Here is a 57,671-nt window from a genome sequence, read left to right as displayed (position 1 = left end):
AATTTATTTACCTAGAGATGCCGAACCAACAATTAATACATTAACACCTCAATGTTATGTAGGTAATCCATTAGCAATAACTATTACAGGTACAACATATAATAGTGTTGCAACCTATAGTATTGGCGGCGCATACCAAACCAGTCCAAGTTTTAATTTAAGTTCGCCAGGAACTTATACATTAAGTATTCAAGATGATAACGGTTGTATTGCGTCAACTACTTACACTATTGATCCGCAGTTGCAATTGGATGCCGATTTAACTAAAGATTTAGACTGTACAACTACTCCAGAAGGAACCATTGTGTTAACACCAAGCGGAGGCACAGGTTCGGGACCTTATACTTATGAGTTAAGTTTTAACGGCGGTGCTTTCACCAATATTGGAAGCGCTACTTACCCAGTAACTACCTCTGGAACTTACGAGTTTAGAGTAACTAATAGTCAAGCGTGTCAAGCAACGTCTAGTGTTGTAACTGTTGATGTGTTAGGAACTCCAATAGCTACAGAATCTCATACCGATATAAGTTGTAACGGAGGAAGTAATGGTACTATAACCGTAACCGCTTCAGGTACAGAAGGACCTTATGAATATAGTATTGATAACGGAACGACATTCCAAAGTTCGAATGTATTTTCTGGATTAACAGCTTCAACCTATAATGTAGTGGTGCGCGATAGTAAATCATGTATTTCGGCTACTGTACCTGTTGTATTATCCGAACCAGCTATTGTTGTTGCAAATGCAACCTTAACACAAGGCTTAACCTGCGACGCTTCAAATGCATCGCAAGCCGCAACTGTTACTGTAACAGCAAGTGGTGGAACCGCACCATATACTTATAGTTTTGATGGTGGAACATCATTTTCATCGGCTAATACGTTCAGCACAAATGCATCTGGAAACGTAAGTATAGTTGTTATGGACAGTAATGGTTGTTTAAGTGCTACGGTAATACAAAATGTACCAGCGTTAAATCCACCAACCGATTTAGATTTTTCATCTACCAATATAACCTGTTTAGTAACAACAAGCACAGTTACGTTAACGGCCACCGGTGGAGATGCGCCATTAGGGTATGCTATTTTAGCGCCTGCAAGTGCAACAACAAACACTACTGGAGCTGCTTCAGGTGTGTTTACAGGATTATTGCCAAATACCTACACATTTGAAGTTACAGATGCCAATGGATGTACGTATCAAGAATCATACACCGTTAATCCTGTTACAAATATTTCGGTATCGGGACAGTTAGTTTCAAACCTAAGCTGTAACGGAAGTGCCGATGGTGCCATAACTTTTACAGTTTCAAATTTTAATAGCACATATAGTTATTCAGTAGATGGGGGAACCACAGTTATTTCTGGGCAAACGTCTAATACCATTGTACTTAATGGTTTAGCTGCAGGAACACATGCTGTTGAGGTAACCGACGAGACTACGGGCTGTACAGCAACAACATCTATTACAGTAACAGAACCAACAAGTGTTAGCATTACAGAAACAAGTAATGTAAATGCAAATTGTAATATTGGTGCTCAAGTAACCGTTAGCGCAAGTGGAGGAACGGCGCCATATACTTATGCTTTTGTTGAAGATGGCGTAACTCCAATAGCGGGAGATTATTCAAATAATAATTCGGCTATTCTAGATATTTCAGTAAATACAAATTGGGATGTTTATGTGTTAGATGTTAACAACTGTCCGGCAATGCTAGATGTTACAATCACATCCGATCCTTTACCAACAGTAACATTACCAAGTTTATCATCAAATCAATGTAACTTAACTGGAGATGCTTATACATTTACAATAGCCAGTACAACCGGCGTTGCACCTTTTGAATATAGTATTGATGGTGGAAATTCGTATCAAACAAGTGATACATTAACAGTAAATACACCAGGAGTTTATACTGTTACAGTTAGAGATGCCAATGGGTGTACCGCTACAAGTACCAATACTATTGAGGTATTTGATGCTCTAGGAATAACACCAGAATTAACAACAGTACCATCTTGTACAGATGATGATGGCGTTATAACTGTTAATGCTATTGGAGGCTCAGGAACTTATAGTTATGCAATAAGTCCAAATCCAGCAAGTGTAAGTTTAAGCGGAAATGTATTCTCTGGTGTACCATCTGGAACTTATACAGTTACCGTAACCGATGTAACTACATCTTGTACTAACGACGCAACTATTGTTTTAGATGCAGCAACACCAGTTACATTTACAGCAACATCAACCGATGTAAGTTGTAATGGCGGTAGCGATGGTACTATTACTGTAAATTTACCAGTAACTAACGATAACCCAATTTATACTTACGAAATAACGGCGCCAATTGTAGTGTCTGCTCAAACATCAAATGTATTTACAGGTTTAAGTGTAGGAACTTATACCGTTCAAGTGAATTCAGGAAGAGGTTGTGTTGCAACAGAAAGTGTTGTGGTAAACGAAGCGGATGCTATTGTAATTACAGCTCCAACTGTAGTAGAGTATGCTTGTAATTCTGGAGTAAATGCAGCAAATTATGCTTCAATATCGGTTTCTACTGTAACTGGCGGTTCTGGAAATTATACCATTTATGAGTTTATTAAAGGCGGAACAGTGGTGCAATATGGTGCAGAAACATCATATATAGAATCTGATTTTTCAGGAGGAACTTACACAATTAATGTGTATGATGATAATGGATGTGTTGGAAGCACCTCAGCAAGCATAACTCCATTTACAGCCATAGATAGTTTAGATATTACGGTTGATAATACAATTACTTGTACTAACGATGAAGACATCACAGTAACAGCAAATACTACTGGTCCAACACCAACTAATTTAGAATTTACTGTTCAAGATATTGATGCTTCGGGCGTTTATGGAAGTGTTTATAACCAAACCAATACCATAGGTATATTTACAGGATTACCAATTGGTAATTATGCCGTATCGGTTACAAATTTAGATACTAATTGTATTGTCGAGAGCGTACATTACGTGAACGATCCTAATACATTCGATTTAGAAATAGATTCTGTTGTAAATGTAACTTGTTTTAGTGATAATGATGGTAGTGTAAATGTAACGTTTGTTGATAGAATACCAACACCAACCGATGAATCTGGTGAGTTTAGTTATATTGTAACAGATACTTCTGGAGCTACGGTTACCACGGGTACAGTACCAAACGCGGGACCAACTACTATATCTGGGTTAACCTCAGGAACATATACCATTACAGCAAGTTTAACTAATACGCCATATTGTACAGTAGCACGAAACTTTACAATTGATGCCCCAACGGAAGCATTAACAATTAATGAAACCCATACCGAAATAACTTGTGTTTCTGGAAATAATGATGGTTCCATTACAGTTGTTGCAGCTGGAGGTTGGTTAGGTTACGAATATCAACTTGAAATTACAGGTGGCGCGGTAGTTGTACCTTACGGATCGAATCCAAATTTTCAAGATTTAACAGCTAACAATTATACAGCTAGTGTAAGAGATGTAAATGGATGTATAGCTTCGGTAAATGTGGTATTGGTTAATCCAGATCCTATTGTAGTTACCGCAGTTCCAGATACAACTTTATTATCTTGTTATGGTTATGCTAACGCAAGCATAACCGTGTCTGCAATTGGCGGTCAAGGTAGTAATTACACGTATACTTTAAATATGCTTTCACCAACTGTAAGTAGCTCAGGCCCGCAAACGAATCCAGTTTTCGATGGTTTAGCTGCAGGAACTTATAATATAACCGTAACAGATGGTTATAATTGTAGTGCTACTTCAGTGGATATAACAATTAATCAGCCTAACGAAGTACAAGCAAGCTTAGTAAAAGAAACATCGCAAACCTGTTTAACGCAATCTACTTTAACATTAAGTGCAACAGGTGGAACAGGTAGTTATGAATATAGTGAAACAGCTAATTTTGCTACAATTTTAGGATCATTTACATCGTCTGTAACATTCGCTGTTTCAGATGGAACATATCAATATTATGTAAGAGATGCGAATGGTTGTACATCAGTAGTATCAAATGAAATAACTATTGAACCTTTACCAACGTTAATAATTAATTTAGATGTAGTAAACGCAACAATTAATTGTTCTGGAGACACAACAGGTGTTATTATGGCTACTGCCGAAGGAGGTTTAGGAAATTATATTTATACTTTGGAGGATACTGCGGGTAATGCCATTACGCCAGTAACTCAAGATAGTCCGGGTGTTTTTACAAATTTACCAGCCGGTGACTACCAAATTAGAGTTGATAGTGGCGATTGTTTAACTATAAGTAACTCTGTTTCTATTACCGAACCAGATGCTCCTTTAACAGCAAGTTTTAATGTTTCAAATGTAACTTGTCCAGGAACTAGTAATGGTCGTTTAGAAGTAACCGCTTCTGGCGGAACAGGAATTATTAAGTATGCTATTTCACCAAGATTAGATCAATTTTTTGAAGAAGATACCTTCGAAAACCTTTCGGCAGGAACTTATCAAGTTATTGTTCAAGATGAATTAGGATGCTATGTGTTGTATGATTTTATTATTGAAGATCCTATTCCAGTAGTTATAACAATTGTTCCAGATTCTATGTATCCTGAAGCTTGTTCGGGCGATCAAGACGGCGAATTTAGTATAGAAGTTTCAGGCGGAGAAATGCCGTATAGCGTCGTTTTAGATGATCCTAACGGAACATATACCGTAGGAACAGCAACACAAACACTATTCGATTTTACGAATTTATCTGGTGGCGATCATATTGTTTATATTGTTGATGCCCTTGGTTGTGAATCGGAATGGAATATAACATTCCCAGAGGCGGTAGATTTTTCAGCTGAAATTGATGTTGAATATTGTACCAACGGAATCGATGCTACAAGTAATATGGTAACGGTAACCGTAGATGATACAAATATCGATTTAAGTGATATTGATTATGCTTTAGATGGTGGAAGTTATCAGCTTAGTAATATATTTACCGATATTTCTCCTGGAACACATTTTATTACCGTTCGCCATACCAATACCTGTGAAGAAATTATAGCTTTCGAAATTGAAAATTACAATCCATTAGCGATTTCGCTTGCTCAAGGCGATATGAACGAAATTGTTGCTACGGCCACAGGAGGTTCTGGTAATTACCAGTATACTTTAAATGGCGACGACCAAGGAAGTGAAAATAGCTATTTTATTTATGCTTCGGGCGATTATACCGTAACTGTAACCGATAGTAATGGGTGTGTGGCAACCACAACAGCTTATTTTGAGTTTATTGATGTGTGTATTCCTAATTACTTTACCCCAAATAATGATAACGATTTAGACGAATGGGGACCAGGTTGTGTGGGACAATATCCAAACATTACTTTCGATATTTTTGATAGATACGGACGTAAAATAGCAACGCTTGGTGTAAACGATACTTGGGATGGTAATTACAAAGGTAAGCCACTACCAACGGGAGATTATTGGTATGTTGTAAAACTTAACGATAGCAATGATAACAGAAGTTTTGTTGGACATTTCACCTTATATAGATAACAGATTATGAAAAAATTAATAGCATATTTACTTTTTATAGTCTTAGTTAAAGGCTATGCGCAAGAGATGAATTTACCGGTTTTTACGCAATATTTAGCCGATAATAATTTTGTGGTTTCTCCAACTTATGCCGGTATTGGCGATAATTTAAAAATTCGAGCCAATGCCTTAACACAGTGGGTAGGCATAAAAGGAGCACCCGATAATCAATCTATTTATGGTGATTTTAGAATTTCAAATCGCTCTGGATTAGGCTTGTCGTTTTATAACGATAAAAATGGATATACGCTTCAAACAGGAGCAAAATTTTCGTTTGCCCATCACCTTACTTTAGATTATTATCGAAAAATGTACTTGTCTTTAGGACTTTCATATAACTTTAATAATTTTAGAATCGCAGTTGAAAAAATTAATGCAGATAATAGAAACCCAACAGGTTTACCAGCTTTAATGGACGATAGAAGACGCGGAAATAATAACTTTGATGTTGGTGCTTTGTTTAGAATGAAAGGCTTTTTTTTAAGCTTTAATGCAAACAATATTTTAAGTAAAGATATTGAAGATGAAATTGCCCAACTTGAGCCAAATTTACTTTTAAATTTTCAAGTATATTCTGGATATACCATTCCTGGACCTAAAAAAAGTGGGATAGAGTACGAACCTTCGGTGTTTTATCAATTTTTTGCGAGCGACCGTCGTTCTAGTACCGATATAAACTTTAAGGTTAGAAAATATAACCGCAACGAAGATTATATTTGGGGAGGTATTTCGTATCGCTATCTTAACGATCAGTTTTTAAAACCACTAAATATTGGGCCTATGCTTGGGTTTAAAAAATCGGTTTTATATTTTGGTTATGCCTACCAAATAACCATGAACGATTTAGCTAGTTATAACTCTGGAACGCATGTAGTAACCGTTGGTTTAGATTTTCTACAAGGCATTAGTAATTGTCCTTGTGTGCAGAGTGCGGTGCATAAGTAATTTATTGTTTTTCTAAAAAAAGATTAAAATTCACATCAATATTATTATTAACTGCTACCATGCCTAAAAACTTTTTAGGTGGTTCTAGGTTAAAATCATAGAGATCTATGTTTATTTTACCATTAATATTTATTATACTGTTATTTAATTGAAATGTAACGGGTATGCTATATAATTTGGTTTTACCAGCTAATTCTAAAGCAATTAGTGCTGTTAAATGATTGGCGTTGATGGTTGTAATTTCTTTTAGCCTTAAGTAAATTTTAGGATGATCTTCAGATTTTAGTAAGGTTCTAAAATCCTTATTCATCATTTTATTACCACAGTCAAAATATACATTAACCAAAGGTAAATAGGTGTTTTTAAAAATGAGTTTGTTGCTGTTTGCTACGAAATTTACAGGGATAGGTTGGTTTAGGTTTTCAATATTGTAAGTACAATTAAATGTATTTACGTTAGTTTTTCCGTTAATAACTAAACTGCTCTCTGGTTTTACAAAAATTAAAGTCTTTTTTGTAGCAAACTTGTTAGAAAAACCAAATGTGATTAAAACTGTAAGGATTAAAATTATTTTTTTCATAACGGATAAGTTTAGAAATTATTAAGTCTTAATGCTAGGTGGTTTTACGCTAGCATTAAGACTTAGTTTGTATAGTTGTTATAAATTAGAAGCTAATGGCAGCCTCTAACATTAAGCCATTAAATTTAGCATCGTCGTAAAGACCTCCAGTAGCAAAACCATCGTAGGTTTGGTTAACGTATTCAGCTTTCATTAAGATGTTTTTAGTCATGAACCAACCAGCGCCAAGTTGTGTTCTTTTAATGGTAATATCGTCTCCAGAAGCCTCTTCACCGTCAACAACGTTGTAACGACCGCCTATAAAGAAGTTCTCGTTTTTACCAAATCTGTAAATCACTTCACCAGCATATTGAGTAGCTGTTCTTTTTTCAGCACCAACAGCATTTCCGCTTGTGTTTTCATAGGTTCCAAAGAATTCTAAGCCTTTATATTTTACAAAAGGGTTAATCATAATAGCAGTTACTTTGTTGCCAAATGCAGGATTGTAACGTCCAGATCTAAAGTTATCGCTTGTAGCACTTTCGGCTTGTAAAACATGGTAGTATCTAGAACCAGTTCTATCTGCAGCGTACAAGTATGAATTTGGTACATATCCCGTGTTGTATAAAGAACCTGTTAAACGAAATCTAAAATCGTCAGTAAACTGTTTGTCGTAACCTAATTTAGCTAAAAATGAGGCGCCACCAGTGTTACCGTATGCAGATTTTTCGGTAGATTGATTTAATTTTCCGTTAGCAATACCTAACATGACTAAAATGCCTTTATCGTTACGGTAGTAAACCTCACCACCAACTTCGGTAGTAAACGCATCCATAATTAAGTTGCCTACAAATGGGTTGTACATAGTTTGCGCGTTGTCGCTTCTTCTAAAGTGAGCATCACCATAGTTGTTTTCCATGTGTCCCACTTTAATAGTAACGTTTTTCATAAGATCTTCTAAAAATCCTTCACTAATAAAATCTAATTTATCAATTTGAAAATAACCACCTTTTACGTAAGGTTCTGGGTGGTGTCTAGAAGATAAATAAGTACGTAAGTGCATTCTAACACCATCAGCAAGAACAACGTCTAAATCTAAATTTGCTGTAGCTAAGTTAAAGTTAGCACCAATTCCCGCTAAAGGAGTATCTCCAGAGTTTTCATGATCTAATGCTTGATATTGTAGGGTTGATGCACCACCAATGCGAACTTTAACCCCATCAAAAGTTGTTTCGCTTGTTTTAGGGGCTTCAAAAACATTTATATCACGTTGGTCTGGTAATCTGTAATTGTCTAAATCTCTGGTCTGCGCCAGTAAGGTTGTGCCAAGTAAAATGGCAACTAATACTATTGATTTTTTAATAAATGATATCATGATTTTTATAAATTAATTGGTTTATTATTTTTTATTTAAATACAGAGTTAAACTCGATGGTTACGTCGTCGCCTGTAGTAATAGTTCCTAAAAGAGCTGTTGGTGGATCGATATTAAAATCGGTCATTTTAAAGGTTTTCTTGCCTACTAATTTTACAACATTGCTAGTCGTTGCATCGATTTCGAATTCTAATGGAACTGATTTTTTAACACCTGCTATGGTTAAGTTTCCTGTGGTTTTTGCGGTGTACTTGCCATCACTTTTTTTAGTGATGCCATTTACCTTGGTTAACTGAAAAGTTATAGTGCTATATTTGTTTGTTTTTAGCGCTTTATAAGTGTTTTTATCCATGGCATTTTTACCACTTTTTAAACTCTCTGCTGGGATAGAAATGTTTAAGTTTTTTAAATCGCCAGAGTTTAAATCGTTAAAAGCAATAGAGCCACTATAGGTTTTACTAGTTATGTGCCAGTCGTGCAGACTAGAAGTGCCTAAAACACTTAAAGTAGAGGTGTTATTTAATTTAAATTGTTGGGCAATGGTTGCTTGAGAGACGAATAAGATTAAAATACATGCTAGTAATTTATATCTTGCTATTGTTTTAAGTAGTGTCATATTTTTTGTTTTTAATTACACTACAAATGTCCTTACAAAAGAGAGGGTAAAATATGACTTATGTCATGCCTTAGATAAAATATTTTTAAAAATTAATCTATAAACTTATGTTTTTTAAAATATTTGAAGGTTTTTTCTTTATTCTTTGAAGATGTATTAAAGGTTTCTAGTTTCAAATAAATTATTAGTTTTGGTTTCTGGTTATGACAAATAGCGATATTGACATATTAAAACGCTTAAAAAAAAGTGATAAAATAGCTTTTACTCAACTCTATGAAAGTTATTGGAAGCCGCTTTATATATCTTCATATAATTTATTAAAAGATAAGGAGCAATGTGAAGAAATTATTCAAGATGTATTTATAGAGTTTTGGAATAACCGTGAGAAACTTCAAATTATAATATCTATTAAATCTTATTTGTATGCTTGCGTACGTTATAAGGTATTCGCTGAGTTTAGAAAAAATAAGGTGACAAATGTAGAACTGTTTGAAGATTTAAACCAAAGATTTCAATACACGACTCCCGAAACGAAACTTATGCACGACGAACTAGTCGAACAAATTAACCTTATAGTTAAAACTTTACCTAAAAAATGTCAAGAAGTTTATGTGTTAAGCAGAAATAAACAGTTGTCGCATAAGGAAATTGCCGAAAAATTGGGTATATCTACTAAAACAGTTGAGAATCATATCACATTAGCTTTAAGGGTTTTACGGTCTAATTTAGGCGGTTTAATAAGTGTGGGATTACTTATTTTTTTATTGAAGTAGAAAATGCATTTTATTTAATGTTTTTCGTTTTTTGAGTTGATTTAAAGCTGTTTTTTCTTCTTTTTGTTGAGTTATTTTAATCAATTTTAAAAAAAGATTAAATTTTTATTAATTTTTTTTAGGGGATAAATAACAATATCTACACTATAAAGGTATACCGCTAAACTTCAATATTTAAAAACATGGATAACAACACTATAAATAATAAGTTTTTTCAAAAATTAATTGAACGGTACTTAGATGGTAAAACTACTGCCGACGAGCTTAAACTTCTTGTTAACTACTACGAAAGTTTTCAAAAAGAAAACCACTGGGTAGAAGCTTTGGGACCAGAGCAAGATATTAAAGAGCGCATGCTTGTTAATATTTTAGATGCTATAAAAGATGAATCGCCAAAGCCTAAAAAAGTAATTTCCTTAATTAATAGAAAAATGATAACCTATGGGGTAGCAGCAGCGATTGTTGTTTTTATGGGTTTCTATTTTTTATTGAGAAACAATGCTGAAACTGCAAATATCGAGAATAACTTAGCGACCACAACTATTCAAGCAGGTACAGATAAAGCGGTGTTAACTCGCGAAGATGGAACCATGGTTGAGTTAGAAAAAGGTAAAATATATAAAGAAGGCAGTGTAGAAAGTAACGGTGAGCACTTAGTTTATAACCAAGATAGCTCAAGCACTGCTATTGCTTACAATTATTTAACAATACCACGTGGCGGACAATTTGTTATTAAACTAGCCGATGGTACTCAGGTTTGGTTAAACTCCGAATCGCAATTAAAATATCCGGTGAGTTTTACAAAAAATAGCCCAAGAACTGTTGAGTTAATTTATGGTGAAGCCTATTTTGATGTTTCTCCAAGCGAAGCCAACCACGGTACAAAATTTAAAGTTTTTACCCGAGGTCAAGAAATTGAGGTTTTAGGAACCGAGTTCAATGTAAAAGCTTACGCAGACGAATCGCATATTTATACCACGCTAGTAGAAGGTAAAGTGGCACTTCAGGTCAATGAGCATAGCGAAAACCTTGTTCCTAATCAGCAAGCTGTTGTTAATAAAATGAATAATAACGTACTTATTAGCACAGTTGAAACCAAGTACGAAATCGCTTGGAAGAATGGTTTATTCAGTTTTAAAAACAAATCCTTGAAAGAAATAATGAAAGTGCTTTCGCGCTGGTACGATGTTACGGTAGTTTTTGAAGATGAATCTACAGAAAACATCATGTTTAATGGGCAGTTAAGTAAGCATCAAAACATCGAAAATATTTTAAACCTTATAAAAAACACAAATTTTATTCAAGCCTATGATATAAACAACAACACGATTACGATTAAAAAATAAAAAAGGGACTAAAGTTTCCACTCGCCAAAGTAAAAAAACTTTATCCCTTATTCTAAAAACGCTAATTAATTAAAAATGTTAACTAACTAACAGAACAAATTTATGGAAATTAATTTAAGGAATGTTTTTTTCTCTCACAGAAAGAAACTAATTAAAGTTGTTATGAAGAGTTTTATATTCTTATTATGCACAACTGTATTTGGTTTTACATCAAACAACATCTTATCTCAAAATGTAAAAATTACGGTTGATGCCAACAAAACACTAAGTGTAGACGAGGTTTTTGAGTTAATAATGAATCAAACTGATTATACATTTATTTATCAGGTGGATATGTTTAAGAATTATCCTAAGGTGAGCTTAAAAAAAGGCATCGTAAAAGCTAACGACTTGCTCGCCTCAAGTTTTAATAAAGGAAAATTTAGTTTTACACTACAAAATGATAATGTAATTATCATTAATCAAGTTTCAGAAACATTGCAAGAGAAAAAAATATCTGGAACTGTTAAAGACAAGAATGGAATACCGCTGCCTGGAATTACAGTTTATGTGTCAAATAAACTGCCAACTAATGAATCTGCAAACACAGATTTTATAATTTATGGAACCTCTACCGATTTTGATGGTAGTTTTTCACTTAAAGCAGAGGTAGATTATTATGTTGTTGCTTATGGATTAGGTTATAAACATTATTCTGAATTGATAACCCTTGAAAAAAACGTTTATAATATCGTTTTAGAAGAGAGTGTTACAGAATTGCAAGCAGTAGAAATTGTATCTACTGGTTATCAAACCCTATCTAAAGAAAGAGCTACTGGTGCTTTTAAAAGTGTTTCTAAAGAACAAATAGAACATCCAGCCTCAAATATAGCACAGAGGTTGGTTGGAACTACAGCAGGAATGGCAGCAACAATTGATGCCGATGGAAATACATCCTTTACTATTCGAGGAATAGGTAGTTTAAGTGCCTCAACAGAGCCTCTAGTCGTTGTCGATGGGTTTCCAGTACAAGATGCTTTTAATAATATAAACCCTAATAATATAGAGAGCATTACGGTATTAAAAGACGCTGCCGCAGCTTCTATTTGGGGTGCTCGGTCAGCAAACGGTGTTATTGTTATTACTACCAAATCTGGTAAGCGAGGCGAAGCGTTTAAGGCAGATATAAGTACTTTTACCAGAATAGGTTCTAAGTTAGACTTAGATTATGTACGTCCACACGCAAGCTCTTTTGAAACAGTTGAGTTTGAAAAATTAGCTTATGGCAAATGGGCCCCTATTAGTTCAAATGATGGAACTTTAGAGCGTGTTGCAAGTGGTACATGGTCACAAGCCATGGCTTATATGAACGAACACGCTTTAGGTAGAATAACTTTGGAAGAAAGAGATGCTCAATTGGCGATCTTGCAAACTCTTGATAATAAAAAACAGATAGAGAACTTAATATTAGCTAATCCTTTAACAAGTCAAATAAATTTAAATATTAGTGGTTCTACACAAAGAATGACTAATGCTGCATCAATTCTATATGAATCAAACAAAGGAGATTTTCAAGGTAATGAAAGCACGAAATATTTAGTTAATTACCGTACAAATGCCAATGTTTCAAAATGGCTTGATTTTGATATGTCTTTAATGTTACAATATCAAGAAAATAAATTGAATGGTTTTTTATTAGAAGATATTCAACAATGGTCGCCTTATGATATGATTTTGAATACAGATGGTACACAAGTTAGTTTTCCTAATGGTTATTACCAACCTACACTTGATTTATTGGTGCCTCAAGAAATTTTTCCTTACGATTTTTATTATAATCCTGTCAGAGAGCTAAACTCTCGTGACTTTACTTCCGAAACATTAAACGGAAGAATTCAAGCAGGGTTAACAGCTAAAATAATGCCCGGATTAAGTGTTTCTAGCCGTTTACAATATGAGAATTTTAATACTTTCAACAGGTATTTATATGGAGAAGACTCGTTTGTCGTTCGGAGTTCTATAAATAATTCAGCAACATGGGATAGGACTCCTACAGGAGCCGTTGTGCTTAATTTACCAAAAGGAAGCCAATTAGATCAAAATAGAAGTAAGTTAAGAGGATATGTTTGGAGAAATCTGTTGGATTTCAATAAAACAATGAACAAACATGCTGTTAATTTCATAGCTGGAACAGAACTAAGAAGTTCTGTAACCGAAACATTTATAAATCCAACAACTTACGGATATAATGATGAAACGCTTGCTGTTGGACAATTTCCGAATGGTCCTGGCGGAACGGGAAATAAAGCCATAACAAGTTGGTTAACAGGTAATGTTACATTTCCGTATGCAAATTCCTTTACTTATTTTACAGATCGATTTTTTTCCGCTTTTGGTAATTTAGCTTACACATATAATCATAAATACACAATTTCTGGTAGCTATCGAACAGATGCTTCTAATTTAATTGCTGCCGACCCAGCATCTCGTTACTCGCCATTTTGGTCCGTTGGTGGCTCATGGCAATTAGGAAGAGAATCATTTTTGTCAAATGCTGATTGGTTAGATAGGCTAATCGCCAGAGTTACTTATGGATTTAATGGAAATGAAGATAGGTCAACGTCTCCATATCCATTAATTAGTTTGTCTCCAATTCCCGACCCAAACACAAACTCTACTACAGCAACTATTTCAAGTTTTGGAAACCCAACATTAAGGTGGGAAAAATCAGGGACCTTAAACCTAGGGTTAGATTTCTCGGTTTTTAGAGGTAAGCTTTTTGGCTCTATTGATGTTTACAATAAAAAAGGCAAGGATTTATTGGCAGACATTTCAATACCATTAGTTAATGGTGTTTCTACCCAAAAGCTAAACAACGTAGAAATGTATAACAAAGGAATAGAAATAGACTTAGGAACATCAATACCGCTATCAAAAGCTGTTAAATGGCGTGGTAATGTAACGTTTGCTTATAACGAAAATAAAATTACAAACTTATTTAGGTCACAACATACAGCAGCTAATTTAATTGAAAATGGTGTAGAGTTATCGTATAGTGAGGGTTATAATGCAAATACCCTTTGGAGTTACAAGTATGCTGGTTTTGTTGATGGAGTTCCTAGATATGAAGGTCCAGATGGAGAATTAATTAGTTTGGCCTCTACTTCTGTTGATATAGAAGCCAGACGTTGGCTAGAAGAAAGTGGGGTTTCCGTCGCACCCTATAATTTAGGACTTATCCAAGCTTTTGATATTAATAATTTTACAATGTCTTTTATTTTTACAAGTAAATTTGGACATGTTTTTAGACGATCTTCTTTTAATTATCCTTTTCAAAATGGGTTTAAAACACTTCCAAATGCAAGGTTAAATGAAGTAATTAATGGTAGTTCCTCTGAAATTGTAACGCTTCCAGTAGATGATAATGATGCTTCCTATAAAGTTTGGAATTACGGTTCTTTAGATTACTTAATAGAAAGTGCTAACCATGTTAGGTTGCAGGAAGTTAGCTTGTCTTATAATTTAGGTAGTAATGTTCTAAAGACATTAAATATTCAATCTTTTAAATTATTTGCTCAAGCTAATGATTTATTGGTCATTACAAACAATAAATACAAAGAAGACCCGGAGTATTTATTAGGTACTAGAAACCCAACAGCACGATTTACTTTTGGATTTCAACTTGGATTATAATTATTAATCAAAAAAATATTAAGATGAAATTACATATAAAATATACATTTAGTTATATCATGATTTTAGCAGTATGCTTGACATCATGTGAAGATTACTTAGATGAGGCACCCTCTAAAAGCTCAGGTTTAATAGTGAAAAATACTACAGAACTAGATGCGTTATTAGATGATTATTTAACTATGGGTAGGGAAGTAGATGGCTTTCAAAGATTATATTTAACAGATGATTTCGATTTTTTACCTGAATATCATACTTCAGCTGCTTTGTTTTATGGCCAATTAAGGGCTGCTTATGCAGCTTTTTGGGATCGTCAATATTTACAAACGGCGTCAAGTAGAGATTGGAGTGATTTATGGAGTAAAGTTTTTACAGCAAATCTAGTTCTAACTTCTTTAGAGAATGTTGAAGGAACCGAAGAGGATAAATCTAGGTTAAAAGCCGAAGCTCATTTTATAAGGGCATATAATTATTGGGTTTTAGTCAACTCTTACTGTTTACCTTATACCAATGCTAACGGTAATGAGATGGGGTTGCCCTCAAAACTAAATACTAGTTTTGAAGAGGATTTAACTAGAGTTCCATTGGCAGTCACTTATGAGCAAATTGAAAGTGATTTAATTGAAGCTCTTAAAATACAACAGCCATTATTTGATGGAGACACTCAGAAAACTTGGCGAGCCAATAAAGCTGCTGTTTATGCTTTCGCAGCAAGGTTTTATTTATACATAAATAACTATGCTGAAGCCGAAAAGTATGCAACTTTATCATTAAATGAATATGATGGTCTTGTTGATTATAACTCTGAAATGGGATATTCTTCTATTTTTCCAATATGGCCTTCAACTTATGAAACTGTAGATATCACATGGAAAGAATTTACATATTATAGGGTTACAAATCACGGCGGAATGATTGCTCCATCTACTAGTTTAACTGAATTGTATGATAAAGAAAATGACCTAAGGTATGAATATCATTTTGTTGAAGGAGGACCTTCTATCTTCGGAATATTTAATCCAACTATCAGTTACATGCATTTAGGATTATTTTCAGTGCCTTCTGGTACAACTGTAGCAGAAACAATTTTAACTAAAGCCGAAGCTTTAGCTCGTTTAAACAGGGTTTCAGAAGCAATGACTGTAGTTAATTCATTAAGAGTAAAGCGTATTAAAAACACAGCCACAGATATTAACTTAAGTGCCTCATCTAAGAATGAAGCAATTAGTAAAATTCTTGAGGAGAGACGACGTGAAATGCCTTTCTCTTTGCGTTGGTTTGATATGAGACGCATAAATCACAATGAAGACCCTAATGATGATCAAACTTATAGTCGGGAATTTTACCCATTTGATCTTTCAACTGTAAAAACAGACGAATCGTTAATTGATTACAGCTTGACACCTGGTTCTAGAAAATATGCAATTCCAATTCCTGAAACAGAAATTATTGCTAGCCAAGGGGTTATGGAACAAAATAATTACTAAGAAATAATTGGCGATAGTTCTAATACCGCATTATTGAGTCTTCATTATTGGTGTTTGATGATGTAATAAATCATAATAGTATCAATGATGAAGATTTAAAATGCTGTCGATTAAAAAGCTTGTTTGAACTAATTATTAATAAAGTCTAGAAGCTTATCAATAGAGCGTGTTTGAACTTGATATTACTTATTACCATTAGTTTTTGGAAAATTCATTTAGAATTTAATAGTAATAAAACAGAAAGTATTTGCTTTCCTTTAAGAATTCTAAATATTTCTAGTAATAGCTTAAATAGTTAAATAAATAAAAAAAATATAAAATGAGAACAAAAATTTTAATTGTAATCTTCCTTACAATAGTATTAATTAATTGTAAGAGAAATGAAAAGAGCCCAGATTATGCGATCTTAAAAGGGAAAATAGAAAATTCACTTGGAGGGACTTTTACGTTAATGAATTTAAGTGGATTTGAGCAAACTTTTAATGTAAAAGAAGACGGAAAGTTTTTAGATACCTTAGAACTTTCAGATGGAATTTATTATGCTTCTTATGAAAAGCAAAGAATGCCAATTTATATAGGTGCTTCTGGCAAAGTAGAGATTTATGCTAATTCAAATAACTTAAAGGGAACTTTAAAGTTTGAAGGAGACAATGCAAGCCTTAATAATTATTATGTTTCTAAAAGTCAGCTTATTGAAGATTTTGAAGGTAAAGTAAGGTCATATTATTCTCTTGAAGAAGCAGCTTTTTTGAATTCCATTGATTCGCTGAAACAAGTAATGAACCTAAAGTTTGCAGAATTAGACAGCTTACCGGAAGGCTTAAAAAAATTAGAAAAAAATGCCATCGATTATTATCTTCAAAAGATTTTGGCAGATTATCCAAGAAATTATACTAGAATAACAAAAAACGAATACGAACCTTCTGAATCTTTTACAAATCAAATTAAAGAAGAGACCGAACATAATGCGGCCGACTTTTTTTATTCTATGGATTATAACACTAAATTATTTATAGACCTTTTAAGAAATGCAAGTAAAATATCAAGGCAAGACTCTACATTGTCTCAAAGGCAAGCAGAGTTTAAAATTTTGTCTGAGTTTAAAAATGATACAATTAGAGAAAGTTTATTAGCTAGAATAACTAAAATGAATCTTGGGTTTATAAAGGAAGATAAAAAGACCTATTATGAAGAGTACATGAGCCTGAGCAAAGATGCCAAACAGCAAAAAGAGGTAACAAATTATTATGAAGCCTTTCGTCTTTTAGAACCAGGTAAACCATCACCTAAATTTGAAAATTATGTTAACTATAATGGTGGTACAACTTCTTTAAGTGACCTAAAAGGCAAGTATGTTTACATAGATGTATGGGCTACTTGGTGCAGCCCCTGTAAAGCAGAAATACCACATTTAGAAGAAATTGAAAAAACGTATCATGGTAAAAATATTGAGTTTGTAAGTATCTCTGTAGATAGCAAGTCCGATAAAAAAGTTTGGGAAGATATGATTGCCGAAAAGAAAATGGGAGGAATTCAGCTTTTTGCTGATAATGCTTTCAAATCGCAATTTGTTAAAGATTATCAAATTCAAGGGATACCAAGGTTTATTTTGTTAGATACTCAAGGCAATATAATTCAAGATTTGGCACCAAGACCTTCCGAGAAAGAAAAATTAACAGCATTGTTAAATACACTAAACTTGTAAGTATGAAGAATATAGTTATTTATAGTGTATTATTTAATTTCTTTTTTTTTAGCATAAACGCCCAAAATAAAGTGGTAGAAATGTTAAATAATACTACTAGTACAACACAATTAACTAAAAAAGTTGATTCTTTATTGTTTTTTGGTAGCGAGAGTGATATGCAAAGCATCATTTCTTACTACAGATCTAAAAGAAATGGGGAAAAAATAAGCGAAATCACAAAGAAAATCATAGAAAAGTTTCCTACCGGCAAAGTTGCAGCAAACGAAAACATTTTAGCAATAAGTAAACAAGAAAATGTAAAAACGATGGAAACTATGGTTGAAGCATTTTTGGTTAAATTTGAAAATAGTGATTTCGACTTTGATAGCTTATATTTAATAGCCTGTGATAGATCTGCAAAAAACAAGAGCACAGAGCACTTTTTAAAATACTTCAACTTAATAGATAATAATGAAATTAAAAATACAGTAGTAAAATACTGTGCAACAATGCTTATTGAAAAGTCTCCAGATGATATTGAAGCATTACTAAATGAAACTTTGCGTAACTATAGAATTGGTTTAAATAATAAAGATGATTATTACAGATACGTTGAATTATATAGTGAAATTTTTGAAACTAGGGGACAATGGCAGAAAGCTTTAGATTATTTTGAAGAGTCTTTTTTTAATATGAAAAGTAAAACCTCAAAAAAAATTAAGCGTTATAGCGATTTGCTTATGGAAAACAAGCAATATAGAAAAGCATTTGTAGTGCTAGACAGCTTAATTAGATCGGGACAAGGAAATACTGAGTTAAAGAATCGATGGGCTACTACATATAAAAAAGTGTTCCCTGAAAATGACTTTAACATGTATTCAAAAGAAATAGTTGGTGAAATTACAAAACAGAGTCAAGAAGACATTATAAAAAAAGTTGTTTTGGAAAAAGCTCCTGATTTCACTTTAAAAGATATTGATGGTAAAATCCATACACTAGAGGACTTTAAAGGGAAATACTTAGTAATAGATTTATGGGCAACTTGGTGCGGACCATGTAAACGATCTTTTCCAGCAATGCAAGAAGCCGTAAACAAATACAAAAACGATAAGGACGTTAAATTTTTATTTGTCCATACTTGGGAAAACTCCAAAACACCTAAACAAGACGCGGTGAGCTATTTAAATGAAAATGGGTTTAATTTTGATTTGTATATGGACACAAAAAACCCTCAAACAGGAGTAAATGAAATGGCTAAAGCTTTAAGTGTAAACAGTATTCCTGCAAAAATCATTATAGATAAAAATGGTAACTTAAGGTATAAAGGCTCAGGCTTTGGTGGGGGCGATGACCAATTGGTTGTAGAATTATCAGCACTTATTGACTATGTGAAAGCAAATTAATTAAAATTTAACATTTTATTAAGAGGGGAAATGTAAAATCCTTCGTCTTAGCAGTAAAGATTATTCATTTATAATTATTTCATAATTAGAATTAGTCACTCTGCTATGAAATCAATGAAAGGGCTGTAGCTTTACAGCCCTTTAAAATAATAACTTAAAAATTAAACTCATATTTAAAACCTAAAATTTTCATGAAACGCGTATGTATTGCTCTTAGTTTTCTGGTAACGTTAACGCTTACAGTTACTGCACAAAACATTAATTTAAACGAACCATTACCAATTGATACCTCAATTAAAAAAGGGGTATTGCCAAACGGATTAACGTACTACATAAAAAGTACCGATGTAGTTAAAGATGCGGCAAGCTATTACATTATTCAAAATGTAGGTTCAATTTTAGAGAATGATAACCAACAAGGTTTAGCACACTTTTTAGAGCATATGGCGTTTAATGGTACCGAGAGTTTTCCTGGAAAAGGTATTTTAAACACTTTACAGAAACACGGTGCTGTTTTTGGAAAAGATATTAATGCCTACACGAGTTTTGATGAAACAGTGTACAACCTAAACAACATACCAACAAAAGAAGGTTTGGTAGACACCTGTTTAACGGTTTTACATGATTGGTCTAACTATCTGTTATTAACCGAAGAAGAAATTGACGCCGAACGTGGTGTAATTAAAGAAGAATGGCGTACACGCCAAAGCGGGCGCATGCGTTTGTTTAAAGCAAGCTTACCAATTAGATTTAATTACTCAAAATATGCCGATAGAATGCCTATTGGTTTAATGGATATTGTTGAAGGTTTCGAATACAAAGCGTTACGCGATTTTTATCACGATTGGTATAGAACCGATTTACAAGCCATCGCTATAATTGGTGATGTTGATGTAAATGATATTGAGCAAAAAATAATCAATTTGTTTTCTGAAATTCCGGCAGTAGAAAATCCAATAGAGCGTTACGTGGTAGATATTCCAGAGCATGACGAGATGTTGTATAGCCTAGGAACAGATCCAGAAGTGTCAACAGCAAATATTAGTTTTGGTATCCGTCATAAAAAATCATTAGAAAATGAAACTGTGGCCGATTTAAAACGTAGTTTATTAGAGTCTATGGCTACTAGTTTGTTATCAGAGCGTGTTTCAGAAAAATCACAAAAACCTGAAGCTAATTTTTTAGCAGGACGTTTAGGTTACGGGCAAATGTCACGCACAACAAATTCCTTTAGCATTGCTGTTTATCCTAAACCAAACGAGCAGCAAAAAGCTTTTCAAGAAGTATTAACCGAAGTGATTCGTGCTGTAAAATTTGGTTATTTACCATCGGAAATTGATAGGTCGATTACCAAAATAAAAACATCATACGAAAACCAAATTGCTAAATTAGACGATAGAAGTCACGGACAAATAGAACGTGGTATTCAAAACAACTTTTTAAGCAATGCAACCATTACCGATGTTGAGAAAGAGTATGCCTTAGCGCAACAAATTTTAGTAGCAGTAACTCCGCAAGATGTGCATAATACTATCAAACATTTATACGCTAAAAAGAATAGGTTTATTACCGTAACTGGGGTAGAAGGACAAGAAAATTTAACTGAAGCTCAAGCTAAAGCCATCATTAGTAAAGTTGAGAATGATGAAACTATTACGCCATACACCGAAGCTTTGGCAGGAAAAACTTTGGTTTCCGATTTAAACATAACACCAGGAACCATTTCAAAAACAACAAATAACAAGCAAACGGGTGCAACAACGTACCAATTAAGTAATGGTATAAAAGTACATTACAAGTTTGTAGATAAAGAGAAAGATAAAGTTGCTTTAAATGCCTATAGTTATGGAGGGAAATCATTATTAAATGATGTTGATTTACCATCGGCAAATATGCTAGGTAATTTAATTGGGATGTCTGGTTTAGGTGATTTTAACGCTACAGATTTACAAAAAGTGCTAGCAGGAAAAACAGCAGGTGTTCGAGTAAGTTTAGGAGAAATAAGCGAATCGGTTTCAGGAAGCTCAAATACAAAAGATGTTGAAACCATGCTTCAAATGGTGCATGTGTATTTTGTTAAACCTCGTTTTGACGATGAAGCCTTTAAAGTATTACAAAGTAATATCGATAATTATTTAGTTAGAAGAAGTAAAGATATTGGTGAAAAAATGCGTGATAGTATGACGGTAACCCTTTACGGAAAAAGCAACCCAAAAGAACGTATTTTTAATCAAGATTACGTTAATGATATCGACTTTAATAAAATAGAAACCATTTATAAAGAGCGTTTCGCTGATGCTTCAGATTTCGAGTTTTTTATAGTTGGCGATGTTAAAGAAGCCCAGTTAAAACCACTATTAGAGCAGTATTTAGCGAGTTTGCCAACAAACAATACAAAGGAAGCTTACAAGGATAATGGTTCAGAATGGGTTTCTAATCAAATAGATGAAGATATCTATTTAAAGATGGAAGACCCTAAAGCGACCGTAAATATTTCTTACAAAAAGGAAATGCCTTATTCAAAATCCAACGAAATTCATACCAATGTTTTAGGCGATATTTTACAATTACGCATTACAGAAAGCATTCGCGAAGCCGAAGGAGGAGCTTATAGCCCAGGGGTAAGTGCAAGTTTTTCAAGAGAACCAAAATCGCAAGCTTATGTGTCGTTTAGATTTGATTGTAATCCAGATATGGTCGATAATTTGGTAAACATTGCCAAAGGTGAATTAGAGAAAATAGCAAATGGTACTATTCTTGACGACGATTTAAATAAAACCAAAACCAATTTTATAAAAGAGCGTGAGCAATCTAAAGATAAAAACGGTTACGATATGAGTGTTTTGGTGAATTATTTTAGATATGATACTAATATTAACGATCCAAAAAACTTCGAAAAAATTGTAAACGGAATAGCCAAAAAGGATATTCAAAAAATAGCAAAAACCATACTAACTGGTGGCGCTAACTACGAAATTGTTTTTAAACCAGAACAATAAGTTAAATTTGCTTCAAGAGGCAATTAAGCCGTGGGTTAATTTGTAAGTTTGTGGCTTGATATTAGAATCTTTAAGTAAAAACATAAAAAGACATACATTATGAAATATAAATCTATAAAAACCATACTTTTAGTAATCGCTGTAGTATGTTTTTCATTAGGGCATGCGCAAATACTAGAGCCTGTAAAATGGAGTACTTCGGTTAAAAAAATATCAGATTCAGAATACGAACTAACTGCAACGGCAACTATAGAAACGGGTTGGCACTTATATTCGCAGCAAGTTCCAGAAGGTGGTCCAATAGCCACAACTTTTACTTATGCGAGTACAAAAGATTATCTAAAAAAAGGAAATACTTCAGAAGAAAAAGGGCATACCGTAAACGATCCTATTTTTGAAATGGAAATTAAGTATTTCGAGAATAAAGCCAATTTTAAACAACGTATAAAACTAAAATCAAAAGCACCATTTACTGTTAATGGTACTGTAGAATTCATGGTTTGCGACGATAGCAGATGTTTGCCACCAACCGAAGCCGATTTAGTTTTTAATATCAAATAGTTACCCTAAATAATGAAGAAAATTCTTTTTGTATTAGCGGCATTTATATGTTCATCAGCCGTATTTGCACAAATTTTAGAGCCAGTAAAATGGTCAACTTCAGTTGAAAAAATATCAGATACCGAATACATTTTAGTCTCAAAAGCAACTATTGAAAATGGTTGGCATTTGTACTCCCAAAATGTACCAGAAGAAGGGCCTATACCAACCTCGTTTATCTATGATGATGGCGGTGGTGCAATTCAAATTGTTGGTAATACTTCAGAAGAAGAAGGACACACCATTGATGACCCTGTTTTTGAAATGAAAATTAAGTTTTTCGAAAAAACAGCAACCTTCAAACAAAAAATACAGTTAAAAGAATCGGTCGATGCCATTGATGGTTTTGTAGAATTTATGGTGTGCGACGATACACGTTGTTTACCACCAACCGAAGTCGATTTGACCTTTAATTTAAACAATAATACTGCGGCTGATACGAAATTAGTATCTGCTAGCGAGGATGAAGTTACCGCGACAACGGGTGATGTTGAAGATACAAACCCAGAATCTAAAAAAGGACTTTGGGGCATTTTCTTCATTGCATTTTTATCAGGTTTTGCAGCTTTACTAACGCCATGTGTATTCCCAATGATACCTATGACGGTGAGTTTTTTTACCAAGCAAAGTAAAAACAAAGCCGTAGGAATTAAAAATGCCATTATTTATGGGGTTTGTATCATTATTATTTATGTGTTATTAGGTACAGCAGTAACAGGAATATTTGGGGCTGATGCCTTAAATGCGTTAGCAACAAATGTTTGGTTTAATATCATTTTCTTTTTGCTGTTAGTTGTTTTCGCACTCTCATTTTTAGGCGCATTCGAAATTATGCTACCTAATTCATGGGCAAACAAAGTAGATTCGCAAGCTGATCGAGGAGGTTTAGTAGGCATCTTTTTTATGGCATTAGCCTTGGCTATTGTGTCCTTTTCATGTACAGGTCCTATTGTTGGAACTTTACTAGTTGAAGCAGCTTCAAAAGGTGGCTTAGCACCAATAATAGGTATGTTAGGGTTTTCACTAGCCATAGCATTACCATTTGCATTATTTGCAGCTTTCCCCGGATGGTTAAACTCTCTGCCAAAGTCAGGAGGATGGTTAAACACGGTAAAAGTGGTTTTAGGCTTTTTAGAATTAGCTTTAGCTTTTAAATTTTTATCACAAGCCGATTTAGTTTTACAAGCGCATTTACTAGAGCGAGAGGTATTTTTGGCCATTTGGATTGCCGTTTTTGGTACGTTGGCATTTTACCTTTTCGGAAAAATTCAATTACCTCACGATTCGCCATTAACGCATATTTCTGTGGGTAGATTAGGGCTTGGGTTACTCGTATTATCGTTCACCATTTATATGATTCCTGGTTTATGGGGCGCACCATTAAATTTAATAAGTGCTTTTCCGCCACCACAAGAGTATAGCGAGTCGCCTTATGGTGTTGGTTATACAAAAGTAGGAGGAGGAGCTATGGCGGCTGCGCACAGCGAACTACCAGATGGTGCTCACTTATTAGCACCACACGATATTTTAGCGTTTAACGATTACGATAAAGGATTAGCTTACGCCAAAGAAGTTGGTAAACCCGTGATGATAGATTTTACAGGTTGGGCATGCGTAAATTGCCGAAAAATGGAACAGAACGTATGGCCTAAGCCAGAGGTTTTAAATATGCTTAAAAACGATGTGGTTTTAATATCGTTATATGTTGATGATAAGCGCCCGTTGGAAGCTAATGAGGTAACGGAATCTCAATTAAAACCAGGAAAACAGTTAAAATACATTGGCCAAAAATGGAGCGAATTACAAACCATAAAATATAAAGCAAATTCGCAACCCTTTTACGTACTTATGGACCATAACGAAGACAACTTAACTACTCCTGTTGGTTACACGCCAGATGTTGAGGCTTATAAAAAGTGGTTGCAAACAGGAATAGAAAACTTCAAAGCAGCAACAGGTAAATAATTATTTATATCGATAACTATTTTTTTGATGGATTAAAATCACTTCTAAATATTTAGAGTGATTTTATAAATGAGAATCATTATGTTTTTTAAAAAGAAGAATAAAGTTACGACGTCGTCAAGTTTAGAGCAATACTTTTCAAAGTTCAGAAATCATATTGTTGGTAGCGATACGTATTTTGAATCGCCTTACGGAAGGAAAAAAATTATTTATGCCGATTGGACTGCTAGTGGTCGTTTGTATCGTCCTATTGAAGAAAAACTTCTTAATGAAATCGGTCCTTTTGTAGCCAACACACATACCGAAACATCAATTACAGGTTCGGCAATGACTTTGGCCTACCACGATGCACGTAACATTATTAAAAACCATGTGAATGCATCAAAAGACGATGTTTTAATCACCGTTGGTACAGGAATGACAGGAGCTATCAATAAGTTTCAGCGTATTTTGGGGATTAAACTCAACGAAAATTTAAAAGATCATACCGAAGTTCCAGAGGAAAAACGCCCTATTATTTTTGTATCCCACATGGAACATCATTCTAACCAAACCAGCTGGTTAGAAACGATAGCCCGAGTAAAGGTTATTCCATCGAACGACGAAGGCTTACCGTGTTTAAAAAAACTAGAAACACTATTAGATGAATATAGTGAGGTGCCTATTAAAATCGCGGCTATTACAGCGTGTTCTAACGTAACAGGTATTCAAACCAATTATCATGAAGTCGCTAAACTAATGCATCAAAATAACGGATTGTGTTTTGTAGATTTTGCATGTTCGGCCCCTTATGTAAATATCAACATGCATCCAGAGGATGAGGATGAATATTTAGATGCTGTAACGTTTTCACCTCATAAGTTTCTAGGTGGTCCAGGGACATCTGGGGTGTTAGTATTTAATAAGAAATTATATAAGAATTTAGTGCCAGATAATCCAGGTGGCGGTACCGTAAATTATACCAACCCTTGGGGTGACCATGATTATATTGATGATATTGAAACCCGTGAAGACGGCGGAACACCTGGTTTTTTACAAGCGATTAAAATTGCGCTTTCAATTCAATTAAAAGAAGCTATGGGTGTTGAAAACATTATAGCTCGTGAGCATGAAATTAATGCTTTGGTTTTTGAAAAATTATCAAAAATTGAAAACTTAAAATTACTAGCTCCAAATCATAAAGAAAGGCTAGGGGTGTTTTCATTTTTTATTGAAGATGTACACTTTAATTTAATAGTAAAATTACTTAACGATCGTTTTGGTGTACAAACACGTGGCGGCTGCTCTTGTGCAGGCACTTATGGGCATTATTTATTGCACGTTGACCAAACCAAATCAAAAGCTATCGAGCAAAAAATATTAGAAGGTTGCTTAATTGAGCGCCCGGGTTGGATTCGTATGTCAGTGCATCCAACCATGACCAATAACGAGATCGAGTTTATTTGTGATGCCATTGAACAAGTGGCAAAAAACTATATAACTTGGGGAGACGATTACACTTATAACGCTATTAAAAACGAATATATACACAATAGTAAAGCGAATACAGAGCAGGAAATAACTAAGGAGTGGTTTCTTGTTGATTAAGAATTTTTATTTACACAGGTTTTTGCTTTTTAAAAGCAAATGTTTTATAACATAATAGTTAAATAGTTTTTTTTGGACAAGTTTAAATCACATTTTGCTCTTTTTTATCTAATATTTTTTATTAGTGTTAAACTTTGTGGTTTACATGCCTTAGCTCATGATAATGATTTTGATAATCAAGATCATTGTAATCTTTGTGAGTATGTAATAGTAGCTAATAGTGCACTCTTTGTTTGTAATGGTACTTATACATCATTGCAATATGACAGGGTTGATTTTTGTAATAAACTTATAGGCACTTACACATTTCAGTATGAGCCAAATCATACTAACTACACTTTATTTTGCCGACCTCCACCAGCAAAATAGCTTTAATATACATATAAAAATAGATAACGTTAATGAGAGCAATTTTATTAACGGTATATCAATGTGTTATTATTAGCACTTATATAAATTAAAAAAATCAATCAATTAAATATTATGATAACTACTAAAAACCTTACTAAAACTTATGGTGATTTTACAGCTGTAAGTAATTTATCTTTTACCGTAAACGAGGGCGAAATTCTTTGCCTTTTGGGAGCAAATGGAGCAGGTAAATCTACAACCATAAATATGTTATTAAACTTTTTAGATCCAACATCAGGAACAGCCCAAATTAATGGATTAGATGTTACCAAAAATGCTTTAAAAACAAAATCATTACTTACCTATATTCCAGAGAATTTGATGTTATACCCTACATTAACTGCAATTGAAAATTTAGATTATTTCACAAAATTATCTGGTAAAAATTTTAATACTAACAACTTAAAATCTTTTTTAAGCGAGGCAGGGTTACAAAACGATGCCCACAGCAAGCGAGTACAAAATTTTTCGAAAGGTATGCGCCAAAAAGTAGGCATAGCTTTAGCTATCGCTAAACAAGCAAAAGTGTTATTGCTAGACGAGCCAACATCAGGTTTAGATCCAAAATCGAGTAATGAGTTTATTAATTTATTAACGCAAATGAAAGCGAATAATGTAGCTATTTTAATGGCAACTCACGATTTGTTTCGAGCTAAAGAGGTTAGTACACATATTGGAATTATGCGTTCTGGAGTATTGCAAAATTATATAGAAACGGCAAATATTTCTTTAAAAGAACTGGAGACTACATATTTAGATATTATGAACTTTCAAAACATAAGTTAATAATGAAAAATATAGTTTTAAAAGAATTAAAAGAGCTAATAAGGGATGGGCGGTTTAAAATAGCATCAATTATTCTATTAGTTTTATTACTTATAGCAACTGTAACAGGTGTAAATCAATATAAAAAAAACACCGAACAGTATAGCATCTCAAAGACTAAAGAACGTAATATTTGGGAAACACAAAGCGAAAAAAATCCACATTCAGCAGCGCATTATGGTACTTACGCTTTTAAGCCTCAATTTGCATTATCATTGTTTGATTATGGGGTAACCCAATACACTGGTAGCTCTATTTTTTTGGAAGCCCATAATAGAAATGAAGCTTCATTTAGCGAAGCAAGCGACCAAACAAGTTTAGCGCGTTTTGGTACGCTTTCAATTAATTTTGTTTTAATTTATCTATTCCCATTAATAATTATTTTAATAGGGTATAATGCCTATACAAAAGAGTTTGAGCTTAAAACATTTACCCTTTTAAAAAGCCAATCAGTGCATCCTGTAAAATTAGCACTAGGTAAATGGTTAGCAACATTTTTACCAATTTTATTACTTACGGCTTTAGTTTTTATTACCACCGGAATTATTTTATCCAACTTGCAAGGGGTAGCTTTTTTTAGTTGGATGAGTTTAAGTGTGCTTTTTTTTACTTATACATTATATTATGCTGTTATTACAACACTTACCGTTTTGATTTCGATGTGGAGTAAGTCTTCTGGGGTATCTTTGGTTTCCAGTTTAGTAATATGGGTGCTTTTTAGTTTCATAACACCTAAAATAGCAACCAATTTTGCTAATAGCAATCATCCTTATCCGTCAAAATCTGAATTTGCTTCTAGAATTGCAGAAGATAAGCAAAAAGGTTTAGATGGGCACAACCCATGGAGTAAAGCGGCAAAGCAATTAGAAATAGAAACTTTAAAAGAATACGGAGTAGATAGCATTAGCCAATTACCATTTAATTATGCTGGATACCGTATGCAAAAAGGAGAAGAGTTTGAAGCTCAAGTTTATGACAAACACTATAGCATATTAAATGATATAGCTGTAAATCAAAATCAAACCTATAAAAATCTGTCATTTATTTCGCCTTTTGTTCCTATCCGTTTTTTATCAATGGATATAGCTAATACAAGCAATAATTTACATTGGAAATTTACTCAAGCTGCAGAAGCATATAGACTAGAAAAGCAAAAATTTTTAAACTACGATATAAAAGATAATATGAAAGTGGGTGAACGTGGTTACACCATGGGAGCCGATAAATTCAAAAAGCTACCAAAATTTAAATTTACACCACCGTTATTAAGCGAAATATTAAGCGAAAACAGACAAAATATACTCTTCATTGCACTGTGGCTGGTATTACCTTTTATAGGATTAATAATGACTTCAAAAAAAATATAAAGCATGTTTAGTAACAATTTATTGTACGAAATAAAGCTGCTAACACGTAGTAAGTGGCTGTTAATTTTATTGGTAAGCATTGCAATGCTTTTTGCCTTTGCTACCTTTAACGGAAAGAAAAATGTCGATAAGCGCCTTAACGATATAACAGTAGTAAAAAAAGAATTACAAAAAAGGGATAGTGTTTTAGTAGAAACTCTAAAAGTTTTTGAAGCTGGTAAAAAACCAGATATGCCTTATTGGCAAAAACCAAACGAACCCATGACTGTAGGATACCAATACCCGCGATTAGCCATCATGAAACCGCAAGAGTTGTCATTTTTGGCGACAGGGCAAAGCGATATGTATACACATTTTAAAAGCCCCAAGGTATATGGAAATAATTTTGCTTTAGACTATTCTGAAATGGTAAATCCAGTACAATTGCTTTTTGGTAATTTCGATTTGGCTTTCGTAATTATTTACATATTGCCTTTGTTAATCATTACGTTTACCTATAACATTTTATCTAAAGAAAAAGAGTTAGGTACACTTAAATTACTAGGAGCTCAACCTATTGCTATAATGAGTTGGTTGCTTCAAAAATTAGCTATACGATATGTTATTATTACATTATTAACATGGATAATAGTGTTGTTGACAATGTTACTTTTTTCGGTTAACGCCTTAGCCCAAGTTACTAATTTAATAGGACTGTTTTTAATAATAGCGGCTTATGTTTTATTTTGGTTTGTAGCAGCTTTTATTGTTAATGTTAAAATTAATAATTCTTCAAAAAACGCTTTAGCGTTAATAGGAGTTTGGCTATTATTGGTAATGGTTATACCTGCTACTATAAATCAAATAGGTAGTGCTCTTTACCCTACACCGTCGCGTTTAAAAATGATTAACGAAATACGTTTAATTAAAAAGGAAAATGAAGAAAAACAAAACGAAATAATGAACGATTATTTGCGAACTCACCCCGAGTTAGCACAAAATAACGACGAGCAACGTTTTGGTTTTTGGCATAATTATTTTGCATCAGAAAAGGTTATGGAAGAAAAAACCAAGCCTTTGTTAAATGATTACGATATTCAATTAAAAAAACAGCAGCATTTAATAAGTACGTTTAAGTACATTTCTCCAGCCATATTAATGCAGCAAGCATTAAATAATATTTCAGGTACTTCAGAAAAGCACTATAATGATTATAAAAAACAAGTATTTGAGTTCTCGGTTAGATGGAGAAACTATTTGGTGCCTATGCTATTTAAAAATGAAAAGTTTACGCTTGAAGATTATAGCTCTATGCCTCAGTTTAATTATGAAAATAGAATAAAAAACGAGGTTTGGTTTAACTTCATAGCCTTAACTCTTATTAGTTTATTGTTGTTTTTTGTATTAGGAAGTAAGCATTTAAAAGATAAATCGGCTAAAAATTTATTTTTATAAGTATTAACCTGAGTTCTGCATAATTTTTAATAATACAAATTAAGGTTTAATAGAGCAGCAGGCAGGTACTTAACATCTTGATGGGAATTGAAAAATCTAAAAAATAGCATCGTTTAAATTAGAGGATTTCGATGAAGCTACATTTATAAAAGGTGTTAGTTTTTCATTAATATAACAGTAAATAATAATGAAAAATTGAAAAGAGGCTCTTAATCTTACCTAAGGTTAGGAGTCTCTTTTATGTTATAATTTATTTACTCTACAATTTCAACTTCAAAAAGCTTATCCCAACGTTTACCAGTTACAAAAATAGTTTTTGTTTTAGGGTTGTATGCGATGCCGTTTAAAACATCAAGTCCGTCATGCTGAGTAACTAATTTTTTAAGCGGAGAAAAATCAATGACACCAACAATACCTCCGTTTTTAGGGTTAATAATAGCCACACCATCTTTTTGGTAACGGTTGGCATAAATTTGTCCGTTAATCCATTCCATTTCATTAATACCAACAATTTTTCCTTTATTGGTATAAACCTGTATAAAACTTTCTTCGGCTAATGTTTCGGGGTTTAAAAGCCAAATTTTTTCACTACCGTCGCTTTTATAAAGTGTCGTATCGTTATTGCATAAGCCCCAACCTTCTTTACTGTTTCCGTATTTAAAACTACTTAATTTTTCAAATGTATCTACATTATACACAAACCCAGTGCCTTTTTGCCAAGTAAGTTGGTACACTTTGTTTTTTAGTATGGTTAAGCCTTCCCCAAAATACTCATCGTCTAAATTTATATTTTTAACAACTTCGCCAGTTTTATAGTTTACTTTGCGCAGTTTCGATTCTTTGTACTGTCCGGTACTTTCGTAAAGTGTATCATTAAAAAACTCTAAACCTTGAGTGTACGAAGTAATATCGTGTGGGTATTCGTTTATAATTTTATACTTATACACTTTTGGTAATTCACTATTTAAAATGGTAATAGGTGATTTTATACTTTGCTTTTCGCCATCAAAATATATGGTTGCTTCGAGAGTTTGTTTGCCTAATTTAAAATTTTTAAGACTGGTATTTTCAGAAAATGTTTCACCGTTTAAAGTGTAATTTACAGAATCAATTTTGATGTCTTTTTTGCTTGAAATAGCTAATTTTAGCGTTTCATTATTCGAAATATTACCTTTTTTGGCATTAGTTTCAATAGAAAAGTAACTTTTTTTATTTCCCGAATTTGATCCGCAAGCGATTAATAATCCACCTAAAAATATGATTGTTAAGTATTTGATAGTTTTCATTTATGTGCAAATATTTAAAGCAAGATATTTATTTAAAATCGGTTAAAAAAATCATTGTGATATTTTTAAAACATTGTATATTTGCACCCGGCAAGTCCTACACAACCAGCTCCTGTAAAATCCTCCAGGTCGGGAACGAAGCAAAGGTATATGGTCGTAGCGGTGTGATGTAGGTAGCTTGCCTTTTTTTATGCCCAATTGTAAGTATTTCTTTCTTATATTTAAGCTGTAAAATTTTTTTTAAATGCTAAAAGTTGTTTTAATTACCGGTGGTTCTTCTGGAATAGGAAAGGCTATTGGCGAGTTTTTACAAAGCAATGGTTATATTGTTTATGGTACAAGTCGCAGTCCAGAAAAATACAAACGCAGTAAATTTCCCATTTTAGCCCTCGACGTTAAAAATAACGATACTATTTGCGCATGTGTTGCAGAGGTTATTAGTAAAGAAGGGCGTCTTGATGTATTAATTAATAATGCTGGTGTTGGTATTACTGGTCCTATTGAAGAAATTCCAGAAGCCGAGATTAAAAATAATTTCGATACTAACTTTTTTGGACCTATTAATGTTATTAAAGCGGTGCTGCCACAAATGCGAAAGCAAAATTCGGGTTTAATAATAAATGTAACCTCAATTGCGGGTTATATGGGCTTGCCTTATCGTGGTGTTTATAGTGCTAGCAAAGGAGCCTTATCATTAATTACTGAGGCTTTTAGAATTGAATTGAAAGATTTTAATATAAAAATGACCAATTTAGCTCCTGGTGATTTTGCGACAAATATAGCGGCAGGTCGTTATCATGCGCCCGCATTAAATACCTCGCCATATAAACTTTACCCATCGGTGTTACAAAATATAGATGATGATGTTGATAATAGCGACGACCCCATTGCTGTAGCTAAGGCGGTTAAAAAGATTATTGAAAATAATTCTCCTAGAATTCATCATAAGGTAGGCGCATTTATGCAGAAATTTTCAATTGTACTCAAATTTATTTTACCCGATAAAACTTATGAGAAGCTGCTAATTAAACATTATAAATTGTAGAAAATAAATCATCTATTAATTAATCCTAGCAATTCTTCCTCGAACTTAATAGAAAACAAATTAGAGTTACTGCTTACAATAGTATTGTTTTTATCTACAATAAAAGTTTTGGTAAGCGGATAAATAGCCAATGTTTCTTTGGCTTGTTTTGGATTTGAAAAAGTATATTCGTTTTGCGTGCTATAATTATGGTTTGCTAGCATTTTTTTGGGTTTGCCAACCTCATAATCATCAATATTAATTCTGATAAAATTAACTTCGGGATATTTTACTTTTAATTCATTAATTTTTTTGTAGCTGTGATTAAAATGATCGTAAAACGATTGTGCCCAAAAGCTTATAACTGTTGGTTGCTTTATAACCGCGCTAATATTATTTGAAATATTATTATAGTTTAAAACAGCAATATCAGGTAATTTGGCACCTCTTTGTAATCGGTTAATCGATTCGTTTAAACGGCACATTAAAGCTTTTCCTTTTTCGTTTGTACTTTTGTTTAAATACGATTTTAAAAGTTTTTCACTGTTTTCAACGTCTTGACTTTTAGACAGGTATTTTATGGTAAAATGGTAAAGTAGAGCGTCTTTAATAGTAGTGTTAGTAACCAAACTATCAATTAACTGTAGCCTATCTAGGTTATAGCACAACGATCTGTGATTAAACTTTTTTTCTTCGGCGTGTTCGTCGTGTATAGTAAGGGAAATATTGCTTAAATTTCTTCTTAGAAAATGTATGTAATTAGAATTATCGCTAAAAAAAGCATCATTATAATCTATATTTTTTCTGTAAGCATAAAAGTCTTTCGGCAGCGAGTTTAAAATCTCAATTTTGTTTTGTCCGTAATGAATAAACGGATAGATTTCTTTATTCGAATAATGCGCAAATTTTATATTTGCTTCAGCTATTGTATTAAAAAGCTCCGTGGTTTCATATTTCTCTTTAAACTTATTAAATGCAATTAATTTTATACTATTTAAAGAATCGATATGTTTTTGGTAAGTTTTGGGTGCTAATTGGCAAATTTTAAAAATGTACTTTTCTCTAAGTTCATTTTCAATAAAATCATTAATAAAATAGTTGTTTTTTTTATCACCTAAACCTGTAAATACCAATGATTCATCAAATTCTAAGGTGTTTAATCTAAATAATAAACTATCCTTAGGTTCTAACAATGCAAATTGTTCTTCACCGCCATGATTAAAGGTATAGAATCCAGGAATTAAACCTTCAAATTTGTGAATAAATCTATTTCTACCATCAAGTGGAATCGTATCAATTATTTCACCATCTTTTTCTAAAATAATGTAATTTGTAGTTGGGTTAATAATTTCTCCCCCTAAATAAGCGTAGTTGTCGTCTTTATTGTCGTTTTTACAGCCTAAAAAAGTTAGAGATAATAGTAATATAGAGAGAAACCCCTTCATAAATCCGTCTTGAGAGTAATTTGTATGTAAATGTATTAATTTCAAACAAAAATATACTTTGTTATTAAAAAGTCTTGTTAACGCGTTGTTAAATATTAGCTAATTAAATAATTGAATTTTAGTGATAAATACTTAAAAATTGCGTTCAGTAAGTTTCAACAAACCAATACATTTTTCTACTTTTGCAAAAAATTAAATAAATATATGTTATCTGTTTCTAATCTTTCAGTTCAATTTGGTAAACGTATTCTTTTCGACGAGGTAAACACAACATTTACCACGGGTAATTGCTATGGTATTATTGGTGCCAACGGTTCTGGTAAATCTACGTTTTTAAAAATACTTTCGGGTAAAATGGAAGCCACTTCGGGGCAAGTACATTTAGAATCAGGTAAACGTATGTCGGTTTTAGAGCAAAATCATAATTTATATGATGAGCATACGGTGTTAGAAACGGTTTTAATGGGAAATAAACCTTTATTTAAAATTAAAACTGAAATTGACGCACTTTATGCTGATTATTCCGATGAAAATGCCGATAGAATAGGAGAGCTTCAAGTTGAGTTTGAAGAGATGAACGGATGGAATGCCGATAGTGATGCGGCTGCTATGTTATCGAATTTAGGTATAAAAGAAGAGTTTCATTATACATTAATGAACGATTTAGATGGTAAGCAAAAAGTACGTGTATTATTGGCTCAAGCATTATTTGGTAGTCCAGATGTCTTAATTATGGATGAGCCAACTAACGACTTAGATTATGAGACCATTTCGTGGTTAGAAAACTTTTTGGCTAATTATGATAACTGTGTTATTGTAGTTTCTCACGACCGTCACTTTTTAGATGCGGTTTGTACACATATTTCTGATATCGATTTTGGTAAAATAAATCACTACTCAGGAAACTACACCTTTTGGTACGAGTCGTCGCAATTAGCAGCTCGCCAAAGAGCGCAGCAAAACAAGAAAGCCGAAGAGAAAAAGAAGGAATTAGAAGAATTTATACGTCGTTTTTCGGCTAACGTTGCAAAAAGTAAACAAGCAACGAGTAGAAAAAAGATGATTGATAAGCTTAATATTGAGGATATTAGGCCTACTAGTCGCCGTTATCCTGCTATTATTTTTGAGCGCGAACGTGAAGCAGGCGATCAAATTTTAAATATAGAAGGATTAGAAGCTTCAATTGATGGTGAATTGTTATTTAAAAACATCGATTTAAACCTTCAAAAAGGGGATAAGGTTGTTGTTTTTTCTAGAGATTCAAGAGCAACTACGGCGTTTTATCAAATTATAAACGACAAAGAAGCAGCTGATGCTGGTAAATTTGCTTGGGGTGTTACTACAACACAATCTTATTTGCCATTAGATAACAGCGAGTATTTCGAAAACGATTTAAGTCTTGTGGATTGGTTACGCCAATGGGCAAAAACCGAAGAAGAGCGTGAAGAAGTATTTATTCGTGGCTTTTTAGGTAAAATGATTTTTAGCGGCGAAGAAGCCTTAAAAAAGTCGAATGTACTTTCGGGTGGTGAAAAAGTACGTTGTATGTTAAGTAGAATGATGATGGTAAGAGCAAATGTTTTAATGCTTGATGAACCAACAAACCATTTAGATTTAGAAAGTATTACAGCCTTTAATAACTCGCTAAAAAACTTTAAAGGCACTATTTTGTTTACTACACACGATCATGAATTTGCTCAAACGGTTGCAAACCGTGTTATCGAACTAACACCAAATGGCGTAATAGATAGATATACCACGTTCGATGAGTATATGCAAGATAAAAAGATAAAAGAATTACGAGATAAGATGTACCAAGTTTAGGCTTGGTATTCTTTTTCTGCAGTGAATTTTTGAACCGCTAATACAGCGCGGTCAAGTTCGTCTTTGTGAACATGAATTTCTTGAAAACCTAAGATTGAAGATCCAAAACCGGCTAATCTTCCAGATTCCGATTCGTCTTTAATTACGGCACAAATGTTTTGTTTTTCTAATGCGCTAAAAATGCGCTGCACATCGATAAAATTTCCAGAGTAGACTTTGATGTAGTTTGACATGACGTTTTAGTTTTAAGTGGTTGCCTCTTAAAGATAGTCAAAAAAAACTTACCTTAAAACTTTTTAGGAATAATTAACAATTGTTGATAACTAAAAGGAGCCAATGAGTCCTATTTTATTACCGCTAAAAGTGAAATTCCAGGAAATACGGGAGTCTTTATGCCAACCGTGAGCATTGTTTTTCTTTAAAAAGGCATCAATACTATCTACTACAATAATGCTTAAAGCTGTACTAAAAGCGATATCGGTAAACCAATGCGCATTATCTATTAATCTAGAGATTGGAGGAATAGAACCAATGGCATAAATGCCCGATTTTAACCAAGGATTTTTAACTTGTTTAGCAATGGCATGCGCCATAGTTATTGATAACACTGTGTGACCAGAAGGAAACGAGTGTTGTCCACCTTCTTTTGAAAATGGTTTAAAATCGTAAGGACCTAAATCGGTTCCAGGACGTGCACGCCCAAAAGCATTTTTAGCAAGCGATTGTATAAAACCAGAAGTAACCGAGGACGATATTATTAAAACACTAGTATAGCGTACCTTTTCGTTTTTTGTAAGCAAACCAAAACCATATAAACCTGCATTAGCCATAAAATAGTTTTGAGGGCTACCAAAATACCAACCAAAATCTCTTGCTATAGAAGGGTAGTCGGTTTTTTGTCTTAACGCAAACTCATTAATACTTTCATCGGCTAACGATAAGGTTGCTGTACCAATAATTAATCCACCTAATTTAGCATAATCTTTACCTTTCCAGCGAATAGGGCTGGTAAAAGCATGTTTTACACCGTGCCAAGTCGTATTAACATCGTATTTAAGCAAACTCCAGGTCGACGATGAATCTTGATCGATAGTATATAATTTGTTCTGACTTATTCCTGCTTGAATAGTAAAAACAGTTACGAATACTATAACATATTTATTTTTTAGCATGCACAAATTACCTTAGTTCTGCACCAAGTTGGTTTTCAAAATTTTGCTGAAGCTTGTTCATAATTTTATCAATCTGCTTATCGGTTAAGGTTTTGTTTTCGTCTTGTAATGTAAAACTAACAGCATAACTTTTTTTACCGGCAGGTAAGTTTTTACCTTGATAAACATCAAATAAATTTACACTTTTTAAAAGCTGCTTTTCGGTTTTCTTTGCAATAGTGTTAATCGACTCGAAGGTTACACTATCATCTAATAACAACGCAAAATCACGTTTAACTTCAGGGAATTTCGGAATTGGTTTAACACTAATTTTGTTGTGTTTTACAAATTCTAAAATAGTATCCCAATTAAAATCGGCATACACAACATCTTGAGAAATATCGAAATGTTTTAAAATAGATTTCTTTACCAATCCAAAATTAACAAAAGTATTTTTACCAAATCCTAGGCTTAAACCTTCGCTAAAAATATCGTTTTTGCTAGCCGATTCGTTAAATCTGCTTATTCCTAAACGCGATAAAATAGTTGCAATTGTTCCTTTTAAAAAGAAGAACTCACTTTGTCTGTTTGATGATAACCAACTTTCGTAAGATTGATTACCAGTAGCAAAAAGCGCTAAATGTTTAAGTTCTTCGCGATTGCCATTGTAACTGTGGTATGTTTTACCAAATTCAAAAAGCTTTAAATCGGCACGCTTTCTATTAATATTAAAGGCTACTGCTTCTAAACCAGAAAATAGCATCGATTGACGCATAACCGATAAATCGCTACTTAACGGATTTAACATAGCAACGTTATGCTCTTCTTTTAACTGATCTACCAGCTTTATATAGTCAGGAGAAGTTAATGAGTTACTCATAATTTCAAAAAAGCCTTTTGATGCCAATTGCGTACCAACAATGTTTTGAATTTTATAATCTTCAAATTTTGAAGTACTTGCAATCGAAGCATTTAACTTTTTGGTAATGCCAACATTATTATATCCGTAAACGCGTAAAATTTCTTCAATAATATCAGCCTCACGCTGTACGTCGTTACGGTAGGCAGGTACGGTTAATCCTAAACCAGCTTCGGTAACGTTGTTTACTTTTATTTCTAACGATGATAAAATTCGTTTTATGGTTTCCTCAGGGATATCCTCGCCAATTAGTTTTTTAGCATTTTCGAAACTTAAACGTACTTCAAAATCTTTTATTTTTTTGGGGTAAAAATCTAAAACATCACTAGTAATTTCGCCTCCAGCTAATTCTTTAATTAAAAGTGCCGCACGTTTTAGTACATATTGTGTGGTGTTGGGGTCGATACCACGTTCAAATCTAAACGAAGCATCGGTATTTAAACCATGACGTTTGGCTGTTTTACGAACGCTAACAGGATTAAAATAAGCACTCTCTAAAAATATATTTGTTGTAGTTTCTGAAACACCTGAATTTAATCCGCCAAAAACACCAGCGATACAAAGCGGTTTTTCGGCATCACAAATCATTAAGTCATCTTCATGAAGTTCGCGTTCAACACCATCTAAAGTTGTGAATTTGGTTCCAGTAGGTAAAGTTTTAACCTCAATTTTATTTCCAGATATTTTTGAAGCGTCAAAGGCATGAAGCGGCTGTCCTAATTCATGTAATACATAATTGGTGGCATCAACAACGTTATTTATTGGACTTAAACCAATAGCTTTTAAACGGTGTTGTAACCAAGCAGGAGATGCTTTTACCTTAATTCCAGATAGTGTAACACCACAGTAACGAGGAGCTAATTCTTTATTAAGAACATCGATATCAATTTTTAAAGTACGGCTATCTACATGAAACGCACTAACCGATGGTGTAATGAGTTCTAAATTAATGTCTTTTTGAAGTAATCCAGCTTTTAAATCGCGAGCGGTTCCCCAATGACTCATAGCATCGGCGCGGTTTGGTGTTAGTCCAATTTCGAAAACTTGATCGTTTTCAATTTCAAAAATTTCGGCAGCTGCTGTTCCAGGAATTAAATCGTCACTAAGTACCATAATACCATCGTGCGATTTTCCTAAGCCTAATTCATCTTCAGCACAAATCATCCCATGGCTTTCTTCGCCTCTAATTTTTCCTTTTTTAATGGTCCAAGCTTCACCTTCTTCAGTGTATAAAGTGGTTCCAATGGTTGCTACTGGTACTTTTTGTCCAGCAGCTACATTTGGCGCTCCACAAACAATTTGTACAGGAGTATCTGCGCCAATATTTACGGTTGTTACTTTAAGCTTATCAGCATTTGGGTGTTTTTCACAAGTAAGAACTTCGCCTATAACAACGCCTTCAAGTCCGCCTTTTACCGATTGATAAGTATCTATACCTTCAACTTCTAGTCCTAAATCTGTTAGTAATTCTCCTGTTTGTTCTGGAGACCAATCAATTTTTAAAAATTGCTTTAACCAATTATACGAGATCTTCATAAAATCATTTCCTATTTTGAGCGTGTAAAGATAAAATATTGCAGCAAGCATTCAAACAATGCTTTTAAATTGTTTCGTTATATTTAATTGATTTATTTGTAGCAATTGTAAAACAGCTAATAACAAAAAAGCGAGCTATTTGAGATTAGCTCGCTTCCTATATAATATGGTTTTTGATTTATTTATATTCTATTATAAAATCTTCTTTTGGAGTTCTTACTTTTTTCATTGAAGCCATCCAATTGTTTTCATCATCGGCATAACCAACATACATAAGTGAGACACTTTTTAAACCTAATTTGTCTAGGTCTAAAACTTTATCAACAACGGTGTTACTAAACCCTTCAGCAGGTGTTGTATCAACTTTAAGCTCTGCGGCCTGAGCTAATGCTAAACCGAGAGCAATATAGGTTTGTCGTGCAATATGAGCAAAATTTTCATCAGCCGATTGGTTTAAGTAAAGTTCTTTTAATTTGTCAGTATAACTACTAAAACGTCCACGAGGTAATCCGCGTTCATCAGTAGTAAAGTCGTAAACGGTATCTATACGTTCTTCGGTATATTTGTCCCAAGCTGCAAATACAATAACATGGGAACAATCGCGCATACATTCTGGATTTAGAGCCCCTTCAACAAGTTTTTCTTTTATATCTTGATTTGTAACCACTAGTACTTGAAATGGTTGTAGTCCTGATGAAGATGGGGCTAAACGAGCAGCCTCAACGATTTTATCGATATTTTCCTGACTTACTTTTTTGTTTGGATTATAAGCCTTTACAGCATGCCTCCAGTTTAAGTTTTCTATTAAGTTCATTTTGCTATTAATTTTAACTATTATTTGTTACAGTTAATTTTACATCTATATTATTTCTTGTAGCGTTTGAATAAGGACATATTTGATGCGCTTTGTCAGCTAAATTTTGAGCCAAATCTATTGAAACATTAGGCACATTTATTTGTAGTTCTACGGCTAAACCAAATCCACCATTATCTAATTTACTAATAGCAACATTTGCAGTGACAGTTGTTGTACCTGTTTGTGCTTTTTCGTTATTAATTACCAAATTTAGAGCACTGTCAAAACAAGCAGAATATCCTGCTGCAAATAACATTTCTGGGTTTGCATAATTATCGTTTTCTCCGCCTAAGGCTTTTGGGTGCCTTACTTCTAAATCTAAAATACCATTATCACTTTTTACATGGCCATTTCTACCACCTGTAGCTGTTGCGCCAATGCTATAAATCTTTTTCATTTTTTACTGTTTAAAATTTTTATGACTAGTTCTTTTAATGATGTTAAATCTTCAATCGATACATTCATGGCTTCAACCATTTGTTCTGGAATACACTGCGCATTATTTTTTAATAACGCTCCTTTGTTGGTTAAGGTAATATTCACAACACGTTCGTCTTCGCTACTTCTTGTTCTTATAACAAGTTCTTTTTGCTGTAATCGCTTTAATAATGGTGTAAGTGTACCACTATCTAAACTTAATTTTTTGCCTATTGTATTAACAGTTTGACTGTGGTTTTCCCATAAAACAAGCATAACCAAATATTGCGGATATGTTAAACCTATGGCATTTAACAGAGGTCTATAAAGTGCTATAATATCTTTTGCTAAAAGATAAATAGGAAAGCATAATTGCTGATTGATTTTTAACTTATCATCCATGATACAAATTTAAAACACAATTAAATTGTGTAAAATTTAATTGTGTTAATTTATTGTGAATCTATGTTAAGTTTTTCAGCTTTTTTTAAGATTTACAGTTTTTCAATAAGTAAGTTGTAATCGTATTGCAAATCTTCGTGAAGTGTATCAATACGTTTTTTTGCTTGTAATAATTGCCTGTTATATAAATTTTGAAGCTGTGTACTCCGTTTTATGCTAGGTTTAAAATGTTTTAGCTTTTTGCAGAAATATATAAGTAGTTCCGCTTCGGTGGCTTTGTTTTGTGAATAGCGGATATATTTTTTTACGTTTTTTAATATTTTACGAACACTTTTTTTTATGTAAAAAATACTTTTGGTGTTAATGGCTAAAAATTCGGTGTCTATATAATTTTTTACGTTTTCAATGTATTGCGATTCGTTGTGTGAGTCAAAAAGTAAGTAGGTGAGTAGTTCTTTGTTTTCTAATTTAAAACGTGATAACCGTAAACATAAATCTTGTAATTCTTTAGTTGAAAGCTCATTGAGTTCGGTTTTAATATCTTTTATAGTAGCGGCTTTCATTTATACCTTGTAATGTTTTTTTATAGTGCGTTTTACCGCAAAAAGACGAACTAAACCTATAATTAAAATAATGGGAGAAGTTAGAAGTAAAATAATGCCAAAAGGTTTCATTTCGGCGAAAAACTCTAATTTTAGTACGGTTATTCCTGTACCTAAAAATACAATGAAGGTTCTAAAATACGCTAAAAATGTACGTTCGTTAGCAAGTTTTGTGCGTTCTATTGCTAACCAATCTCGAGTAATTAAAGGCGAATCTTTATCCATAATTTTGATTTTTATAAATATAAAAAAACCATCGGCAAAAGCGATGGTTATCTGTTTTTATTATCGAATATTACTAACGTAATTTTGGATGTTTAGTTGGGTTCGATTCGTGCATGAGGTTATAAATAGCTTCAAAAATATCTTCGGCAGATGGTTTTGAGAAATAATCGCCATCGTTTCCGTAAGCTGGACGATGCGCTTTGGCACTTAATGTTTTTGGAGCGCTATCTAAATATTCATAAGCATTTTGATTATTTAGCACTTCATTTAAAATATATGCTGAAGCACCACCCGGAACATCTTCATCAATAATGATTAATCGGTTTGTTTTTTCAACACTTTTTACAATATCTTGATTAAGATCGAATGGTAATAATGATTGTACATCAATAATTTCAATGTCAATACCAACAGCTATTAATTCTTTGGCTACTTGCTCAACTATACGTAATGTAGAACCATAAGAAACGACCGTAATATCGTTACCTTCTTTTATGGTTTCAACAACGCCAATAGGTGTTTTAAGTGCGCCTAAATTGTTAGGCATTTTCTCTTTTAAGCGGTAACCGTTTAAACATTCTACAACAATGGCAGGATCGTCGCCTTGCATTAATGTATTGTAAAATCCTGCGGCTTTGGTCATGTTTCTTGGCACTAAAACATTAACGCCACGAACTAAATGCAAAATACCGCCCATTGGAGAGCCCGAATGCCAAATACCTTCTAATCGGTGGCCACGAGTACGAATTATTAAGGGTGATTTTTGTTTACCAACGGTTCGGTAATGCGTGGTTGCTAAATCGTCGCTTATAATTTGTAAAGCGTAAAGAAAATAATCTAGATATTGAATTTCGGCAATTGGTCTTAATCCGCGTAGCGACATACCAATACCTTGACCAATAATGGTAGCTTCACGAATACCTGCATCGGCAATTCGTAGTTCGCCATATTTTTCTTGTAAGCCTTCTAAACCTTGATTAACATCACCAATGTTTCCAGAATCTTCACCAAAAACTAAAGCTTCAGGGATGTTGTTGAAAATGGCATCAAAATTATCTCGTAAAATAATTCGGCCATCAACTAATTCGGCATCATCACTATAAGTTGGTTTTACTTCTTTTATGCGGCTATTAGCATGCTCGGTTTCAGAAAAAATGTGAGAACTAAACTTAGGTTGTACATTTTCAAAGATCTGATTTATCCATTGTTGAAGTTTGGTTTTTTCCTCAAACGTTTCATTTAAAATATAGCGCAAAGCCTTTCTACCATGCGATAAAATATCTTTTCTTGTAGGTTCATCAATCGCTTCTAGGCTATTTTTAAGTTTAGCAATAAACACACCGTTAGCACTTTTAGTTTCAATAGATTTTAAAATTGAAACCAGTTCGTGCTGTTCTTTAGTTATTGGTTTTAAAAAGGTATTCCAAGTATTCTTTTTTGCTTCGCGAACCTCGCGTTTTGCATTGCGCTCAATTTCAACTAGAGTTTCTTCGGTAGCAATACCACTTTCAATAATCCATTCGCGCATTTTTAAGTTACAATCGTGCTCTTTTTCCCAAGCTAAACGTTCGGGAGTTTTATAGCGTTCATGCGAACCTGAAGTAGAATGACCTTGTGGTTGTGTTACTTCGGTAACGTGAATAATTACTGGCACATGTTCCTCGCGGGCAATGGCACCAGCCTCTTGATAAGTAGCCACAAGATTGGCATAATCCCAACCTTTTACACGTAAAATTTCGTAACCTTTCTGGTCTTTATCGCGTTGAAATCCTTTTAAAATTTCAGAAATATTTTCTTTTGTAGTTTGGTGTTTAGCATGTACCGAAATACCGTACTCGTCGTCCCAAATACTAATAACCATAGGTACTTGTAGTACACCTGCAGCATTTATGGTTTCGAAAAACAAGCCTTCGCTAGTGCTAGCATTACCAATGGTTCCCCAAGCAACTTCGTCTCCGTTTATCGAAAATTTAGATTTGTTAATACCGTCAACATGTCTGAAAATTTTAGAAGCTTGTGCTAAACCTAATAATCGCGGCATTTGTGCAGCTGTTGGCGAAATATCGGCACTAGAATTGTATTGTTTTGTTAGGTCTTTCCAGTTACCATTATCATCTAAACTATGGGTAACAAAATGCCCGCCCATTTGGCGACCAGCCGACATGGGTTCGTTTTTAATATCAGTATCGGCATATAAACCTGCAAAAAAGTGTTCTTTAGTAAATTCACCAATCGCCATCATAAAGGTTTGGTCGCGGTAATACCCAGAACGCCAATCGCCTTTTTTAAATGCCTTAGCCATGGCTAGTTGCGGCACTTCTTTACCATCACCAAAAATCCCGAATTTAGCTTTTCCAGTAAGCACTTCTCTACGACCAAGTAAACTACATTCTCTACTTTCTACGGCTATTTTGTAGTCGGCAAGAACTTCGGTTTTAAAATCGTCAAAAGAAATATTGTTTTGTAAATCGGGTATGGTTTGCATGCGGTAAATGCTTTTTTAGGTTGTGCAAAAATAGTGAAAACAGAACTATTTTGCAATTAAAACTTTATCTGATATTTTGTAAATATCGTAAAAAATAAAGTAAAATGGATTTTTTATTGAATTATTTTTAATGAAAATTAATATTTATGAATATTTTTTAATTTCATTAAAACCATCTTCGTCTAAATAATCCTAATAAGGCTTGAGGCGCTAAAGTGATTTTAAATCGAATTTTTTCGGCGTAATGTGCTTGACTTACTTCCCAACCGAGATTAGAATAAACAGGGAAGTAAATTTCGAAATAATCGGTTACTAAATTAACGCGAATCCCAGAATCGTAAACAAATTTTGAAGTATTATATTTGCTTTTAACCACGCCGATATCGCCGTAAGCTAAAATGTAATTCCAAATGGTGGTACTTGTATTAAAAGTTGTTATCCATTGGTTAGCAAATGGCGTGTTTAATTTTGATTTAAAACCACCTTCGGCATCGATATACTGCTGACTAAAAATTCCAGATTGTTCCGAGCGTCCTAAATATGAGTAGTCGAATAAATAATCGGTTGGTCTGTCGAGGGCGAAACTAAAATAGTTTGAAGCTAAATTGGTATTATTCTTTAAAAATGTTCCTGCGAAAAAGCGAATGTTTAACTGCCGGTTACTTTCAAAAAGTTTTCTGTATTCGTAATTAAATGAGAGCTTACTAAACTTTGCACCCAATTGAAAATCTGCGTACCATTTATTGAAATTGAGGAGATTGTCGTTGGAATGAATAAATCGCGCATTAAAAACACTATAATTAGGTTCGGTTGACGTAAAAGCATTGTTTTCATCTTTATCACGATGAATATCAATATATCTAAATTGAAGCAGTTTACGTTTGTTGGAACGGAAATCGTTGTTTTCTCTGAAGCCAAAAACTATTGAAGGCGTTATTTTGCGCGCAAATAAATCTTCGGCATAAGATGTGTAACTACTACCAATACCATAATTTAAATAATATAAGTTGCTGTTTTGAAAATAATGTGTTTTTAAAAGTGAAATCGATCCAGTAAGGGATTGCGATTTAAACGCGTATTGCGGTTGAATTTTGTAATTAAAAAGCTTGCGTAACACGGTTTTGTTATAAGCTTTCAATCCTAGAGTGAAACCATCATAAATATTATCGAATTCTACAATGGGCATAAAAAATACCTGACTGTAATATGGGTCTTCTACATCTTGAAAAAGTCGAAATTGCAAAGGTTTGTTGCTAAGGCCTTTTAACGATTTCCAATTATCACGAACGTTAACTTCGGGAATTTTATTATTGTAATTTAAAACCAGTTTATTTGCTTCGTTTCTGGGAATGGTTAGTGTTTTTACATCATCAATATTTTCAACCCAAATTTTTGAAACAATAGTATCGTTTTTCACGCTGTATAACGAAACTGGCATGGTGTTATTGCGCTTGTTTTTTATACTTACGGTAATGGAATCGTCGGTTTTAACTACTTTTTTTATTTTAAAATCTAACTTTTTTCTAGTCGTTAAATAGTCGGTAAAAAACCAATCGATGTTTTTATTGGTTTTCGATTTTATAAAAACCTCAAAATTTTTGGCAGTTGTAGGTTGAAGCTTGTTTTGTTTAATAAAATCTTCAATACTATTTTCAACAATATTACTGTTTACAAAATCATCTAAATATTTTAAGCCTAAACCTGCTTTATATTTGTTTGCAATGTTGCTATTAAATTTTAATAAAGAATCCTTTTGCATGCTTAACGGTTGGTCGCGGTTGGTTCGCGCCATAAGCATAAAGGCAATGTTATACTTATCGTTAAAATGCATATCGGCTGCATGAAAGGTACGAATGCCCCAAATATCGGCGAAGTTGCCTAAAAACTTCATGTTTGGGTAATGCTCTTCAACATAAGTTATTAAATAGTAAGTTTGAATACCATCGAGCAACCATTGTTCCTTTCGAGGATTTATAAGCAAAGTGTTTTCTAAATAGTTGCGAATAGCAATTTTAAGTAGTTTTATTTCGTACTCAAAACTATTGGGGTAAGCGCGTAAAAAGTTGGGTAAAAAGTTTAATCCGTAAAGCGGATCTTTATTATAGTCGGTTTGAGAAATTAAAAGCCTTTTGTGCGGATAAACTCCAAACTTATTGGTTAAATATTTAGTTATTTTTTCGGTAATTAAAACCTTCTCAATGACTTCTAAATTTTTATCAGCAATATTTGAAACTAGGGCTAAATTACCATCTTGAATGGTGTTAAATGTAGATTTTTGCGTTAAATAAAGTTTTGTGTTTATGCGGTTTTTACCTTCTAAATTAATAGTTTGTCCAGAACTAGTTTCAGCAATGTTTTCGGTATCTAATTCTGAAATTAATGTGTAACCTTTTGGAATTTCAATGGTGAAATTTAAATCGGATTTTGGTACAAATAAATCATCTAAATTTTTATTGCTGTAATATTGCCAATCGGTATCGTAAACAGCAGGAGTGATGTACCAATATTTTAAATTATAATCACCTTCGTTTGTAACGCCGTAGCTTGTAAATTTGGAATGTGGTACTTGTACTACATATTCTAATTTTAGTTGATAGGCTTCATTGGGTTTTAATGGCGCATTAAGAGCCACTTTAACAACATCGGGGTGATTTTTTAATTCTTGAAAAAATACATCGCTATTGTTTTCTTTAATTGAAGTAATTACCGAATAGCCTCTATCTTCGTTTTTTGCTAAATGAAAATCGTTTTTATATTCTTCGGCAATACGCTTAGCCAGTGGTGTTTTTTTTGATGAAAAACTGTTAGCCCAATTATTTAAATAAATAGTATCCAACACCGTTTGCGAGGTGTTGTAATACGTAATAGTTTGCGAAATTTGTATTTGCTTTTCTTGTAAGTTGAAGTTAGCCTTCAAATCGATTTTATTTTGGCTAAAAGCCGAAAAATATAATGATGAGAGAATAAAACAAATAAATAGGCGAAACTTCAACTTATAAAAAGCATTAAAATTTAAAAAATTATTTAAGGCATTGCAATATAACAAAATTAAGGAGCTATTCCGTTTTGTTAGTAAATACTTTAAATGATTAAAAATTTGGGCTTAAACCAGATTCTTTATAGAAATTATCTAATATTGAAATTACTTCATCTTCGGTGTCAACCAAATGAATTAAATCCAAATCTTTTGGGCTAATATTGCCAAAGCCATCTAAAAGTGTTTTTTTTACCCAATCCATTAAGCCTTCCCAAAAATCGGTACCAACTAAAATTATTGGAAATTTCCCGATTTTATGCGTTTGAATAAGAGTAATAGCTTCAAAAAGTTCATCGAGTGTTCCAAAACCTCCAGGCATCACCACAAAACCTTGTGAGTATTTTACAAACATAACTTTACGAACAAAAAAGTAATCGAAATCTAAGTTTTTGTCAGAATCAATATACGGATTGTCGTGTTGCTCGAAAGGTAAATCGATGTTTAATCCCACCGATGTACCGCCTCCTAAATGCGCACCTTTGTTACCAGCCTCCATAATGCCTGGGCCGCCACCTGTGATTACACCGTAACCTGCTTCAACAATTTTGTTTGCTACTTTTTCGGCTAGTTTGTAATATTTGTGGTCTGGTTTAGTTCGCGCCGAACCAAAAATAGAAACACAAGGACCTATTTTACTCAATTTTTCGTAACCATTTACAAATTCACCCATAATTTTAAAAATGGCCCAAGAATCGTTTGTTTTTATTTCGTTCCAACCTTTGTGATGTTGTTCTTTTCTCATAATGTATGTTTTAAGCTATCGTATTTTTAACGATAGTTTTATAGTTTAATTTAATTCTTTCTTTAAAAATTTTGCGGTGTAACTTTTGGGGTGTTTTGCAACGTGTTCTGGAGTGCCTTCAACCACTACTTGTCCGCCTCCTTTACCACCTTCGTAGCCAATATCAATAATATGGTCAACGGTTTTTATAACATCTAAATTGTGTTCTATAATTAAAACCGTATTTCCTTTGTCTGCTAATTTATTTAAAACTTGCATAAGTACGCGGATATCTTCAAAGTGGAGTCCCGTAGTTGGTTCATCTAAAATATAAAAAGTGTTTCCTGTATCGCGTTTTGATAGTTCTGTGGCTAATTTAATGCGTTGTGCTTCACCGCCAGATAAGGTTGTGCTTTGTTGCCCAAGGGTGATATAGCCTAAGCCAACATCTTTTATGGTTTTTAGCTTTTTAAAAATTTTAGGAATATGCTCAAAGAAATCAACCGCTTCGTTAATAGTCATTTCTAAAACATCACTAATCGATTTTCCTTTATAACGAATTTCTAAAGTTTCTCGGTTAAAGCGTTTACCTTGGCAAGTTTCGCAATCGACGTAGACGTCTGGCAGGAAATTCATTTCAATAACCCGTAAACCACCACCTTGGCAGGTTTCGCATCGTCCGCCTTTAACATTAAAACTAAAACGACCTGGTTTGTAACCACGAATCATGGCTTCTGGTGTTTTCGCGAAAAGCGCACGAATTTCACTAAATGTACCCGTATAGGTTGCAGGATTACTTCGTGGTGTCCTACCTATTGGCGATTGATTAATATCAATAACCTTATCGATATGCTCCAAACCTTTTATGCTTTTGTATGGCATGGGTTTTTTAACACCATTAAAGTAATGTGCGTTTAAAATAGGGTAGAGCGTTTCGTTTATTAAGGTCGATTTTCCACTACCAGAAACGCCAGTAACACCAATCATTTTACCTAAAGGAAATTTAACAGATACATTTTTAAGGTTGTTGCCCGTGCAGCCTTTTAGTTCTAAAAAATTACCGTTGCCGTCGCGACGTTTTTTGGGGACTTCAATTTCTAAAGAGCCATTTAAGTAATCGGCGGTAAGCGTGTGATGCGTTTTTAGCTCGCTTGGAGTGCCTAAACTAATAATTTCACCACCATGTTTTCCAGCTTTCGGACCAATATCAACTACAAAATCGGCGCGCTCAATCATGTCTTTGTCATGCTCAACCACAATAACCGAATTCCCAATGTCGCGTAACGACACTAGTGAATTAATGAGTTTTTCGTTGTCACGCTGATGCAAGCCAATACTAGGCTCATCTAAAATATACAACACGCCAACCAGTTGCGAACCAATTTGAGTTGCTAATCGAATACGCTGCGCTTCACCACCAGATAACGATTTTGAGCTTCGGTTTAATGATAAATAATTTAAACCTACATCTAGCAAAAACTGTAATCGTGCTTTAATTTCTTTTACAACTTCTTCGGCAATCTGTAATTGTTTTTCAGAAAGATGATTGGGTAAATCCTTAAACCAATCTGCTAATTCAACAATATCGGTATTCGCTAATTCGGCTATGTTTTTTTCATTGATTTTGAAGTAAAGCGATTCCTTTTTTAAACGAGAACCTTCACACACCGGACATTTCACTTTATCCATATAATCTTTTGCCCAACGTTTAAGTGAAGTCGATTCGGCAGTGTTGTACTGATTTTCGATAAAGTTAGCAACACCTTCAAAATCTATTTTATAATCACGGGTTACACCAAGTGTTTTACTTTCAACCGAAAATTTTTCATTGCCACCATACAAAATCATTTGTTTGGCATCTTCGGGAATATCCTCGTAAGCATCGGTTAATTTAAAATCGAAGCGTTGCGCAATGGTTTCGAATTGCTTAAAAATCCAACTCTTTTTTTCTGGTCCGTGGGGTGCTAAAGCTCCATTTTTAATAGATAATGTTGGGTCTGGAATAATTTTACTTTCGTTAACTTGATACAAAGTACCAATACCATTGCAGTTGCTACACGCACCTTTTGGTGAGTTAAACGAAAAATTATTAGGCTCCGGATTTGGGTATGAAATTCCCGAACTCGGGCACATCAAACTTCTACTAAAATAGCGCGCTTCTTGGGTATCTTGATCGATTACCAAAAGCACATCGTCACCGTGATACATGGCGGTGTTAATGGTTTCGGTAAGGCGCTTATCGTTATCTACAGAATCATCAACCTTTAATCGATCAATTACAATTTCAATGTCGTGTGTTTTGTAACGATCCAGCTTCATGCCTTTAGCAATATCGCGTATTTCGCCATCGGTACGCACTTTTACAAAACCTTGCTTTGCAATTTGCTCGAACAATTCGCGATAATGCCCTTTTCTGGAGCGAATTACAGGTGCTAAAATATTAATGCGTTTCCCGTTAAAATCTTTGGTGATGAGTTCTTTAATTTGCTCGTCGCTGTAGCTAATCATCTTTTCACCAGTGTTATAACTGTAAGCATCACTAGCGCGAGCAAAAAGCAAACGTAAAAAATCGTAAATCTCTGTAATAGTACCAACGGTAGAGCGTGGCGACTTGTTGGTTGTTTTTTGTTCTATGGCAATAACAGGCGAGAGGCCATCAATTTTATCAACGTCTGGTCGTTCCAATCCGCCTAAAAATTGTCTCGCATAGGCCGAAAATGTTTCAATGTAACGGCGTTGTCCTTCAGCATAAATAGTATCGAAAGCTAACGACGATTTTCCACTACCCGATAAACCTGTAATTACAACAAGTTTTTCGCGCGGAATAGACACATCAATATTTTTTAAATTGTGTACGCGTGCTCCTTTTACTTCAATAAAATCTTCGAAATGGCTCATAAATTACAAAACCGCTAATTTACAATTTTAGTTGTTAATTTCTTGTGAAGTTTATATTGGGATTTATTATACTTGTAAACAACTAAAAAATTTAAAAATGAAATTATTAGGAATAGGCTCAAGAATAAATCATCCAGAATATGGTAAAGGAGTTGTAACCAACGTAACATCGCAACATTATTGGGTGACTTTTATTGAAAACGGATTAGAAACGATTGATTTAGATAGTGATTTTGAAGTGATTGAAGCATCACACGACGAAGTAGATACCATTAGTTTATATGATGTTGAAACCAGTTTAGTTAAGATTTTGAAGAAGTGGAGCGACGCTAGCGAAATTGTACCAATTGCCGATAAGTACAAAGGTGGTAAATTAATATTACAACCTGCCGATGATAATTTGAAGCCTTACGAATTACCTATTGATAAGTTTTTTCATAAAATTACTATGGTAAGAGACCGTTTGCGTGTTATGGAACAACGCGTTAATGCTAGTGATTTAGATGCACAACAAAAAATAGATTTACAGCAATATATTACTAGAATTTATGGTAGTTTAACCAGTTTTAACGTGCTTTTTAAATCGGATAACCATAAGTTTGTTGGACAACGTAGTAAGTAAATGTTAGTTAAACGCACGAATATCGTCGAGCTCTAAGCCTAAAACCAATAACTTGTGAAAGGTTGGTAATTCTGCGCCAGTTTCGGTGGTTTTCCAATCGGTCCAAGAAGCTTCTAAACCCTTAATTGGTAATATTGAAGCCCATATTTTAAAGGCTTTTGGTTTTCCATTTTCATCAAATAGCCATAAATAAGAATCTCCTGGAGTACTGCCGCCTTGGGTATAAGTTACTAAAAGGGCGTCGCCATGAGTTTCAGTTTTAACCAAACGACGCTCTACGCCAACATCAAAAACCTTAAAAGGCGCAACCAACCAAAAGGAATCGTTATTAAAAAGAGCGGTTGCCTTTTTTATAAGTTCGGTAGCGTTTTCTCCAGATTGCGGTATATTGTTTGTAAAAGCTTTACTCTTGTTAGGATTGTTAAAGTTTAAAATAACTTTGTTATTGCGCCAAAATACATCACAGATGTTATTTTTTTTATGCCAATTAAAGTGGTGTCTTTTTTTAAAAGTCCACTCAATATAATGGGTGTTTTTATAAGCGTCGTAGTTTAAGGATTTAAGCATTTTTGTGGCTAAAGCATCGGCTTGTTTCCCTGGTGTTCCTATGGGTAAATTTTCGTTGTACTTAAAAAATAAAAACCCGAAAAATAACAAACTAGGTAAGGTTAAAAATATAACAACCCCAACTACTATTTTAAACGTTTTTTTTACTCTTTTAGACATTAAATAATTTAATTCTGCTCTAAAGTATTAAACGTTGTTGTTTTGCTGAAAAAAAGCGATTAAAATCCGACAGCCGTATCGTCACCTCGATAATCGGCACCAGCTTCGTAAGTTTTATCGTTTAAAACCAAAATAGCATCAACTTTACCTAAAATAGGAGAGCGGTTTTCGTTAATTGAATATCCTAAACTTTCAAGTTGATTTTTTAAAGGTTCATCAAAACCATTTTTTTCTAATCGAATTTCATCGGGTAACCATTGGTGATGAAACCTAGGTGCGTTCACAGCATCCTGTATGGTCATACCAAATTCATGTACATTTAAAATAGTTTGCAACACCGAAGTTATAATGGTTGAACCACCAGGCGTACCAACAACCATGTACAATTCACCATTTTTTTCAACAATAGTAGGCGTCATGGCACTTAGCATACGTTTTTGTGGTGCAATACTGTTGGCTTCGGCACCAATTAAACCAAACATATTGGGTTCACCAGGTTTGCTACTAAAATCGTCCATTTCATTATTTAAAAAGAATCCTAATTCTTGACAATATAATTTCGATCCATAAGCGCCATTAATGGTTGTAGTGACTGCAACAGCATTACCAAATTGGTCTACAATGGAGTAATGCGTGGTTTCATCACTTTCTATAACTTCAATATTACCATGCGAAACATCGCTAGACAAAGTTGCTTTTTCAAATGAAAAATTAGACATACGGTTATTTAAATAGCTCGTGTTTACAAGAGAATCGATAGGGATATTTACAAAATCTGGATCACCTAAAAAATGACTTCTATCGGCATAAGTGCGTCGTTCTGCTTCGGTAATAACTTGAATGGTTTTTAGTGAATTATGCCCATATTCATTTAAATTATAAGGTTCAATCATCTTCATAATTTGCGCCAAACAAATACCTCCGCTCGAAGGTGGTGCAATAGAAATTACTTTTAAATCATCATAAGTAAACGTAATTGGCTTTCGCCATTTGGCTTCGTAAAGCGCTAAATCTTCTTCAGTAATAATACCACCATTATCTTGAACAAATGCAGCTAGTGTTTTAGCCGTTTCACCTTTATAAAATTCGTCACGACCACCAATCATAATACGTTCTAAAGTTTGGGCTAATTTGGGGTATTTTATAGTGTCGTTGTGTTTCCAAGGGTAATCTAAAATAATGGAATCTTTATTAGCTTTTTTAAATAACGGTTGATATTTTTTAATGCGAATTTCTTGCTTTTGGGTAACAATTACTCCTTTTTTGGCTAAATCAATAACAGGTTGTAAAATGGTTTCAATGGGTAATGAGCCAAGTTTTTTATGTACCTCAAAAACGCCAGCAACCGTTCCAGGCACGCCAACAGCCATAGCACCAAGTGTGCTTTTTTCGGGAATAATATTGCCTAAACTGTCTAAATACATATTTTTTGTAGCGGCAAGAGGAGCTTTTTCGCGGTAGTCGAGTGTACCAATGTCGCCATTAGCTTTTCTATAAACCATAAATCCGCCACCGCCAAGGTTCCCAGCGTATGGGTAAGCTACGGCAAGCGCGAGTTCTGTGGCAACCATAGCATCAAAAGCATTACCACCTTGTTTTAAAATATCACTACCTATTTTCGAGGCTTCTACGCGAGCGGTAACTACCATTGCATTTTTAGTAATTAAGCCTCTTGTTGGGGCTTTAAACGGAATAGTTTCTTTGCAAGAGTAAATGGTTAATATTGTAAAAAGGCAAATAAAATGCTTCATATAATGGTTTGGTTTAATTCGTTTAATTTTTCTTTAGAAGATTGTTGTAAAGCTTCAAAAAAAGTTGTGAACTCACGTTCAAAATCATCATAAAAATCTTCCAGCTCTTTTACGGCTTCATTCATCCCAGATCGGTTTTGTGTACGCTTATTCATGCCGTTAAGTACACGCGAAATGCCTTCAATACTTGCGTAACTTAGTAGCCAATTATCGGCAATCATATACGGCATCATTTTTTGTATTCGGGTTGGTAAAATATTGTAATGTGTTTTTAAAGCATTGTAAAAATCGTCGACATAATTCGGCAACGGTTTGTTGGAATAATGGTGCCAGTTTTTAGCTAAAAAATGATCGTATAAAATATCTACAATAATGCCCGAATAATGCCCGTATTTCTTGTGAAGCCTTTTGGTGCTTTGCCTAACCACTGGATGCGCGTCGGTAAATGTATCGATATGGCGATGTAAAAGAATGCCAATTTTAAGCTCGCGTTGGTATTTTTTATAGTTTTTACCTTTTATACCATCGGCCATAAAATTGCCAATTGTAACGAGGTGGTTGTTACCCGATAGATAAATATGCGCAAGGTAGTTCATTTTGGAAATTTACAAATTCCTTAATAATTATTCCGATTTTGAAATACTATATTTGTGAACAACTAAATAAAACTTTTATGACATTAATAAAATCTATTTCAGGAATTCGCGGAACCATTGGCGGAAATGTAGGTGATAATTTAACGCCTATTGATGCGGTAAAATTTGCTTCGGCTTACGGGGTTTGGGTTAAACAACAACGTCAAAAAGATAACTACAAGGTAGTTGTTGGTCGTGATGCACGAATTTCTGGTAAAATGATACAGAATTTAGTAACGAATACCTTGATTGGTATGGGAATAGACGTGGTTGATGTGGGACTTTCTACCACACCAACAGTTGAAGTTGCTGTGCCAATGGAGCATGCCGATGGCGGTATAATTTTAACAGCAAGCCACAACCCAAAACAATGGAATGCGTTAAAATTGCTCAATGCAAAAGGTGAATTTTTAGATGCTGAAGCAGGTGCAAAAATATTAGCCATTGCAGAGAGCGATAACATAAATTTTGCCGATGTAGATAGTTTAGGAACGATTACCAAAAACAAAGCCTATATTGATTTACATATTATTGAGGTTTTAGATTTAGATCTGGTAAACGTTAATGCCATAGAGGAAGCTAATTTTAAAGTGGTTTTCGATGGTGTAAACTCAACTGGAGGGATTGCTATCCCGTTATTATTGGAGCGATTAGGTGTAGATGTGATAAAATTATATTGTGAACCTAACGGACACTTTCCACATAACCCAGAACCTTTAAAAGAACATTTAACCGATTTATCTGAAGCAGTACAAAAACATAATGCCGATTTCGGAATTGTGGTCGATCCTGATGTAGATCGTTTAGCCTTTATGGATGAAAATGGCGAGATGTTTGGTGAAGAATATACGCTTGTGGCTTGTGCCGATTATGTGTTGAGCCACACACCAGGAAATACAGTAAGTAACATGAGTTCTACACGTGCTTTACGAGATGTAACCGAAAAACATGGCGGAATTTATGAAGCAAGCGCAGTAGGCGAAGTTAATGTAGTACAACTTATGAAGAAAAATAATGTGGTTATTGGTGGCGAAGGTAATGGCGGCATTATTTATCCAGATGCGCACTACGGACGTGATGCATTAGTTGGTGTTGCTTTATTTTTAAGTTTACTAGCTGAAAAGAAAATGACTGTTAGTGAACTTAAAAAAATGTATCCGAATTATTTTATGAGTAAAAAGAAAATAGAATTAACACCAGAATTAAATGTTGATGCTATTTTACAAGAAATAGAAACCCGTTATCAGCACGAACAACTGACCACGATTGATGGCGTAAAAATAGATTTCCCAGATAATTGGGTGCATCTACGTAAAAGTAATACCGAACCCATCATTAGAATTTACACCGAAGCCAAAACCCAAGAAATTGCAGATGGTTTAGCAGATAAGTTTATAAAAGAATTGGGTGAGATAGCTAAGGCTTAAAACAACCTTTTAAATAAAAAATATAAATTAGAGGCTGTTTAAAAAGTGTGAAATCTGTCATTTTGAACTCGTTTCAGAATATTAAATAATTGATTTCTAAATATATAAGAATCTGAAACAAGTTCAGATTGACAACAATGTTACTTTTTAGACAGCCTCTTTTTTATTTCTGTGCTTCCAGCGTTTGTGAGTCCATAAATAATATTCTGGAGCTTCGTTAATCTGGTTTTCAACAAGTTTTAAGAACTGGTCGGTAATATCGTAATCTTTAAAATCTTTTGGGGTTTCGGTTATGGTTTCAAAAGTACATTCGTAAAAACCGCGTTTTACTTTTTTTACTTTCATAAAAACAACCGCCATATCTAGTTTTTTTGCAAGCATTTCGGCACCTGTGTGTACGGGAACTTCAATGCCCATAAAATTTTGCCAATGGTATGCTTTATCACGTTTTGGAGATTGATCGGAAGCAAACCCGTTCACCGATAATATGCCTTGTTTTTTTTCTTCAATTAAAGTTGGGATAATATCTTTTGTCGTAATTAAATAGCTGTTGTATTTCGCACGAATACGTTTTACAAGTTTATCAAAATATTTATTTGCAAGCTGCTTATAAACTGCATTGCCACGAGCATTAATGTATGTTTGTAAAATAAAAATCCATTCCCAACTAGCATAGTGTGCGCACATTAAAATAATACTTTGGTTTTTTGTTTCAAAACTTTGGATTAGCTCGACGTTGGTAAATGCAAAACGCTTTTTCATTTCGGCAGTTGAAATGGACATCGATTTTATAGATTCCACTATCATATCACATAAATGATGATAAAATACTTTGGTAATACGCTGTATTTCTTTTTCCGATTTATCTGGATAAACCAATTTTAAGTTACTTAAAACTACTTTTTTTCGATATCCAAAAATGAGGTATAGCAAAATGTAAAGTCCATCGGAAAACAAATAAAGTAATCTAAACGGTAAAATAGAGACTAGCCATAAAAATGGATAAATAAGAATATATGCTATAAATTGCATGAA

40 protein-coding genes and 1 other RNA gene (1 of these 41 only partly in view) are annotated in these 57,671 nt (G+C 33.7%); 20 read left to right on the top strand and 21 right to left on the bottom strand.

Annotated elements, in window-relative coordinates; all coding sequences use genetic code 11:
- Together PK35_RS17470 and PK35_RS01535 are read left to right on the top strand one after the other, a co-directional pair.
- Nucleotides 1–5,557 carry the 3' end of a T9SS type B sorting domain-containing protein gene (locus PK35_RS17470; protein ID WP_044624887.1) on the top strand. The gene continues 8,324 nt to the left of window position 1, outside the view, so 5,557 of the gene's 13,881 nt are visible here — the last part of the coding sequence; its start codon lies beyond the left edge, outside the window; it ends in the stop codon at nt 5,555–5,557.
- A 6-nt stretch (nt 5,558–5,563) separates the two neighbouring features.
- Nucleotides 5,564–6,541, top strand: coding sequence for a PorP/SprF family type IX secretion system membrane protein (locus tag PK35_RS01535; RefSeq protein ID WP_044624886.1), 978 nt, complete (start codon nt 5,564–5,566; stop codon nt 6,539–6,541).
- Nucleotide 6,542: 1 nt separating this feature from the next.
- Here PK35_RS01535 and PK35_RS01530 read toward each other — a convergent pair whose 3' ends face one another.
- The 3 genes from PK35_RS01530 to PK35_RS01520 all read right to left on the bottom strand — a co-directional run bounded on the left by PK35_RS01530 (nt 6,543) and on the right by PK35_RS01520 (nt 9,091).
- Nucleotides 6,543–7,121, bottom strand: a complete 579-nt coding sequence (locus PK35_RS01530; protein WP_044624885.1) for a YceI family protein — start codon at nt 7,119–7,121, stop codon at nt 6,543–6,545.
- A gap of 85 nt (nt 7,122–7,206) precedes the next feature.
- Nucleotides 7,207–8,475 carry a hypothetical protein gene (locus tag PK35_RS01525; protein WP_117624633.1) on the bottom strand — a complete coding sequence of 423 codons (1,269 nt, stop codon included), beginning with the start codon at nt 8,473–8,475 and terminating at the stop codon, nt 7,207–7,209.
- 31 nt (nt 8,476–8,506) lie between these two features.
- Complete coding sequence (locus PK35_RS01520) at nt 8,507–9,091, bottom strand: YceI family protein (RefSeq protein ID WP_044624884.1); 585 nt, start codon at nt 9,089–9,091, stop codon at nt 8,507–8,509.
- Nucleotides 9,092–9,294: 203 nt separating this feature from the next.
- On the opposite strand from PK35_RS01520, the gene PK35_RS01515 reads away from it, so the two are divergent.
- From PK35_RS01515 to PK35_RS01450, 13 genes are all read left to right on the top strand, one after another.
- On the top strand, nt 9,295–9,864 hold the full coding sequence (locus PK35_RS01515; protein ID WP_044624883.1) for an RNA polymerase sigma-70 factor: 570 nt from the start codon (nt 9,295–9,297) through the stop codon (nt 9,862–9,864).
- 182 nt (nt 9,865–10,046) lie between these two features.
- Nucleotides 10,047–11,210, top strand: a complete 1,164-nt coding sequence (locus tag PK35_RS01510) for a FecR family protein (protein WP_052825756.1) — start codon at nt 10,047–10,049, stop codon at nt 11,208–11,210.
- Nucleotides 11,211–11,372: 162 nt separating this feature from the next.
- Nucleotides 11,373–14,882, top strand: a complete 3,510-nt coding sequence (locus PK35_RS01505; RefSeq protein ID WP_052825754.1) for a SusC/RagA family TonB-linked outer membrane protein — start codon at nt 11,373–11,375, stop codon at nt 14,880–14,882.
- Between the two features lie 23 nt (nt 14,883–14,905).
- Nucleotides 14,906–16,369 carry a RagB/SusD family nutrient uptake outer membrane protein gene (locus PK35_RS01500; RefSeq protein ID WP_044624881.1) on the top strand — a complete coding sequence of 488 codons (1,464 nt, stop codon included), beginning with the start codon at nt 14,906–14,908 and terminating at the stop codon, nt 16,367–16,369.
- Between the two features lie 319 nt (nt 16,370–16,688).
- Complete coding sequence (locus tag PK35_RS17015) at nt 16,689–18,074, top strand: redoxin family protein (protein ID WP_082048492.1); 1,386 nt, start codon at nt 16,689–16,691, stop codon at nt 18,072–18,074.
- Between the two features lie 2 nt (nt 18,075–18,076).
- A complete protein-coding gene (locus PK35_RS01490) occupies nt 18,077–19,459 on the top strand; it encodes a TlpA disulfide reductase family protein (RefSeq protein WP_044624880.1) in 1,383 nt (460 codons plus the stop codon).
- A 191-nt stretch (nt 19,460–19,650) separates the two neighbouring features.
- Nucleotides 19,651–22,458, top strand: coding sequence for a M16 family metallopeptidase (locus tag PK35_RS01485; protein ID WP_044624879.1), 2,808 nt, complete (start codon nt 19,651–19,653; stop codon nt 22,456–22,458).
- 99 nt (nt 22,459–22,557) lie between these two features.
- Nucleotides 22,558–23,019 carry a protein-disulfide reductase DsbD domain-containing protein gene (locus PK35_RS01480; RefSeq protein WP_044624878.1) on the top strand — a complete coding sequence of 154 codons (462 nt, stop codon included), beginning with the start codon at nt 22,558–22,560 and terminating at the stop codon, nt 23,017–23,019.
- Between the two features lie 12 nt (nt 23,020–23,031).
- The gene (locus PK35_RS01475; RefSeq protein ID WP_044624877.1) at nt 23,032–25,023 is read left to right on the top strand and encodes a protein-disulfide reductase DsbD family protein; all 1,992 of its coding nucleotides are present in this window, start codon (nt 23,032–23,034) and stop codon (nt 25,021–25,023) included.
- Nucleotides 25,024–25,104: 81 nt separating this feature from the next.
- Complete coding sequence (locus tag PK35_RS01470; RefSeq protein WP_044624876.1) at nt 25,105–26,610, top strand: aminotransferase class V-fold PLP-dependent enzyme; 1,506 nt, start codon at nt 25,105–25,107, stop codon at nt 26,608–26,610.
- A gap of 483 nt (nt 26,611–27,093) precedes the next feature.
- On the top strand, nt 27,094–27,807 hold the full coding sequence (locus PK35_RS01460) for an ABC transporter ATP-binding protein (protein ID WP_044624874.1): 714 nt from the start codon (nt 27,094–27,096) through the stop codon (nt 27,805–27,807).
- Nucleotides 27,808–27,809: 2 nt separating this feature from the next.
- Nucleotides 27,810–29,213 carry a DUF3526 domain-containing protein gene (locus PK35_RS01455; RefSeq protein WP_117624632.1) on the top strand — a complete coding sequence of 468 codons (1,404 nt, stop codon included), beginning with the start codon at nt 27,810–27,812 and terminating at the stop codon, nt 29,211–29,213.
- 3 nt (nt 29,214–29,216) lie between these two features.
- Entirely contained in the window at nt 29,217–30,647 is a 1,431-nt protein-coding gene (locus tag PK35_RS01450; protein ID WP_044624872.1) for a DUF3526 domain-containing protein, read from the top strand.
- A 254-nt stretch (nt 30,648–30,901) separates the two neighbouring features.
- Here PK35_RS01450 and PK35_RS01445 read toward each other — a convergent pair whose 3' ends face one another.
- On the bottom strand, nt 30,902–31,933 hold the full coding sequence (locus tag PK35_RS01445; protein WP_044624871.1) for a glutaminyl-peptide cyclotransferase: 1,032 nt from the start codon (nt 31,931–31,933) through the stop codon (nt 30,902–30,904).
- Nucleotides 31,934–32,021: 88 nt separating this feature from the next.
- Here PK35_RS01445 and ffs point away from each other — a divergent pair.
- Nucleotides 32,022–32,120, top strand: an RNA gene (gene ffs, locus PK35_RS17285) — signal recognition particle sRNA small type.
- 57 nt (nt 32,121–32,177) lie between these two features.
- A complete protein-coding gene (locus PK35_RS01440) occupies nt 32,178–32,978 on the top strand; it encodes an SDR family oxidoreductase (protein ID WP_044624870.1) in 801 nt (266 codons plus the stop codon).
- A gap of 8 nt (nt 32,979–32,986) precedes the next feature.
- Here PK35_RS01440 and PK35_RS01435 read toward each other — a convergent pair whose 3' ends face one another.
- Nucleotides 32,987–34,402 carry a TlpA family protein disulfide reductase gene (locus tag PK35_RS01435; RefSeq protein ID WP_044624869.1) on the bottom strand — a complete coding sequence of 472 codons (1,416 nt, stop codon included), beginning with the start codon at nt 34,400–34,402 and terminating at the stop codon, nt 32,987–32,989.
- A 204-nt stretch (nt 34,403–34,606) separates the two neighbouring features.
- Here PK35_RS01435 and PK35_RS01430 point away from each other — a divergent pair, with 204 nt between their 5' ends.
- The gene (locus PK35_RS01430; protein WP_044624868.1) at nt 34,607–36,226 is read left to right on the top strand and encodes an ABC-F family ATP-binding cassette domain-containing protein; all 1,620 of its coding nucleotides are present in this window, start codon (nt 34,607–34,609) and stop codon (nt 36,224–36,226) included.
- Here PK35_RS01430 and PK35_RS01425 read toward each other — a convergent pair.
- The 12 genes from PK35_RS01425 to uvrA all read right to left on the bottom strand — a co-directional run bounded on the left by PK35_RS01425 (nt 36,223) and on the right by uvrA (nt 51,475).
- Complete coding sequence (locus PK35_RS01425; RefSeq protein WP_044624867.1) at nt 36,223–36,459, bottom strand: putative signal transducing protein; 237 nt, start codon at nt 36,457–36,459, stop codon at nt 36,223–36,225. The genes PK35_RS01430 and PK35_RS01425 overlap by 4 nt on opposite strands.
- Nucleotides 36,460–36,549: 90 nt before the next feature.
- Complete coding sequence (locus PK35_RS01420; protein WP_044624866.1) at nt 36,550–37,398, bottom strand: phosphatase PAP2 family protein; 849 nt, start codon at nt 37,396–37,398, stop codon at nt 36,550–36,552.
- Between the two features lie 7 nt (nt 37,399–37,405).
- On the bottom strand, nt 37,406–39,832 hold the full coding sequence (gene pheT, locus PK35_RS01415; protein ID WP_044624865.1) for a phenylalanine--tRNA ligase subunit beta: 2,427 nt from the start codon (nt 39,830–39,832) through the stop codon (nt 37,406–37,408).
- Nucleotides 39,833–40,010: 178 nt separating this feature from the next.
- A complete protein-coding gene (locus PK35_RS01410) occupies nt 40,011–40,646 on the bottom strand; it encodes a nitroreductase family protein (protein WP_044624864.1) in 636 nt (211 codons plus the stop codon).
- A 13-nt stretch (nt 40,647–40,659) separates the two neighbouring features.
- Nucleotides 40,660–41,085 carry an organic hydroperoxide resistance protein gene (locus PK35_RS01405; RefSeq protein WP_044624863.1) on the bottom strand — a complete coding sequence of 142 codons (426 nt, stop codon included), beginning with the start codon at nt 41,083–41,085 and terminating at the stop codon, nt 40,660–40,662.
- The gene (locus PK35_RS01400) at nt 41,082–41,507 is read right to left on the bottom strand and encodes a MarR family winged helix-turn-helix transcriptional regulator (protein WP_044624862.1); all 426 of its coding nucleotides are present in this window, start codon (nt 41,505–41,507) and stop codon (nt 41,082–41,084) included. Before PK35_RS01400 ends, PK35_RS01405 begins: the two co-directional genes overlap by 4 nt.
- 92 nt (nt 41,508–41,599) lie before the next feature.
- A complete protein-coding gene (locus tag PK35_RS01395; RefSeq protein ID WP_044624861.1) occupies nt 41,600–42,070 on the bottom strand; it encodes a hypothetical protein in 471 nt (156 codons plus the stop codon).
- A complete protein-coding gene (locus PK35_RS01390; RefSeq protein WP_044624860.1) occupies nt 42,071–42,334 on the bottom strand; it encodes a DUF202 domain-containing protein in 264 nt (87 codons plus the stop codon). It lies immediately after the preceding gene.
- A gap of 73 nt (nt 42,335–42,407) precedes the next feature.
- Nucleotides 42,408–44,819 (bottom strand): alpha-ketoacid dehydrogenase subunit alpha/beta, encoded by a 2,412-nt coding sequence (locus PK35_RS01385; protein WP_044624859.1) that lies wholly within the window; start codon nt 44,817–44,819, stop codon nt 42,408–42,410.
- A 166-nt stretch (nt 44,820–44,985) separates the two neighbouring features.
- Nucleotides 44,986–47,736 (bottom strand): gluzincin family metallopeptidase, encoded by a 2,751-nt coding sequence (locus tag PK35_RS01380; RefSeq protein WP_238320850.1) that lies wholly within the window; start codon nt 47,734–47,736, stop codon nt 44,986–44,988.
- Between the two features lie 172 nt (nt 47,737–47,908).
- The gene (locus PK35_RS01375) at nt 47,909–48,598 is read right to left on the bottom strand and encodes an LOG family protein (protein ID WP_044624858.1); all 690 of its coding nucleotides are present in this window, start codon (nt 48,596–48,598) and stop codon (nt 47,909–47,911) included.
- A gap of 45 nt (nt 48,599–48,643) precedes the next feature.
- Nucleotides 48,644–51,475: an excinuclease ABC subunit UvrA gene (gene uvrA / locus PK35_RS01370; RefSeq protein WP_044624857.1), complete on the bottom strand. Its 2,832-nt coding sequence runs from the start codon at nt 51,473–51,475 to the stop codon at nt 48,644–48,646.
- A gap of 97 nt (nt 51,476–51,572) precedes the next feature.
- Here uvrA and PK35_RS01365 point away from each other — a divergent pair, with 97 nt between their 5' ends.
- Complete coding sequence (locus PK35_RS01365; protein WP_044625199.1) at nt 51,573–52,097, top strand: hypothetical protein; 525 nt, start codon at nt 51,573–51,575, stop codon at nt 52,095–52,097.
- A 3-nt stretch (nt 52,098–52,100) separates the two neighbouring features.
- Here PK35_RS01365 and PK35_RS01360 read toward each other — a convergent pair whose 3' ends face one another.
- Genes PK35_RS01360 through PK35_RS01350 form a run of 3 tightly spaced genes read right to left on the bottom strand, consistent with a single transcriptional unit; the run spans nt 52,101 to nt 55,170 of the window.
- Complete coding sequence (locus PK35_RS01360) at nt 52,101–52,823, bottom strand: hypothetical protein (protein ID WP_044624856.1); 723 nt, start codon at nt 52,821–52,823, stop codon at nt 52,101–52,103.
- Nucleotides 52,824–52,882: 59 nt separating this feature from the next.
- Nucleotides 52,883–54,574 carry a gamma-glutamyltransferase gene (gene ggt, locus PK35_RS01355; protein ID WP_044624855.1) on the bottom strand — a complete coding sequence of 564 codons (1,692 nt, stop codon included), beginning with the start codon at nt 54,572–54,574 and terminating at the stop codon, nt 52,883–52,885.
- Complete coding sequence (locus PK35_RS01350; protein WP_044624854.1) at nt 54,571–55,170, bottom strand: acyl carrier protein phosphodiesterase; 600 nt, start codon at nt 55,168–55,170, stop codon at nt 54,571–54,573. Before PK35_RS01350 ends, ggt begins: the two co-directional genes overlap by 4 nt.
- A 77-nt stretch (nt 55,171–55,247) precedes the next feature.
- Here PK35_RS01350 and glmM point away from each other — a divergent pair, with 77 nt between their 5' ends.
- A complete protein-coding gene (glmM, locus tag PK35_RS01345) occupies nt 55,248–56,636 on the top strand; it encodes a phosphoglucosamine mutase (RefSeq protein WP_044624853.1) in 1,389 nt (462 codons plus the stop codon).
- Nucleotides 56,637–56,783: 147 nt separating this feature from the next.
- On the opposite strand, the gene PK35_RS01340 is transcribed toward glmM, so the two are convergent.
- The gene (locus tag PK35_RS01340) at nt 56,784–57,668 is read right to left on the bottom strand and encodes a lysophospholipid acyltransferase family protein (RefSeq protein ID WP_044624852.1); all 885 of its coding nucleotides are present in this window, start codon (nt 57,666–57,668) and stop codon (nt 56,784–56,786) included.
- Nucleotides 57,669–57,671: the final 3 nt, after the last annotated feature.

It is taken from the genome of Neotamlana nanhaiensis (assembly GCF_000943555.1).
GTDB classification, from domain to species: domain Bacteria; phylum Bacteroidota; class Bacteroidia; order Flavobacteriales; family Flavobacteriaceae; genus Neotamlana; species Neotamlana nanhaiensis.
The sequence above is the reverse complement of the archived record's forward strand: the minus strand, read 5'-3'. Positions and strand labels throughout refer to the sequence as shown.

Coding starts and splice junctions, on each gene's coding strand:
- PK35_RS01455 (WP_117624632.1), top strand. CDS start 27,810: ATGAAAAATATAGTTTTAAAAGAATTAAAAGAGCTAATAAGGGATGGG.
- PK35_RS01485 (WP_044624879.1), top strand. CDS start 19,651: ATGAAACGCGTATGTATTGCTCTTAGTTTTCTGGTAACGTTAACGCTT.
- PK35_RS01365 (WP_044625199.1), top strand. CDS start 51,573: ATGAAATTATTAGGAATAGGCTCAAGAATAAATCATCCAGAATATGGT.
- PK35_RS01360 (WP_044624856.1), bottom strand. CDS start 52,823: ATGTCTAAAAGAGTAAAAAAAACGTTTAAAATAGTAGTTGGGGTTGTT.
- PK35_RS01405 (WP_044624863.1), bottom strand. CDS start 41,085: ATGAAAAAGATTTATAGCATTGGCGCAACAGCTACAGGTGGTAGAAAT.
- PK35_RS01340 (WP_044624852.1), bottom strand. CDS start 57,668: ATGCAATTTATAGCATATATTCTTATTTATCCATTTTTATGGCTAGTC.
- PK35_RS01515 (WP_044624883.1), top strand. CDS start 9,295: ATGACAAATAGCGATATTGACATATTAAAACGCTTAAAAAAAAGTGAT.
- PK35_RS01480 (WP_044624878.1), top strand. CDS start 22,558: ATGAAATATAAATCTATAAAAACCATACTTTTAGTAATCGCTGTAGTA.
- PK35_RS01395 (WP_044624861.1), bottom strand. CDS start 42,070: ATGAAAGCCGCTACTATAAAAGATATTAAAACCGAACTCAATGAGCTT.
- PK35_RS17015 (WP_082048492.1), top strand. CDS start 16,689: ATGAGAACAAAAATTTTAATTGTAATCTTCCTTACAATAGTATTAATT.
- PK35_RS01500 (WP_044624881.1), top strand. CDS start 14,906: ATGAAATTACATATAAAATATACATTTAGTTATATCATGATTTTAGCA.
- PK35_RS01430 (WP_044624868.1), top strand. CDS start 34,607: ATGTTATCTGTTTCTAATCTTTCAGTTCAATTTGGTAAACGTATTCTT.
- PK35_RS01385 (WP_044624859.1), bottom strand. CDS start 44,819: ATGCAAACCATACCCGATTTACAAAACAATATTTCTTTTGACGATTTT.
- PK35_RS01375 (WP_044624858.1), bottom strand. CDS start 48,598: ATGAGAAAAGAACAACATCACAAAGGTTGGAACGAAATAAAAACAAAC.
- PK35_RS01520 (WP_044624884.1), bottom strand. CDS start 9,091: ATGACACTACTTAAAACAATAGCAAGATATAAATTACTAGCATGTATT.
- PK35_RS01505 (WP_052825754.1), top strand. CDS start 11,373: ATGAAGAGTTTTATATTCTTATTATGCACAACTGTATTTGGTTTTACA.
- PK35_RS01450 (WP_044624872.1), top strand. CDS start 29,217: ATGTTTAGTAACAATTTATTGTACGAAATAAAGCTGCTAACACGTAGT.
- PK35_RS01425 (WP_044624867.1), bottom strand. CDS start 36,459: ATGTCAAACTACATCAAAGTCTACTCTGGAAATTTTATCGATGTGCAG.
- PK35_RS01460 (WP_044624874.1), top strand. CDS start 27,094: ATGATAACTACTAAAAACCTTACTAAAACTTATGGTGATTTTACAGCT.
- PK35_RS01390 (WP_044624860.1), bottom strand. CDS start 42,334: ATGGATAAAGATTCGCCTTTAATTACTCGAGATTGGTTAGCAATAGAA.
- PK35_RS01410 (WP_044624864.1), bottom strand. CDS start 40,646: ATGAACTTAATAGAAAACTTAAACTGGAGGCATGCTGTAAAGGCTTAT.
- PK35_RS01530 (WP_044624885.1), bottom strand. CDS start 7,121: ATGAAAAAAATAATTTTAATCCTTACAGTTTTAATCACATTTGGTTTT.
- PK35_RS01440 (WP_044624870.1), top strand. CDS start 32,178: ATGCTAAAAGTTGTTTTAATTACCGGTGGTTCTTCTGGAATAGGAAAG.
- PK35_RS01470 (WP_044624876.1), top strand. CDS start 25,105: ATGTTTTTTAAAAAGAAGAATAAAGTTACGACGTCGTCAAGTTTAGAG.
- PK35_RS01445 (WP_044624871.1), bottom strand. CDS start 31,933: ATGAAAACTATCAAATACTTAACAATCATATTTTTAGGTGGATTATTA.
- PK35_RS01420 (WP_044624866.1), bottom strand. CDS start 37,398: ATGCTAAAAAATAAATATGTTATAGTATTCGTAACTGTTTTTACTATT.
- PK35_RS01435 (WP_044624869.1), bottom strand. CDS start 34,402: ATGAAGGGGTTTCTCTCTATATTACTATTATCTCTAACTTTTTTAGGC.
- pheT (WP_044624865.1), bottom strand. CDS start 39,832: ATGAAGATCTCGTATAATTGGTTAAAGCAATTTTTAAAAATTGATTGG.
- PK35_RS01535 (WP_044624886.1), top strand. CDS start 5,564: ATGAAAAAATTAATAGCATATTTACTTTTTATAGTCTTAGTTAAAGGC.
- ggt (WP_044624855.1), bottom strand. CDS start 54,574: ATGAAGCATTTTATTTGCCTTTTTACAATATTAACCATTTACTCTTGC.
- PK35_RS01475 (WP_044624877.1), top strand. CDS start 23,032: ATGAAGAAAATTCTTTTTGTATTAGCGGCATTTATATGTTCATCAGCC.
- PK35_RS01510 (WP_052825756.1), top strand. CDS start 10,047: ATGGATAACAACACTATAAATAATAAGTTTTTTCAAAAATTAATTGAA.
- PK35_RS01490 (WP_044624880.1), top strand. CDS start 18,077: ATGAAGAATATAGTTATTTATAGTGTATTATTTAATTTCTTTTTTTTT.
- glmM (WP_044624853.1), top strand. CDS start 55,248: ATGACATTAATAAAATCTATTTCAGGAATTCGCGGAACCATTGGCGGA.
- PK35_RS01350 (WP_044624854.1), bottom strand. CDS start 55,170: ATGAACTACCTTGCGCATATTTATCTATCGGGTAACAACCACCTCGTT.
- uvrA (WP_044624857.1), bottom strand. CDS start 51,475: ATGAGCCATTTCGAAGATTTTATTGAAGTAAAAGGAGCACGCGTACAC.
- PK35_RS01400 (WP_044624862.1), bottom strand. CDS start 41,507: ATGGATGATAAGTTAAAAATCAATCAGCAATTATGCTTTCCTATTTAT.
- PK35_RS01525 (WP_117624633.1), bottom strand. CDS start 8,475: ATGATATCATTTATTAAAAAATCAATAGTATTAGTTGCCATTTTACTT.